At 75.6% G+C, this 55,382-nt stretch carries 49 protein-coding genes (2 of these 49 only partly in view); 21 read left to right on the top strand and 28 right to left on the bottom strand.

The window, feature by feature from the left end; genetic code table 11:
• On the bottom strand, positions 1–766 hold the 5' portion of the coding sequence (locus ANAEK_RS01470; protein WP_012524374.1) for a GGDEF domain-containing protein. Its footprint begins 140 nt before the window's first position; the window shows 766 of its 906 coding nt (coding positions 1–766); its start codon is at positions 764–766; its stop codon lies beyond the left edge, outside the window.
• A gap of 28 nt (positions 767–794) precedes the next feature.
• On the opposite strand from ANAEK_RS01470, the gene ANAEK_RS01465 reads away from it, so the two are divergent.
• The 3 genes from ANAEK_RS01465 to ANAEK_RS01455 all read left to right on the top strand — a co-directional run bounded on the left by ANAEK_RS01465 (position 795) and on the right by ANAEK_RS01455 (position 3,744).
• Positions 795–2,504 (top strand): NAD+ synthase, encoded by a 1,710-nt coding sequence (locus ANAEK_RS01465; protein ID WP_012524373.1) that lies wholly within the window; start codon positions 795–797, stop codon positions 2,502–2,504.
• Between the two features lie 134 nt (positions 2,505–2,638).
• Positions 2,639–3,142: a hypothetical protein gene (locus ANAEK_RS01460; protein ID WP_012524372.1), complete on the top strand. Its 504-nt coding sequence runs from the start codon at positions 2,639–2,641 to the stop codon at positions 3,140–3,142.
• Between the two features lie 173 nt (positions 3,143–3,315).
• Positions 3,316–3,744, top strand: coding sequence for a hypothetical protein (locus ANAEK_RS01455; RefSeq protein WP_012524371.1), 429 nt, complete (start codon positions 3,316–3,318; stop codon positions 3,742–3,744).
• A 19-nt stretch (positions 3,745–3,763) separates the two neighbouring features.
• Here the strand turns inward: ANAEK_RS01455 and ANAEK_RS01450 are convergent, their stop codons facing one another.
• From ANAEK_RS01450 to bcp, 8 genes are all read right to left on the bottom strand, one after another.
• The gene (locus ANAEK_RS01450) at positions 3,764–3,967 is read right to left on the bottom strand and encodes a hypothetical protein (protein ID WP_232288336.1); all 204 of its coding nucleotides are present in this window, start codon (positions 3,965–3,967) and stop codon (positions 3,764–3,766) included.
• Positions 3,968–3,978: 11 nt separating this feature from the next.
• Entirely contained in the window at positions 3,979–4,545 is a 567-nt protein-coding gene (gene frr / locus ANAEK_RS01445; RefSeq protein WP_012524369.1) for a ribosome recycling factor, read from the bottom strand.
• Between the two features lie 19 nt (positions 4,546–4,564).
• The gene (gene pyrH, locus ANAEK_RS01440) at positions 4,565–5,320 is read right to left on the bottom strand and encodes a UMP kinase (RefSeq protein WP_012524368.1); all 756 of its coding nucleotides are present in this window, start codon (positions 5,318–5,320) and stop codon (positions 4,565–4,567) included.
• A 71-nt stretch (positions 5,321–5,391) separates the two neighbouring features.
• The gene (gene pcnB / locus ANAEK_RS01435; RefSeq protein WP_012524367.1) at positions 5,392–7,062 is read right to left on the bottom strand and encodes a polynucleotide adenylyltransferase PcnB; all 1,671 of its coding nucleotides are present in this window, start codon (positions 7,060–7,062) and stop codon (positions 5,392–5,394) included.
• 137 nt (positions 7,063–7,199) lie between these two features.
• Positions 7,200–8,060, bottom strand: coding sequence for a ribonuclease HII (locus ANAEK_RS01430; RefSeq protein ID WP_369736046.1), 861 nt, complete (start codon positions 8,058–8,060; stop codon positions 7,200–7,202).
• A gap of 1 nt (position 8,061) precedes the next feature.
• The gene (locus ANAEK_RS01425; protein WP_012524365.1) at positions 8,062–8,904 is read right to left on the bottom strand and encodes an Fpg/Nei family DNA glycosylase; all 843 of its coding nucleotides are present in this window, start codon (positions 8,902–8,904) and stop codon (positions 8,062–8,064) included.
• 61 nt (positions 8,905–8,965) lie between these two features.
• Positions 8,966–10,276, bottom strand: a complete 1,311-nt coding sequence (locus tag ANAEK_RS01420; protein ID WP_012524364.1) for an RsmB/NOP family class I SAM-dependent RNA methyltransferase — start codon at positions 10,274–10,276, stop codon at positions 8,966–8,968.
• A gap of 62 nt (positions 10,277–10,338) precedes the next feature.
• Positions 10,339–10,794 carry a thioredoxin-dependent thiol peroxidase gene (gene bcp / locus ANAEK_RS01415; RefSeq protein WP_012524363.1) on the bottom strand — a complete coding sequence of 152 codons (456 nt, stop codon included), beginning with the start codon at positions 10,792–10,794 and terminating at the stop codon, positions 10,339–10,341.
• 125 nt (positions 10,795–10,919) lie between these two features.
• Here bcp and ANAEK_RS01410 point away from each other — a divergent pair, with 125 nt between their 5' ends.
• From ANAEK_RS01410 to tsf, 3 genes are all read left to right on the top strand, one after another.
• On the top strand, positions 10,920–11,981 hold the full coding sequence (locus tag ANAEK_RS01410; RefSeq protein WP_012524362.1) for a competence protein CoiA family protein: 1,062 nt from the start codon (positions 10,920–10,922) through the stop codon (positions 11,979–11,981).
• Between the two features lie 361 nt (positions 11,982–12,342).
• Positions 12,343–13,287: a 30S ribosomal protein S2 gene (gene rpsB, locus ANAEK_RS01405; RefSeq protein WP_012524361.1), complete on the top strand. Its 945-nt coding sequence runs from the start codon at positions 12,343–12,345 to the stop codon at positions 13,285–13,287.
• 109 nt (positions 13,288–13,396) lie between these two features.
• Complete coding sequence (gene tsf, locus ANAEK_RS01400; RefSeq protein ID WP_012524360.1) at positions 13,397–14,056, top strand: translation elongation factor Ts; 660 nt, start codon at positions 13,397–13,399, stop codon at positions 14,054–14,056.
• Between the two features lie 220 nt (positions 14,057–14,276).
• On the opposite strand, the gene ANAEK_RS01395 is transcribed toward tsf, so the two are convergent.
• Together ANAEK_RS01395 and ANAEK_RS01390 are read right to left on the bottom strand one after the other, a co-directional pair.
• Entirely contained in the window at positions 14,277–15,062 is a 786-nt protein-coding gene (locus ANAEK_RS01395) for a hypothetical protein (protein WP_012524359.1), read from the bottom strand.
• A gap of 22 nt (positions 15,063–15,084) precedes the next feature.
• Positions 15,085–18,447 carry a TonB-dependent receptor gene (locus tag ANAEK_RS01390; protein ID WP_012524358.1) on the bottom strand — a complete coding sequence of 1,121 codons (3,363 nt, stop codon included), beginning with the start codon at positions 18,445–18,447 and terminating at the stop codon, positions 15,085–15,087.
• 513 nt (positions 18,448–18,960) lie between these two features.
• Between ANAEK_RS01390 and ANAEK_RS01385 the strand changes: the two genes are divergently transcribed.
• The 4 genes from ANAEK_RS01385 to ANAEK_RS01370 are packed head-to-tail and all read left to right on the top strand — an operon-like array spanning position 18,961 to position 21,419.
• A complete protein-coding gene (locus ANAEK_RS01385; protein ID WP_012524357.1) occupies positions 18,961–19,707 on the top strand; it encodes an energy transducer TonB in 747 nt (248 codons plus the stop codon).
• Between the two features lie 52 nt (positions 19,708–19,759).
• Positions 19,760–20,518: a MotA/TolQ/ExbB proton channel family protein gene (locus tag ANAEK_RS01380; protein ID WP_012524356.1), complete on the top strand. Its 759-nt coding sequence runs from the start codon at positions 19,760–19,762 to the stop codon at positions 20,516–20,518.
• A 32-nt stretch (positions 20,519–20,550) separates the two neighbouring features.
• Entirely contained in the window at positions 20,551–20,970 is a 420-nt protein-coding gene (locus ANAEK_RS01375; RefSeq protein WP_012524355.1) for a biopolymer transporter ExbD, read from the top strand.
• Between the two features lie 2 nt (positions 20,971–20,972).
• On the top strand, positions 20,973–21,419 hold the full coding sequence (locus tag ANAEK_RS01370) for a biopolymer transporter ExbD (protein WP_012524354.1): 447 nt from the start codon (positions 20,973–20,975) through the stop codon (positions 21,417–21,419).
• 121 nt (positions 21,420–21,540) lie between these two features.
• Here the strand turns inward: ANAEK_RS01370 and ANAEK_RS01365 are convergent, their stop codons facing one another.
• Positions 21,541–22,479 carry an RluA family pseudouridine synthase gene (locus ANAEK_RS01365; RefSeq protein ID WP_012524353.1) on the bottom strand — a complete coding sequence of 313 codons (939 nt, stop codon included), beginning with the start codon at positions 22,477–22,479 and terminating at the stop codon, positions 21,541–21,543.
• Positions 22,480–22,679: 200 nt separating this feature from the next.
• Between ANAEK_RS01365 and ANAEK_RS01360 the strand changes: the two genes are divergently transcribed.
• Positions 22,680–23,255: a fumarate hydratase C-terminal domain-containing protein gene (locus ANAEK_RS01360; protein ID WP_012524352.1), complete on the top strand. Its 576-nt coding sequence runs from the start codon at positions 22,680–22,682 to the stop codon at positions 23,253–23,255.
• Here the strand turns inward: ANAEK_RS01360 and ANAEK_RS01355 are convergent.
• Positions 23,252–23,851, bottom strand: coding sequence for a hypothetical protein (locus ANAEK_RS01355; protein ID WP_012524351.1), 600 nt, complete (start codon positions 23,849–23,851; stop codon positions 23,252–23,254). The two genes, ANAEK_RS01360 and ANAEK_RS01355, sit on opposite strands and share 4 nt — an antisense overlap.
• Positions 23,852–23,980: 129 nt before the next feature.
• Between ANAEK_RS01355 and ANAEK_RS01350 the strand changes: the two genes are divergently transcribed.
• A complete protein-coding gene (locus tag ANAEK_RS01350; RefSeq protein ID WP_012524350.1) occupies positions 23,981–24,292 on the top strand; it encodes a hypothetical protein in 312 nt (103 codons plus the stop codon).
• 27 nt (positions 24,293–24,319) lie between these two features.
• Here the strand turns inward: ANAEK_RS01350 and ANAEK_RS01345 are convergent, their stop codons facing one another.
• The 5 genes from ANAEK_RS01345 to ANAEK_RS01325 form a co-directional block, all read right to left on the bottom strand.
• On the bottom strand, positions 24,320–24,832 hold the full coding sequence (locus ANAEK_RS01345) for a YhbY family RNA-binding protein (RefSeq protein WP_012524349.1): 513 nt from the start codon (positions 24,830–24,832) through the stop codon (positions 24,320–24,322).
• A 12-nt stretch (positions 24,833–24,844) separates the two neighbouring features.
• A complete protein-coding gene (locus ANAEK_RS01340) occupies positions 24,845–26,659 on the bottom strand; it encodes a J domain-containing protein (protein WP_041454007.1) in 1,815 nt (604 codons plus the stop codon).
• Positions 26,660–26,665: 6 nt separating this feature from the next.
• Complete coding sequence (locus ANAEK_RS01335) at positions 26,666–28,315, bottom strand: methylmalonyl-CoA mutase (RefSeq protein ID WP_012524347.1); 1,650 nt, start codon at positions 28,313–28,315, stop codon at positions 26,666–26,668.
• Positions 28,316–28,387: 72 nt separating this feature from the next.
• Positions 28,388–28,900, bottom strand: coding sequence for an acetyl-CoA carboxylase biotin carboxyl carrier protein subunit (locus ANAEK_RS23580; protein ID WP_012524346.1), 513 nt, complete (start codon positions 28,898–28,900; stop codon positions 28,388–28,390).
• Complete coding sequence (locus ANAEK_RS01325) at positions 28,897–30,429, bottom strand: acetyl/propionyl/methylcrotonyl-CoA carboxylase subunit alpha (protein ID WP_012524345.1); 1,533 nt, start codon at positions 30,427–30,429, stop codon at positions 28,897–28,899. Before ANAEK_RS01325 ends, ANAEK_RS23580 begins: the two co-directional genes overlap by 4 nt.
• 215 nt (positions 30,430–30,644) lie before the next feature.
• On the opposite strand from ANAEK_RS01325, the gene ANAEK_RS01320 reads away from it, so the two are divergent.
• The gene (locus tag ANAEK_RS01320; RefSeq protein WP_012524344.1) at positions 30,645–31,862 is read left to right on the top strand and encodes a sensor histidine kinase KdpD; all 1,218 of its coding nucleotides are present in this window, start codon (positions 30,645–30,647) and stop codon (positions 31,860–31,862) included.
• On the opposite strand, the gene ANAEK_RS01315 is transcribed toward ANAEK_RS01320, so the two are convergent.
• From ANAEK_RS01315 to ANAEK_RS01305, 3 genes are all read right to left on the bottom strand, one after another.
• Entirely contained in the window at positions 31,822–32,349 is a 528-nt protein-coding gene (locus tag ANAEK_RS01315) for a DUF2267 domain-containing protein (protein ID WP_012524343.1), read from the bottom strand. The two genes, ANAEK_RS01320 and ANAEK_RS01315, sit on opposite strands and share 41 nt — an antisense overlap.
• Positions 32,350–32,573: 224 nt before the next feature.
• The gene (locus ANAEK_RS01310; RefSeq protein WP_012524342.1) at positions 32,574–33,308 is read right to left on the bottom strand and encodes a lysophospholipid acyltransferase family protein; all 735 of its coding nucleotides are present in this window, start codon (positions 33,306–33,308) and stop codon (positions 32,574–32,576) included.
• 239 nt (positions 33,309–33,547) lie between these two features.
• A complete protein-coding gene (locus ANAEK_RS01305) occupies positions 33,548–34,861 on the bottom strand; it encodes a hypothetical protein (protein WP_012524341.1) in 1,314 nt (437 codons plus the stop codon).
• 237 nt (positions 34,862–35,098) lie between these two features.
• On the opposite strand from ANAEK_RS01305, the gene ANAEK_RS01300 reads away from it, so the two are divergent.
• The 3 genes from ANAEK_RS01300 (at position 35,099) to ANAEK_RS01290 (ending at position 37,476) form a co-directional block, all read left to right on the top strand.
• The gene (locus ANAEK_RS01300) at positions 35,099–36,274 is read left to right on the top strand and encodes a nitronate monooxygenase family protein (protein WP_012524340.1); all 1,176 of its coding nucleotides are present in this window, start codon (positions 35,099–35,101) and stop codon (positions 36,272–36,274) included.
• A gap of 151 nt (positions 36,275–36,425) precedes the next feature.
• Positions 36,426–36,629, top strand: coding sequence for a cold-shock protein (locus ANAEK_RS01295; RefSeq protein ID WP_011419311.1), 204 nt, complete (start codon positions 36,426–36,428; stop codon positions 36,627–36,629).
• A gap of 187 nt (positions 36,630–36,816) precedes the next feature.
• Positions 36,817–37,476, top strand: coding sequence for a DUF2231 domain-containing protein (locus tag ANAEK_RS01290; protein WP_012524339.1), 660 nt, complete (start codon positions 36,817–36,819; stop codon positions 37,474–37,476).
• A gap of 94 nt (positions 37,477–37,570) precedes the next feature.
• Here the strand turns inward: ANAEK_RS01290 and ANAEK_RS01285 are convergent, their stop codons facing one another.
• The 5 genes from ANAEK_RS01285 to prmA form a co-directional block, all read right to left on the bottom strand.
• The gene (locus tag ANAEK_RS01285) at positions 37,571–39,130 is read right to left on the bottom strand and encodes an acyl-CoA carboxylase subunit beta (protein ID WP_012524338.1); all 1,560 of its coding nucleotides are present in this window, start codon (positions 39,128–39,130) and stop codon (positions 37,571–37,573) included.
• Positions 39,131–39,264: 134 nt separating this feature from the next.
• The gene (locus ANAEK_RS01280; RefSeq protein WP_012524337.1) at positions 39,265–41,790 is read right to left on the bottom strand and encodes a HEAT repeat domain-containing protein; all 2,526 of its coding nucleotides are present in this window, start codon (positions 41,788–41,790) and stop codon (positions 39,265–39,267) included.
• Positions 41,791–41,822: 32 nt separating this feature from the next.
• Entirely contained in the window at positions 41,823–42,866 is a 1,044-nt protein-coding gene (locus tag ANAEK_RS01275; RefSeq protein ID WP_232288334.1) for an RDD family protein, read from the bottom strand.
• Positions 42,867–42,925: 59 nt separating this feature from the next.
• Positions 42,926–43,648 carry a 16S rRNA (uracil(1498)-N(3))-methyltransferase gene (locus tag ANAEK_RS01270; protein WP_012524335.1) on the bottom strand — a complete coding sequence of 241 codons (723 nt, stop codon included), beginning with the start codon at positions 43,646–43,648 and terminating at the stop codon, positions 42,926–42,928.
• A complete protein-coding gene (prmA, locus tag ANAEK_RS01265; RefSeq protein ID WP_012524334.1) occupies positions 43,645–44,508 on the bottom strand; it encodes a 50S ribosomal protein L11 methyltransferase in 864 nt (287 codons plus the stop codon). Before prmA ends, ANAEK_RS01270 begins: the two co-directional genes overlap by 4 nt.
• A 284-nt stretch (positions 44,509–44,792) precedes the next feature.
• On the opposite strand from prmA, the gene ANAEK_RS01260 reads away from it, so the two are divergent.
• A complete protein-coding gene (locus ANAEK_RS01260) occupies positions 44,793–47,375 on the top strand; it encodes a response regulator (protein WP_012524333.1) in 2,583 nt (860 codons plus the stop codon).
• Positions 47,376–47,520: 145 nt separating this feature from the next.
• On the opposite strand, the gene ANAEK_RS01255 is transcribed toward ANAEK_RS01260, so the two are convergent.
• On the bottom strand, positions 47,521–49,593 hold the full coding sequence (locus tag ANAEK_RS01255; protein WP_012524332.1) for an OPT family oligopeptide transporter: 2,073 nt from the start codon (positions 49,591–49,593) through the stop codon (positions 47,521–47,523).
• A 201-nt stretch (positions 49,594–49,794) separates the two neighbouring features.
• On the opposite strand from ANAEK_RS01255, the gene ANAEK_RS01250 reads away from it, so the two are divergent.
• Genes ANAEK_RS01250 through ANAEK_RS01235 form a run of 4 tightly spaced genes read left to right on the top strand, consistent with a single transcriptional unit; the run spans position 49,795 to position 53,331 of the window.
• Positions 49,795–50,880 carry a hypothetical protein gene (locus tag ANAEK_RS01250; RefSeq protein ID WP_012524331.1) on the top strand — a complete coding sequence of 362 codons (1,086 nt, stop codon included), beginning with the start codon at positions 49,795–49,797 and terminating at the stop codon, positions 50,878–50,880.
• A gap of 45 nt (positions 50,881–50,925) precedes the next feature.
• Positions 50,926–52,065 carry a radical SAM family heme chaperone HemW gene (gene hemW, locus ANAEK_RS01245; RefSeq protein WP_012524330.1) on the top strand — a complete coding sequence of 380 codons (1,140 nt, stop codon included), beginning with the start codon at positions 50,926–50,928 and terminating at the stop codon, positions 52,063–52,065.
• A gap of 33 nt (positions 52,066–52,098) precedes the next feature.
• On the top strand, positions 52,099–52,710 hold the full coding sequence (locus tag ANAEK_RS01240) for a TfoX/Sxy family protein (RefSeq protein ID WP_012524329.1): 612 nt from the start codon (positions 52,099–52,101) through the stop codon (positions 52,708–52,710).
• A gap of 9 nt (positions 52,711–52,719) precedes the next feature.
• Positions 52,720–53,331: a DUF4230 domain-containing protein gene (locus ANAEK_RS01235; RefSeq protein ID WP_012524328.1), complete on the top strand. Its 612-nt coding sequence runs from the start codon at positions 52,720–52,722 to the stop codon at positions 53,329–53,331.
• Between the two features lie 364 nt (positions 53,332–53,695).
• Here the strand turns inward: ANAEK_RS01235 and ANAEK_RS01230 are convergent, their stop codons facing one another.
• On the bottom strand, positions 53,696–55,382 hold the final stretch of the coding sequence (locus ANAEK_RS01230) for a DUF3857 domain-containing protein (RefSeq protein WP_012524327.1). 2,030 nt of this gene lie beyond the right edge of the window; the window shows 1,687 of its 3,717 coding nt (coding positions 2,031–3,717); the start codon falls outside the window, past its right edge; its stop codon occupies positions 53,696–53,698.

The raw sequence follows: 55,382 nt of genomic DNA, 5'->3' as shown, positions 1-55,382 counted from the left end.
GCCCGGCCACGCCGGCGCTGACGGTGATCCCCTCGCCCGCGCCGCGCTCGCGGATGCGCGCGCAGAGCCGCCGGGCGACCTGCAGCGCGCCCTCGGCGCGCGTGTGCGGCATGAGCACCACGAAGCGCTCGCCGGTGAACGGCGCCGCCAGGTCGATGTCGCGCACCGACGCGGCCAGCAGCCCGAGCACCTCGGCCATGAGCGCGGCGCGGCCGTGCGGGCCGAGCCGCCCGGCCACCTCGGCGAACCGGTCCACCGCCACGAGCGCCACCGAGACCGGGTAGCCGTACCGGCGCGAGCGCTTCACCTCGAGCGGCAGGAGTCGCTTCAGGAACTCGAGGTCGGCGGCGTGGCGCGGGGCCTCCGCCGCGAGGCGGCGCGCGTCCGCCTCCACCGCCCGGGCCGTGGCCGCCCGGAGCCGCTCCGCCAGCCGGCACGCCCCCACCACCGCCGCCGGCCCCACCGGCGCGACCAGCGCGCCGTCGGCGCCGAGCGCCTCGCCCTGGGCCGCGGCGGCGGCCTCGGCCTCGTCGGCGAACAGCGCGATGACCGGCAGGAGCGGATCGGCCGCCCGGACCGCGCGCACCGCCTCGGCGCCGCCCGCGCCGCCGGGCACGATCGCGGCCACGTGCGACGCGGGGCCGAGCCGCCCCGACGCCGCCGCCGGCGAGATCGCGTCCAGCTCCACGCCGGCCGCGCGGAGCGGCCGGCGCAGCGGCGCGAGGAGCGGCGCGGAGGCCTCGGCGACCAGGATGCGGCGCGGCACGATGGCTCCTAATGTAGCATCCTCTCCCATGGCCCGTTCCGGACGCATCGCGCTCGCGCAGGTGAACACGACGGTGGGGGACTTCGCCGGCAACGCCGCCAGGGTGCGGGCCGCCGCCGAGGTCGCCCGGGAGGCCGGCGCCGCCCTCGCCGTCTTCCCCGAGCTGACGGTGTGCGGCTACCCGCCGCGAGACCTGCTCGACCTGCCCGACTTCCTCGAGCGCGCCCGGCAGGCGCTGGAGGAGCTCGCCCGCCCGGCCGCCTGGTCGAAGGGGATCGCGCTCGTGGTGGGATTCCCGGAGGCGCCGGCCGGCGCGCCGCCGCCGGGCGTCTACAACGCCGCCGCGCTGATCTCGGACGGACGGGTGGTGGCGGTGGGGCGGAAGTCGCTCCTGCCCACCTACGACGTCTTCGACGAGACGCGCTACTTCCTCCCGGCCGGCGCCTCCACCACCGCCGCCGCGCCCGAGGGGCTGGGCGTGCCGCTCGGGCTGTCGGTCTGCGAGGACATCTGGAACGACCAGCGCTTCTGGGAGCGCCCGCGCTACGCGCGCGATCCCATCGCCGACCTGGTGCGCGCCGGGGCCGGGCTGGTGGTGAACGTCTCCGCGTCGCCCTACGCCATGGGCAAGGCGCCGCTCCGCGAGCGCATGCTCTCGGCGAGCGCGCGGGACCACGGGGCGCCCATCGCCTACGTGAACCAGGTGGGCGGGAACGACGCCCTGCTGTTCGACGGCGGGTCGATGCTCCTCGCGCGCGACGGCGCGGTGCTGGCGCGGGCGCCGCTGTTCCAGGAGGCGGTGCTGGTCTGCGATCTCGAGGGCGGCGCGCCGCTCGCGCTGGGCCTCGACGGCCGCCCGCTGCCGCCGCCCGCGCCGCCGCCCGCGGATCCGCAGGCGGACGAGGTGCTCCGGGCGCTGGTGATGGGCGTCCGCGACTACGTGCGCAAGTGCGGGTTCCGGCAGGCGGTGGTGGGCCTCTCCGGCGGCATCGACTCGGCGCTCACCGCCTGCATCGCCGCCGAGGCGCTCGGCGCCGAGAACGTCCTCGGGGTGGCGATGCCGTCCCGCTACAGCTCCGGCCACTCGCGCGAGGACGCGGCCGAGCTGGCCCGCAACCTGGGCGTCCGCTTCCGCGAGATCGGCATCGAGCCGATGCACGCCGCCTTCCTCGCGGCGCTCGCCGCCGACGGGGCGCCGCCGCTCTGCGACCTCGCCGACCAGAACGTCCAGGCCCGCGTCCGCGGCCAGATCCTGATGGCGATCTCGAACGACACCGGCGCGCTGGTGCTCACCACCGGCAACAAGAGCGAGATCGCGGTCGGCTACTGCACGCTCTACGGCGACATGGCGGGCGGCCTCGCCGCCATCGGCGACGTGCCGAAGACGCTGGTGTACCGGGTGGCCCGCGCCGCGAACGCGCGCGCCGGCCGCACGCTCGTGCCGGAGCGCACCTTCACCAAGCCGCCCTCGGCCGAGCTGAAGCCGGGCCAGCTCGACCAGGACTCGCTGCCGCCGTACGACGTGCTCGACGACATCCTGCAGGCCTACGTGGAGGAGCGCCGGCCGCTCGAGGCCATCGTGGCGCGCGGGCACGACGAGGCCACCGTGCGCCGCGTGCTGCGCATGGTGGTGCAGAGCGAGTACAAGCGCCGGCAGGCCGCGCCGGTGCTGAAGGTGAGCGAGAAGGCGTTCGGCGAGGGGCGCCGCTTCCCCATCGCCCAGGGCTACCGCTACTGACGCGCGCTTACCGCGGCGGCGCCGCACCCACCTCCCCCCGCACCGGCGCCGCGCGCGACGCTTCGTCGCGCGCCGGGCCCGGCATACACTCGGCCGCCCGATCGGCCGCCGTCGCGGCCGCGGAAGGAGGCTTCATGACGAAGTTCGCCTGGTCCGTCCTCGCGCTCGCGCTCCTCGGCGCCCCGGCGGCCGCCCGCGCCGGCGGCCTGCTCGAGCTGTCGGTCGGCAGCGGCGCCCGGATCGATCCGTCGCCCACCGAGCGGATCCCGACCAACGTGATGCTCACCGCGGGTTACGGCTTCGCGGACATGCTGAAGCTCGAGCTGGGCGCGGTCGCGAACCTCGGCGACGTCGAGGACTCCAAGTTCGACATCGACCTGCGCCCGATGCTGGTGGTCTCGCCGCCGCTGTTCCCGGTCTACCTGCGCGGCATCATGACCGTGAACTCGCTGGTGGAGGAGCCGGTCAAGATCGGCTACGGCGGCGCGCTGGGCGTGCGCCTCGGGGTGCTGGGCCTGGGCGCGTTCGTCGAGGCGGGCGTGCTCGCGCGCATCGTCGAGGTCCCGGACGCGGCCGGCGTGACCCACGACAAGACCTTCACCATCGTGGAAGGCCGCGTCGGCGGCTACTGGGACTAGCGGTCCCGGCGCCTCCGCGGCGCCCGGCGGCCCGCGCTCCCCCGCTCGCGGGGCGGGCGCGGGCCGTCGCCGTTTCACGGATGGTTGATGACGCAGGGTGACGACGTCCCGGTTGGGACCGGCCGGCGGCGCCCTCCCGCGCTAGGTTCAGCGCCAGCGAGGAGAACGCCATCGTGAGAGAGCTGCTGGTCTTCCTGCACATCCTGTCCGCCGCCACCTGGATCGGCGCCGCGCTGTGGGTCCCGGGCGACGTGAAGCGCACGGTCGCGCTGGGCCGCCCGTTCGTGGAGCAGCTCGCGGCCCGCGCCCGCCCGGCGCTCAAGCTCGACCTGTACGCCGGCATCGCGGTGCTGGTGACCGGCGTGCTGCTCATCGGCGTCGACGGCGGCCACCCGCGCACCGGCATCCTGGTCGGCTTCGCGGCCACGCTGGCGCGCCTGCTCGTGGTCGGGTTCGCCTCCATGCCGGCGTGGCGCAGGGTGGAGGCGGCGGTCGCCTCGGGCGAGCTCGCGGCCGCGACCGCGCCGGCGCGGCGGCTCGCCATGTTCGGCGGGATCGGCCACGCGCTGTGGGCGATCGCGCTGGCCGGGATGATCTTCTAGCCGGCCCGGCGGCCCCGGCTCACCAGAAGCCGAGCAGCGCCGCGGCGATCAGCCAGAGCGGCGTGCCGGCGAGGAGCAGGAGCACCCAGGCGGCGGAGAGCGCCCGGCGGCGCCGGGCCGGGAGATCGGGGCGGGCGGCCAGCGCGCGCACCGCGCCGGCGGCGAAGCCGAGCGCGAGCAGCGGGCCGAGGAGCAGGAGCAGCGCGGCGGGGGAGCGGGCCACGGGGCCGCCCATCAGACCTGGAGGACGTCCTTCTCCTTGGCGGCGACGATCTCGTCGATCTTCTTCACGCCCTCGTCCGTCTCCTTCTGCATCTTCTCGAGCGCCTTCTCGGCGTCGTCGCCCGAGATGTCTCCGTCCTTCTCCGCGACCTCGATCAGCTCCTTCGCCTCGCGGCGCACGTTGCGGACGGCGATCTTGTGCTCCTCGCCCTTGTGCTTCACCTGCTTCACGATCTCCTTGCGGCGCTCCTCGGTGAGCGCGGGGATCGGGACGCGGACGAGGTCCTTGTCGCTCATGGGGTTGAGGCCGAGGTTCCCGTCGCGGATCGCCTTCTCGATCGGCGGGATCATCGACTTCTCCCACGGCTTCACCACGATGAGCCGCGCCTCGGGCACGGACAGCGTCGCCACCTGGTTCAGCGGGGTGGGCGTGCCGTAGTAGTCCACCCGGACGTTGTCGAGCAGGTGGAGCGAGGCGCGCCCGGTGCGGACCGCGGCGAGCTCGGTCCGGAGCTGGTCGAGCGTCTTGAGGATGCGCCCGTGCAGGTCGTCGAGGATGTCGTCTGCGATGGTGCCCATGGCCGTCTCCTTGCCGAGGCTACGCGTTCCTGGCGCTGGGGCGCCCGACGGTGGTTCCGATCTCCTCGCCGAGCACCACCTTGCGCACGTTCCCGCGCTGGGTGAGGTCGAACACGACGATGGGGAGGTCGTTGTCCATGCAGAGGCTGATGGCGGTGGAGTCCATCACCTTGAGGTTCTTCTTCAGCACGTCGATGTAGCTGAGCTGCTTGAACTTGGTCGCCGCCGGGTTCTTCTTCGGGTCGTCGGTGTAGACGCCGTCCACCTTGGTCGCCTTGAGCAGCACGTCCGCGTGGATCTCCATGGCGCGGAGCGAGGCGGCGGTGTCGGTGGTGAAGTACGGGTTGCCGGTGCCGGCGGCGAAGATCACCACCCGCCCCTTCTCCAGGTGGCGGATGGCGCGGCGGCGGATGTACGGCTCGGCGACCTGGTGCATCTCGATCGCGGACTGCACGCGGGTGGGCACGCCGATCTTCTCGAGCGCGTCCTGCAGCGCCATCGAGTTGATGACGGTCGCGAGCATGCCCATGTAGTCGGCCGAGGAGCGGTCCATCCCCTCGGTCGCGCCCGACACGCCGCGGAAGATGTTGCCGCCGCCGATGGTGAGCGCGACCTCGACCCCGAGGTCCACCACGTCCTTCACGTCGTGGGCGATGGAGGTGAGGGTCTTCGGCGAGATGCCGTACTTGCCGTCCCCCATGAGCGCCTCGCCCGAGAGCTTGAGCAGGATGCGCTGGTAACGGGCCTTCGCGTTGGAGGCTTTCTCGCTCGCCATGGTCGGCGGGTTGTACCGGGTGCCGTGGGGTCGGTCAAGGCGGCGGTGTTGCGGAGGATTCCCGCGCGCGCTCACCCCTGCCCGCCAGCCTCGGCGGGCGGCACCTGCGCGCCCCCGTCCGGCCCCGACGCGCCCGTCCCGCGGCGGCGGCGGCGCTTCCCCCCCCGGCGGCGGCGCCGGCGGCGTCCGCCCTGCGACGCCTCGCCCTCCCCGGCCTCGCCGGCGGCCGAGGAGTCGACCTCGCGGACCTCCGGATCCGCCTCGTCGGCGGCCTCGGCGGCCTCGGTCGGGATCACCACCTCGCGCACGGCACCCTCGTCGCGCTCGGCGCGGTGCGGCGCGGAGCCCTCGCGGCGGTCGCGGCGCTCGTGGCGGTCGTCGCGCGGGCCGGCCCGGCCCGGGCGCTCCGACGGCGCGTGGGGCTGCGGCGCCTCGGCCGACCACCGCTCCAGCACCTCGGCCCCGCGGCCGGTGGCGCGCACGCGGATCTCGAGGAGCTGCAGCGCGTCCTGGAAGTAGGTCTGGCCGGCGGGGCCGCGCCCGCGGCGGCGCCGGCGCTTGCCCGGCTCCTCGAGCTGCCGCTGCGCGTGCAGCGCCAGCCGGATGCGCTCGGCCACCTTGCGCGGGAGCCGGGCGGTCTGCACCAGCGAGGCGAGGAACGCGTCGGCCTCGTCCCAGCGCGGCGCGCCGGCGTCCTCGTCCGCGCGCGCCGCGTCCCCGCGGCCGGCGCGCGGCGCGTCGGCGCCGAGGTGCATGAGCAGCGCGCCGAGCAGCACCGCCTCGGAGACCTCCGCGCCGGAGCGGACCAGCCGGTCGAGCGCGGCGAGGTGCGCGAAGAACGCGCGGCGCCGCCCGTCGTCCCAGGTCTCCAGCGCCGCGCCCAGCGCGGGCAGGATCACCGGCAGGGCGCCGCAGGCGCGCAGCAGCTCGAACGCGCGGGCCGACCCGCCGCACCGGAGCAGCTTGAACGTCTCCTCCAGCACCCGGGCCGGCGCGCAGCGGGCCAGCTCGCCCGAGGTCCGCCGCATCGCCTCGAACGTGTCCGGCGCGATGGTGAACCCGAGCCGCGCCGCGAACCGCACCGCGCGCAGCGCCCGCACCGGGTCCTCGCGCATCCGGATCTCGGGATCGCCGATGGTGGAGATCCGGTGCGCCTCGAGGTCGGCGCGCCCGCCCACGTAGTCGATCACCTCGCCGGTGGCGACGTCGTAGAACAGGCCGTTCACCGTGAAGTCGCGGCGGACCGAGTCCTCCTCGGCGGTGCCGAACACGTTGTCGCGGGTGATGAGCAGGTCGCCCTCGCCCTCGCCCACGTCCTCGGCGACGTCGGTGGGGTTCTTCCGGAAGGTGGCGACCTCGATGACCTTGCCGGCGCGGAAGTACACGTGCGCCAGGCGGAAGCGGCGGCCGATGAGGCGGCAGTTGCGGAAGATGGCGCGGACCTCGCCGGGGTGGGCGTCGGTCGCGACGTCGAAGTCCTTGGGGGTGGCGCCGAGCAGCAGATCGCGGACGCAGCCGCCGACCAGGTACGCCTGGTGGTGCATGTGCCGCAGCCGGGCGATCACCTTCAGCGCGTCGCCGTCCAGGCGATCGACGGGGATCTCGGGCGGGTGCTCCGGCGGCGGGGCTTCGGGGGGATCGAGCGCCAGGCCCGGTGGCGGGCGGCGGTCTCGGTTCTCTTCGAGGTCTTCTGCGGGGTACGCCGGACGGGAAAGGTCGTTCTTCGTGGATGGCTCGTGCATGCGTTCGCCGGATCGGGGGGCGCCCTCGCCGGGGGAAATCCCGGGTAGGAGGGAAGCGCGCCTGCACCGTCGGGCTCGTCCTCGGGGCTGGTTCTAGCGATTACCCGCGGTTGCGTCAAATACAGTTCCCGCCGCGGTCACTCGTCGTCCGCGACCGCCGCGTCCGCCAGCGCGAACAGGTCGCCCTGGGCCGGCTCGAGGCCGAGCGCCACGCGCACCGGCGTGAACGACCGCCGGTGGATCGGGCAGGCGCCCAGCCGGCCGAGCGCCTCGAAGTGCTCGGCGGTGGGGTAGCCCTTGTGCCGCGCGAACCCATACCCGGGGTGGACGAGGTCCAGCTCCGCCATGAGCGCGTCGCGCGCGGTCTTGGCGAGGATGCTGGCGGCGGCGATGGTGAGCGACAGCGCGTCGCCGTGCACGATGGGCGTCTGCGGGAACGGGAGGTCGGGCAGCTTGCGCGCGTCCACCAGCAGGTGCTCCGGCCGCGCCGACAGCCCGTCCACCGCGCGGCGCAGCGCCAGCATGCCCGCCCAGTAGACGTTCAGGCGATCGATCTCCTCCACCTCGGCCCGCGCCACCGCCCAGCAGACGGCGTTCCGCTTGATGTCCTCGGCCAGCCGCTCGCGCTCGGCGCGATCGAGCTGCTTCGAGTCGTCGATGCCGCGCGGCCGGTAGTCGAGGGGGAGCACGCAGGCGCCCGCCACCACCGGACCGGCCAGCGGCGCCATCCCGGCCTCGTCGACGCCGGCCACGTGCACGAGCCCCCGTTCCCACAGCTCCGCCTCGTAGCGCAGCAGGTGGCGGAGCCGCTGGCCCTCGGCCCGGTTCTCGCGGCGCCGCTTGCGCACCAGGCGCAGCACCTCGCGCGCGCCGGCGCGCGGATCCGCCTCGAGCGCCGCCTCGCACGCGTCGCCCAGCGCCTCGCCGCGGTCGAGCAGCCGGGCGCGCAGGTCGGCGACGGACAGGCGGGGGAGGTCCTCGGGGCGCATCGCCCGCAGTCTACCGCTGGCAGCGGGGGCAGAAGAAGGTGGAGCGCTGCGCCTGCACCACCCGCAGGATGGGCGAGGTCCGGCCGGCCCTCCGGCAGCGCGGGCAGGGCTCGCCCTCGCGCGCGTACACGAGGAACGGGTTCTCCGCCCCGGGCTCCTCGACGTAGGTGATCTCCGGCCCGTCCTCCGCGTCGAGCGTCATGCGGAAGGAGGCCAGGATGCCCGCCGCGAGCGCCTTCGCCCCGGCGCGCGACAGCGCCCGGGACGGCCGGCGCGGATCGACGCGCGCCCGGAAGCAGGCCTCGCTGGCGTGGATGTTCCCGACCCCGGGCAGGAGCCGCTGGTCGAGGAGCTTGACCTTCACCGGCAGCCGGCTCTTCGCGAGCGCGCCGGCCAGCGCGGCGGGCTGGATGCCGTGCTCCAGCGGATCCGGACCGAGCGCCGCGACCTCCGGCACGTCCTCGAAGCGCGCGCCGGGCACGGTCCGCAGCCGCCCGAACAGGCGCGAGTCCTGGAAGTGCAGCACCCCGCCGCCCTCCAGGCGCAGCCAGGCCCGCGCGTGGCGCGGCGCCGGCTCTTCGGCGCCGCGGAGCACCCACTTGCCGGTCATTCCGAGGTGCGCGAGCAGCCCGACCGGCGCGCCGCCGCGCTCGAGCGAGACGAGCAGGTGCTTGCCGATGCGCCGGATCCCGGCGAACCGGGCGCCCTCCAGCGCGCGGGCGAACGCGGCGGGCGTCGCGGGGCGGAAGATCCGGCGCGCCCGGGGATCCCAGCCGACCTCCTCGACGCGGCGGCCCTCCGCCCAGCGGCGGAGGTTCCGCGCCGCGATCTCGACCTCGGGGAGCTCCGGCATGCGCGGGATGATAGCGGGCCGACGGCAAACGGCCAGCGAGCGGAGCCGGGGCGCAGCCCCGTCAGACCTTTCTGAAGGCGGCGAAGAAGAACCCGTCCGTCCCGTGGCGGTGCGGGTAGAGCGCGCAGCGGCTCTCGCCGGCGCCGAGCGCGCGGGCCCGCTCCGCGCCCAGGAACGGCGCCAGCGGCGCGGGCGCGAGGCCGAGCTCGCGCTCGGCGAAGTCGGCGACCTCGTCGTTCTCGGTCCGGCCCATGGCGCAGGTGGCGTAGACCACCCGGCCCCCGGGCCGCGCCAGGCGCGCGAACCGGCCCAGCAGCTCGCGCTGGATCGCGGCGAAGCGCTCCGGGTCGCCGGGCTGGAGCCGCCAGCGCGCGTCGGGCTTGCGGCGCAGCGTGCCGAGGCCGCTGCAGGGCGCGTCCACCAGCACCACGTCCGCCTTGCCCGCGAGATCAGCCACCGCCGCCTCCGCCTCGGGGCCGGCCGGGACGACGCGGGTGCGGAGGTTGTGCACGTGGGCGCGGCGGGCGCGGCGGCGCGCGTCCTCGAGCCGGCCCGCGTCGCTGTCGAGCGCGTGGAGCGAGCCCTTGTTGTGCATCTCGGCGGCGAGCGCGAGCGACTTGCCGCCGGCGCCGGCGCAGGCGTCCACCACCACCTGGCCCGGGCGCGCGCCGCAGGCGAGCGCGATGAGCTGGCTGCCCTCGTCCTGGATCTCGAACCCGCCGGTGCGGAACGCCTCCAGCGCGAACGCGTTCTGGTGGCCGTCGAGCGTGAGCCCCCAGGGCGAGAAGTGGGTCGGCTCCGCCGGCACGCCCTCGGCGGCGAGCGCCGCCCGGAGCGCCTCCCGGTCGCCGGCGAGCGCGTTCGCGCGGACGGTGAGCGGGGCCCGGCGGTTCAGCACCGCCGCGAGCGCGCGCGCCTCCGCCTCGCCCAGCTCCGACACGAGCCGCTCGGCGATCCAGCGCGGCAGCGACGCCTCCACCGCGAAGCGGTCCAGCGGGTCCGGGATGGCGGCGATGCGCGCGTCCGCCTCGGCCAACCCGGCGAGCGCGCGCGGCGCCGCGCCGAGGCGCGCCGCGGCCTGGGCCGGCGCCACCCCGGCCGACCGCACCAGCCAGGCGGCGTAGCGGGTGGCGAGCGGCGGGCTGCCGCCCAGCAGGAAGTCGAGCTGCCCCTGCGCGCGCAGGATCCCGTAGACCGCCTCCGCCACCGCGCGGCGCTCGTTCGCCCACAGCGCGCGCTCGCGCCGGAGCACGCGCTCCAGCGCCCGGTCGGCGAGCCAGCCCTGGTCGTGCACGAGGCCGTGCACCTCGAGCACCAGGGCGTCCACGAGGTCGTTGCGCGGCGGGCGCTGAGGGTGGGGCTTCCGGGTCATGGCGTGCGCCCGCGGGCGCCTCCCTCCCGCGCACGGGAGGAGGCGGCGCGGGCGCGCGGAATCTACAGGCTCTCGAGCACGCTGGCCACGTGCCCGTCCACCTTGACCTTCGGGAACACCTTCTCGACCTTGCCGTCCGGCCCGATCACGACGGTGGTCCGCTCGGTCCCCATCACCTTCTTGCCGTACATGTTCTTCTCCTTCCAGACGCCCCAGGCCTGCTGCACGGCCGTGTCGGCGTCGGAGAGGAGCGGGAACGGCAGCCCGAGCTTCTCCTTCCACTTCTTCTGCGCGGCGGGCGCGTCCTTCGAGATGCCCACCACCGCGACCTTCTGCTTCGTGAACGCGTCGACTTCGTCCCGGAAGTCGCTGGCCTCCTGCGTTCAACCCGACGTGTTGGCCTTCGGGTAGAAGAACACCACCACGCGCTTGCCCTTGAACGACGAGAGCTTCACCACGTTCCCGTCCTCGTCGGGCAGCGCGAAGTCCGGCGCCTTCTTGCCGACCTCGAGTGCCATGGCTTTCTCCCTCCGTGAACCGTCCGGCGCGGAGCGCGCCGCCGCGCCATCCCTACCGCGCGCGCGCGCCGCACGCAGGAGCCCGGGAGGGGAGGCGCGCCCGGATCTCGGCTAGATTCCGGTCCATGCCCCGCCGCCGCCCCGCCTCCCCGCGCCCGCGCCCCGGCCATCCGGCCGCGGCGGGGAAGGTGCGCGCGCCGGTGCGCGCCGGCGCGCGGGGGGACGTGCTGCTGGCCTGGGCGCTCGATCGCGACGGCCGGAAGGTGAACGCCGGCCGGCTCGACCCCGCCGACCGCCGCCGGCTCGCGCCGTTCACCTGCCTCGGCTGCGGCGAGCCGCTCGTCCCGCACCTCGGGCGCGTCCGGGCGCGCCACTTCGCCCACGCGCCCGGCTCCGCCTGCCCGCTCACCGCGCCGGAGACCGCGCTCCACCTCGACGCGAAGGAGCGGCTGCTGGCGCTCTGCGCCGACGCGTTCGGGCGCCGCCGCACCGTGACCGTGCTGGCGCGCTGCCCATCCTGCCGCCGCCTCGCGCCGCGCGGCCTCGCCGCGGAGGGGGACGCCGCCGCCGCGGAGGGCGCGGTCGGCCCGCTGCGCGCCGACGTGCTGGTGCTGCGCGCCGGGCGGCCGGCGCTCGCCCTGGAGGTCCTGGTCACGCACGCCGTGGACGTGGAGAAGGAGGCGGCGCTCGCCGCGGCCGGCGTGCCGGCGGTGGAGATCGACGCGCGGGACGAGTGGGAGCGGGCCGAGCCGGACGGCGCGGTGGCCATCGTCCCGGTCCGCTCGCTCGGCTTCCCGGCCTGCCCGGCCTGTGCGGCGGGCGCCCGCGCGGACGCCGACCGGGCGCTCGGCGGGGAGGCGGCGGAGATCGCCGAGCTGGAGGCGTACCGCGCGCGCGGCCTGCTCGGCCCGGCGCCAAGCGCGCCTGTCCCCGCCGGCGAGCCTGGGGACGAACCAGGGGCCGCCGGCGGGCCGGACGCCCCGTTCACCGGGGCGGAGCGGGCCGATCTGGCCGCCCGCTTCACCTGCCCGGACTGCGGCGGCGCCGCGATCGCGTTCGGCGCCCGGATCGCCCGCCACCCCTGCCCCGGCCGGCCGTCCCGGCCGATCGCCTGGCGCGGCTACGACGGCGCGCGGATCGAGCTCACCTGGTGGAAGCGGCCCGCCGGCCCGCCGCCGCGGCGGTGACCGCCCGCAAGCCTCCGTCCTCGCCCGGCTTTTCCACGCCGCGGGCCCGCCCGGCATCGGCCGTGCCGAGCTTGAATCAGGCCCCGCGCTGTGTTAGATGACCGCTCCCCGTCGCCTGGGTTGGCGGCGGGCGCCCGCGAGGGCGAAACGCAGCAAATTCACACACCCCTCCGCATCGGCGCGCTCCGGTGCTCCGTCGAGACGGCCCGCACGGCGTCCGGCGGGCGTACGGCGCGCCGCTCCAGGCGGGGTGGCGGAACAACCGGAGAAGACCATGGAAACGCAGGAGACGCAGCAGCAGCCCGCGGCCGCCGTGCCGCCCCCGGCCGCCCCCGAGGCGGCCGCACCCGCACCCGACACGATGGCCGCCGCGCTCAGCCAGGGCGGCACCGCCATCACGATGAAGGCGCTGCTGGAGGCCGGCGTCCACTTCGGCCACCAGACCAAGCGCTGGAACCCGAAGATGAAGCCGTTCATCTTCGGCGCGCGGAACGGCATCTACATCATCGACCTGCAGAAGACGGTCGGCCTGGCCCGCAACGCGCTCCGCTTCGTGTCCGACTCGGTCGCGAAGGGCGGCTCGGTGCTGTTCGTGGGCACGAAGAAGCAGGCGCAGGACGCCATCCGCGAGGAGGCCTCCCGCTCCGGCCAGTTCTTCGTCACGAACCGCTGGCTGGGCGGCACGCTGACCAACTTCAAGACCGTGAAGCAGGGCATCGACCGGCTGAAGACCATCGAGAAGATGGCGGCCGACGGCACCTACGAGCGGCTCCCGAAGAAGGAGGTCGCCCAGCTCGAGCGCGAGCGCGAGAAGCTGGAGAAGAACCTGGGCGGCATCAAGGAGCTGTCCCGCCTGCCGTCCGCGCTCTTCGTGATCGACACGAAGAAGGAGCACATCGCGGTGCACGAGGCGAACCGCCTCGGCATCCCGGTGGTCGCGGTGGTGGACACGAACTGCGATCCCGAGGGCATCGACTACGTGATCCCGGGCAACGACGACGCGATCCGCTCGATCCGCCTGTTCACCGGCAAGGTCGCGGAGGCCTGCATCGAGGGCAAGGGTCGCTACTCGGCCTGGGTGGCCGAGCACGGCGGCCACGACGAGCGCCGCGAGCAGGAGGACCGCGACGCGGCCAGCGAGCGCGGCCACAAGGATCGCCGCGATCGCCGCGACCGCCGCGGCGGGCCCCGCGAGCGCCGCGAGCCGCGCGAGGACCGCGCCGCCGCCAGCGCGAACGTCGAGGTGGTGCGCAAGGGCGAGGTCGCCCCGGCCGCCGCGCCCGAGGCCGCTCCCGCGAAGGAGTAGCCGCCCCCGCCCCGCGCGCCGCGCGGGGTGAGCTCGTTTCCGGGGGCGGGCCCACCAGGCCCGCCCCCATCGTTTTCCGTACGGACGGAGCACAGACAGGAGAAGGTTCGTGGCCGAGATCAGCGCGAAGATGGTGCAGGAGCTCCGGGAGAAGACCGGGGCCGGGATGATGGACTGCAAGAAGGCCCTCACCGAGGCCGGCGGCGATCTCGCCAAGGCCGAGGAGGTCCTCCGCAAGAAGGGGCTCTCCGCCGCGGCCAAGAAGACCGGCCGCGCCGCGACCGAGGGCGCCGTCGCCAGCTACATCCACATGGGCGGCAAGATCGGCGTCCTGGTGGAGGTGAACTGCGAGACCGACTTCGTGGCGCGCACCGAGGGCTTCCAGGGCCTGGTGAAGGAGATCGCCATGCAGATCGCGGCCGCCTCGCCGCGCTGGGTCCGCCGCGAGGAGGTCCCCGCCGACGTGGTCGCGAAGGAGCTGGAGATCGCGAAGGCGCAGGCCCGCGAGCAGAAGAAGCCCGAGGCCATCCTCGAGAAGATCGCCACCGGCAAGGTGGAGAAGTTCTACTCGGAGTTCTGCCTGATGGAGCAGGCCTGGGTGAAGGACGACAAGAAGAAGATCCAGGACGTCCTCACCGACGCGGTCGCGAAGATCGGCGAGAACATCCAGATCCGCCGCTTCGCCCGCTTCGTGCTGGGCGAGGGCCTGGAGAAGAAGCAGGAGAACCTGGCCGAGGAGGTCGCCAAGGCGGCCGGCCTGCAGAAGTAGCTCCCGCCATCCGGCGTCTGCACCCCGGGGCCCCGGTCCGCGTTCGCGGGCCGGGGCCTCGTCGTGTGCGGGGGGGGGGCGGAACGCGCGTCGGCGCGAGCGCCGTGCGCGCGGGGCCGCGGTGCGCGCGGGGACGTGGCCGGAAGGCCGCCGTTCGGGCACGAAAAAGGGGAGCCGGCACGGATGCCGGCTCCCCGGGTGCTTCAGGCTTTCGACGAGGCTACGGCGCTTCCGTCGTCACGCTCACCGGGGCCGTCTCGAAGCTGGCGGCCGTGGTGGGGAAGCCGTTCGTGTCGGCGGTCACCTTGTACCACCAGGTGGCGCCCACCGTGACGCCGGTCTTGACGTACGGCGACGTCGTCGCGACCACCGCCCAGGTGCCGGGCGCGCCGTTGTTGTCCGGCGCCTCCCAGAGCTGCACGTTGGTCATGTTGTCGCCCGCGTCGCTGAAATCGACCGTGATCTCGGTACCCGCGGTGTCGGACTGCGCAGCCGCGAGGTCGTTCACGAGCACGTTCACGTCGATGTCGAGCGGGTGCCCCTGCTTGTCCGAGACCGTCCCCTTCAAGTTGAAGATGCCCGCGGCGAGCTCGGTCAGGTTGAACCACGAGTCCGTCGCCGTGATCGAGGGGCCGGGGTACAGCACGACCGAGGCGCCCTCGAACGACGCCGGGGACTGCGGGTAGTAGCAGGACATCCAGTTGCCCGGACCGGCGCCGTTGACGGACAGCCAGCCGCCTGCCGGCGTGCAGTCCTCGGGCGTCACCTGGATCGACGCACCGTCGAGCAGCTTGCCCGGGTTCGCCTTCACGAACACCACGGTGCCGGACGTGGTTGCGACCGTCCAGCTCGTGCCCGTGTTCGTGCCCTCGAACGCCGCGCCACCGTCGGTGGCGATGACGTTCGTGACCGAGGGCGTCCCCTTGTTCTCGTCCTCGTACGGATCGCAGGCCTGCAGGCCGGCGACCGCGATCAGCGTCAACGCGAGCTTGGTCAGCGTCTTCATGTTGGTCTCTCCTTGGCTCACGCTAGAAGCTGAGCGACAGGCCGAGGCGCAGCGACAGCGGCGCCATGAAGGACGCCGTGCCGGAGGCCGGGCGACCCCAGTTCGGATTGACGGTCACGTTCCGGCCGTCGATCGTCTTGAGGTACTTGAGGTCGGGGCAGGCCGACTGGAGCGCCTGCACCGGGTTGGCCTTGCCGACCGCGGACTGGCTCGAGCACTTCGCGCCGCTGATCGGCTGCGTCATGTCGTACGTGTAGTCCTGGTCGATGAGGATGGTCTCCTCGCTGTTGAGCACGTTGAAGACGTCCACCGTGAACTTCAGCGCGTACGGCGGCTTGATGACGTACTCGAGCGCGCCGCGGAGGTCCACCTTGTTGGTCCAGGGCGACCGGCCCGCCATGCCGCGGGGCACCACGAACGTCTGGGAGACGTCGTAGATGTCGTTGTAGCCGGCCAGCGCGCTGATCGGGTTGCCGGACTGGCCGGTGTACGCGGCGCCGCCGGTGAGGCTGAAGCGCGGCGAGGCGGCCCAGGTGTACGACCCGAAGAGCTTCACCTGGTGCGGACGGTCTCCGTACAGGTAGCCCTTCTGATTCGTCATGATCGACGGGATGTCGTACTGGGAGGTGATGCCCGGGTCGAGCTGGTCGTCCTCGGGGCGGTACGGACCCGCGTAGTTGCCGCGGAGCACCGAGTACGTGTAGGACGCCGACGCCTGCCACCCGCGCGAGAAGTTCTTGCGGACGGACACCGTGACGCCGTCGTAGCTGCGCTCCGGCTTCGGGAACGGGATGACCATGAGCCGGCCGGTGGCCGTGTCGGTCGCCGTCGGAGCCGACGGGTTGTACGTCACGCCGTCGGAGCCCACGAACTCGCCGCCCTTGGTCGGGTTGCCGATGTAGTAGCCCTCACCGTCGTTCGGGGACATGTCCTCGATGATGTCGCCCTGGCGGCGGCCGGCGTACTCGAGGCCGACGGACAGGTCGGACAGCACCTCGTACTCGATCTGGCCGCCGAACTGATCCACGTACGCCTGCGAGATGTCCGGGGACACCGGCGAGGCCGAGGTGCCGGAGGTGCGGAACAGATAGCTCCGGTCCGGACCGGTGCCGCCGCCCGAGTTCGTCACGCCGCAGTTGGACGGGCTGAGCTGCCGCGTGTCGTACGTCACGAGCGACTGGTTCGTCGGGTTGGCCATGCCGGCCTCGGACGCCCCGCCGGGGATCGCGCAGCCGGGCGCGGTGCCGATCGCGCTGGTCGGCATGTAGAAGATCAGCGAGCGCTCCGCGCCGAAGGTGCGGTCGCCGAGGTCGAGGGGCATGGCGTAGAAGAAGCGGCCCCAGCTACCGGCCACCTTGCCGCGGCCACTCCCGGTGAAGTCCCAGATGGCCTGGACGCGGGGCGCCCAGCTGTTGTTGATCGTGAACCCGTTGGACTCGGGGTTGCTGACGTTGTTCAGCGACTGCCCCTCCCAGCGGATGCCGTAGTTCAGGGTCACGTTCTGCGGCAGCTGCCAGCTGTCCTGCGCGTAGACGGACGTGCTGTTCGTGCCGGCGGTGTTCTGGATCCGGGTGGCGAAGTTCACCTCGGACGGGATCGTGTTCGTGCCCGGGGTCGTCGCAGGGATGCGGCCGTTGGCGGTGGAGACGTAGCCGTAGCCGCGGCGCGCGTAGATGAGGCCGTTGCCGGTGGTGGCGTAGTAGTAGCCGCCGGCGTAGCGTTTGTCCTGCGCGAACGTGGAGCGCTCGAAGTCCACGCCGACCTTGGTGTTGTGCGAGCCGAGCAGCTCGGACAGGTAGGACGCGCTCACGCGGGTGGCGAGGCGGTTGGAGACGGCGTCGCTCAGGTAGCCGAGGCCGCCCGTGTTGTAGAGGTTGACGCCGCAGACGTCGGTCGCGGAGTAGCCCGTGTCACCAGGCGTCGTCGGGTCGGCGGCGCGGCCAACGCACTCGGGCAGCTGCTCGAAGTTCGTGACCGGCGTCCGGAAGCGGAACTGCAGGGTCGGCGTGTTGAGCTGATCGACGCCCGCCTGCGTCTTGTCCTTCGGGGCGCTCTTGTTGTAGTGCCAGCCCGCCTGCGCCTCGACGATGAGCCGCTTCTCGAGGAACTTGCCGGCGTAGCGCAGGCTGCCGTCGAACGTGTTGCCGGTCTCGTCGAAGGTGCGGCGGCTGGGGCCACCGGGCATCGAGATGCTGGTCGCGCTGGTCGGCATGCCGACCGCGGACAGCGTGAGGTTGTTGTTCTCGTCGAGCAGGTAGGTCAGCTTGCCGACGTACTGGTAGGTGGTGCGGCCGGAGCGGTAGACCTGCTCCGTCCCCGGCACCCGGTCCTGTTCGATGAGGCCGGTGGACTCGTTGAGGGCCGGGCTCCACGCGTGCGTGGTGGGATCCTGCTCCATCCGGTTCAGCTGCAGGAAGCGCTCGGTGTAGGTGCGGGTCACGATCGGCGCGAAGCCGGCGTAGAACCACAGCTTGTCCTTCATGATCGGGCCGCCGACCTCGAAGCCGAAGTCGAGGTCGTAGGCGCCCTCGTCCGGCTTGCGGCGCCAGCCGATCGCCTCACCGTTGGTGCCGGCGGTCTTGCCGGTCGGGTCGATCAGCATGCGCGGGGTGAAGTCGGTGAACACCGACCCGTGGTACTCGTTCGAGCCGCTGCGGGTGACGACGTTCAGCACGCCGCCGGTGGTGCGGCCGTACTCCGGCTGGAAGCCGCCGGTCTTGACGTCGATCTCCTGCACGAAGTTGTTCTGCAGGGTCGGCGTGAGCGTCTGCGAGTTCGGGTTGCCGGCGAACGTGCCGTACACCGGGTCGGTCACGTTGAGACCGTCCACGATGTAGGAGTTCTCGGGGGACTGGGCGCCGGCGAAGCTGACACCGTAGCTGTCGGTCTGCGCCGTCGGGACCACCGTGGCCACGTTCTCGACCGAGCGGCCGACCGGGATGTTCGCCATGAACTCGCGGGAGACCACCGCGCCGCTCTCGGCGGCGCCGATGTTCACCACGGGAGCGGCGCCCGTCCGGACGACCTGCTCCTCCATCTGCACGGCCTCGGGGACGACCGCGATGTTCGCGCGGATCGTCTTGTCCGTGCGCATCGTGATGTCCGCGCGCTCGGCGGGCTTGAAGCCCTCGAGCTGGACCGCCAGGGAGTACGCGCCAGGGGGAAGCAGGGTGATGCGGTAGTTGCCGTTCGCGTCGGTGACCGCCGTCTGCTCACCCTGGAGATTCGGGCTCCGCGCGACGATGACGGCACCTGCGACGGGCTTACCGGTCGACGCATCGGTCACCACACCGATGATCGTGCCGGTCGTTTGGGCGAACGCGACTCCCGCGAACAACAGCGCGAGCGGCGCGATCCGCAGGAGGCGCAGCAACTTCTTCCTCATGACTTCCTCCAGGGAGAGAGCACTCAGCCGCACCTGACGGTCCTGACCTCCGGGCGGAGGGACTCCGCTCGGATGACCGACCGACGGGTCAATTGGTTGATGGTTCTAGGCTTCCGCTGTGAGGAATGTCAAGCAAGCGGCGGCTGTTATAAGGCCGTGTCGTGCGCGCCCCGACGGGGGCGCAACACCCCACGGACACGGGACTTTTCGCAGGCCGGGGGCGGGGGATCGACTTCGCGGTGAGCGATATCGCGACGACCTGCGTCAATTCGCGCGTTGCCTGGGAAAGGCGCAACCGGGTGGCGCGGAAGCGGGCAGGATTGGGATGCGTCCGGCGCAATCTCGTACCGACCGTCGAACCCCATCCTTTAGATCTACCGCGTCGCCTGCCGGCCACCGCCATCCCCCCTCGCGAGGCGCCGATGGACAAGCATTGACAAGGGCTTGGAGGACGACTACGTAGCGGTGCTTCTTTTCCCAGCCGATTCTCCCGTCAATACCAGCGAGCGGAACGTGTTCGACGAGGTCACCAAGCAAGAGGGCGGGAAGAACGCTGCGAAGCGGGCCGGCTACGTCTTCGGGTCGACCCTCTTCCAAGTCCTTCTCGTGTTCGCGATCATCACGGCGTCGGCCGCCATCAAGGCGAAGGTCATCGACGAGCCGGTCGTGGACGTGAAGTTCGTCAAGGCGGTCCCGCCGCCTCCGCCGCCGCCGCCGGCGCCTCCGCCGCCGGCCGCGCGGAAGCGGCCGCCGGACGAGAAGCCGCGGACCGATCTCCCCAAGCCGCCCCCGCCCACCGCGCTCCTGCAGCCGAAGGACGTGCAGGCGGAGATGAAGCCGCCCGATCCGAACGAGCCGCCCGAGCCGGAGTACGACTACGGCGACGCCGCGGCGGGCGAGGGCGTGGTCGGCGGCGTCGTGGGCGCCGCCCCGCAGCAGAACCAGATCGAGGACGCGCCGGCCTACGCGACCGCGGGCTACAAGAAGCCGCAGATGGCGCAGCCGAACTGCGTCCAGCAGTCGGTCCGCCTCCCCCGCGAGCTGCTGGGCTACATCTCCGGCCCGATCACCGTGAAGTTCGCGATCGGCCGGGACGGCGCGCCCTCCCGCTTCGAGGCGATGACGGCCGTCCCCGACAAGCGGATCGCCGACGCCATCTGGAACGCGGTGCAGACCTGCAAGTGGGTCCCCGGCGCCGACGCGCAGGGCCGCCCCACCGCCATCTGGGTCATCCTCCCGCTCCGGTTCACCGCCGGCTGATCCGCAGCACGCCTCTTCCGTCCCGAGTCATTCTGCCTCCAAGGAGAGTTTCATGTCGCTTCAGGTGATCCAGACGCTCCAGCAGCTGGCCGCGGCCCAGGCCACCCCCGAGGTCTCGTTCGACCTCCTGCACATGTGGAAGACGATGGGCCCGTTCGCGAAGTTCATCGCGGGCGTCCTGGCGGTGATGAGCATCTACTCGCTCGGCGTCATGGCCGAGCGCCTCGTCACCTTCGCCCGCGCGCAGAAGGCCTCGCGGCAGTTCGCCGCCGCGCTGCGCGACCTGCTCCCGGCCGCGAAGTTCGGCGAGGCGGTCGAGCTCTCCCGCAAGCTGAAGCGCGGCCACCTGCCCAAGGTGCTCGGCCTGGCCATCGAGGAGTACAGCCACGGCGTCGAGGCGCTGAAGACCCACGGCCCGCGCGACGTCGGCAACTTCGACGTGATCGCCGCGGTGAACCGCGCGGTGGAGCGCAGCTCGCTCCGCACCGTCAACGACCTGCGCCGCGGCCTGGGCGCGCTCGCCACCGTCGGCTCGACCGCCCCGTTCGTCGGCCTCCTCGGCACCGTGGCCGGCATCATCACGGCCTTCCAGGCGATGGCCGCCACCGGCTCCGGCGGTCTCGGCTCGGTGTCCGCCGGCATCGCCGAGGCGCTCGTGACCACGGCGTTCGGCCTCCTCGTCGCCATCCCCGCGGTGATGATGTTCAACTACCTCACCAACCGCGTCGAGGACATGCAGGTGGACATCACCGACTCCGCCACCGAGCTGATGGACTTCTTCATGAAGGAAGGCCGCAGCGAGGTGAAGTAGTCCCCCCGCGGCCCGCGAAGGAGACCTGACCGATGTCCATGGACGTTGGCGGCAAGGGGGTGAAGAGCGAGATCAACGTGACGCCGCTCGTCGACGTCGTGTTGGTGCTCCTCATCATCTTCATGGTCATCACCCCGATGCTCCAGCGCGGCAAGCCGGTCGTCCTCCCGGACGCGAAGCACGTCTCCGCGCTGAAGCAGGGCGGTGACCCGATCCTCGTGTCGGTGACGAAGGACGGGAAGATCTGGATCGACAAGGAGGAGGTCCAGAAGGCGGACCTCTCCCAGATGCTCACCATCGCGATGCAGATGCAGCCGGGCGCGCCGGTGCTCGTGAAGGGCGACCGCGACGTGACCTACAAGACCATCCGCGAGATGATCTTCGAGATCTCGAAGACGCACATCATGGGCGTCTCCCTCGCCGCGTCCCAGATCAAGGACAAGGAGAAGTAGCCATGGCGATGGGGCTCGGGTCCAAGCGACCCGTCACCGACATCAACGTCACGCCACTCATCGACGTGGTGCTCGTGCTCCTGATCATCTTCATGGTGCTCACGCCGCTCGCGGAGAAGCAGAAGTTCATCCGCGTCCCGGAGTACCAGCCGGAGATGCAGCCGGTCCCGCCCGACTCGGTGCCGCCGGACCAGACGGTCCTCACCGCGCTCGGCAACGGCAACGTCCTCCTGAACAAGCAGGAGATGACGATCAACGACGCGATGCAGCGGCTGCACGTCGCCTACGACGGGCGCCCGTCGAAGGTGATGTTCTTCAACGCCGAGGACTCCGTCCGCTACGAGCAGGCGGTCAAGGTGCTCGACGCCGCCCACGGGGCGGGCGTGAACACCATCGGGATGATGACCGATCCGCCGCTCGCCGGCGGCGCGGCGGGCGAGCAGCAGTAGCCGATCCCGGACATACGGTTTCGCGGGGAGGGCCGGCCAGTCGCCGGCCCTCTTCGTTTTCGGTCCGCGCGGTCACCGCTCACCGCGGTCACCGCGGTGACCGCGGGTCGCGAGCGGTCGTTCAGCGGGCGGCCGGCAGCCGCGCCAGCACCGCCTCCAGCTCGGGCGGCAGCGGGCTCTCCACCGCCACCCGCCCGGCGCCGTCCGGATCGTCGAACGCGAGCCGCCAGGCGTGCAGGAACTGCCGCTCGAGGCCGGGCAGCCCGGCCGCGGCCCCCCCGTACAGCGCGTCGCCCGCCACCGGGTGGCCGAGCAGCGCCAGGTGCGCGCGGATCTGGTGCATCACCCCGGTGACGATGCGGACGCGCAGCAGCGTGTGGTCCGCGAAGCGCCGCTCCGGCTCGTAGTGGGTCTCGGCCGGGCGCGGGCGCAGGCCGCGCGCCTGGAGCCGCTCCTCCGCCTCGAGGTCGGGCGCCGGCACCACCCGGCCGCCGCGCTGCGCGAGCGGGACGGAGCAGACGCCGCCGGCCGGCAGCCGCCCCACCGCGAGCGCCAGGTAGACCTTGTCCACCGTGTGGGCGCCGAGCTGCGCGTGCAGCGCCTCCCAGGCCTCCGGATCCCGCGCGAACAGGACGCAGCCGCTCGTCTCGAGATCGAGCCGCTGCACCGCCCCGCCCTCGCGCGGCTCCGGCGACGCCTCGGCGCATTCGGGGTGGCGCGCCGCCACCGCGTTCGCGAGCGTGCCGCCCTCGCCGGGCGCGAGCGGGTGGACCGCCACGCCGGCGGGCTTCTCCACCACCAGGTAGCGCGGCCGCTCCAGGAGCACCGAGAGCGGCGCGTCCGGCTGGGGCTCGGGGGGCCCGGCGGGCACCTCCACGTCGAGCTCCACCAGCGCGCCCGGGGCGGCCGGGTCCGAGGCGCGGGCGCGGCGACCCCGCACGCGGACCTCCCCCAGCGCGAAGGCGCGCTTCACCGCGGCGCGGCCCAGGCCGAGGGCGTCGGCGAGCGCCCGATCGAGGCGACCGGAGGCGGTGAGCGGCAGGCGGATCTCGCGTCTCAAGCGACCCTCTCGTGCGGGGCGACGGGGCACCCTCGCCCCGCGCCGCCGGCGTCGCCACGTTGAAGGAAGGGGTGCGGCGCGGCGATGCCCCGCTTGGAGATACCGCCCCGCCGCGCCGGACGGCAAGGGCCTGGCGCGCCGCCGGCCGTTATGGAAGCCGCCCCGGCCCGGACGTCGGACCGACCGTGAAGGGAGCCCGGATGCCGAAGACGCTCACGCTGCCGGCCCTGCCGGAGGACGTGCGCGGGCTCGCCGCGGGCGACGAGGTGCTGCTCCGCGGCCGGATCGTCACCGGGCGCGAGGCGGCGCACCGCTACCTCGCGACGCACGACGACCCGCAGGTGCGGCGCTGGACCGAGGGCGCCGTCCTCTACCACTGCGGCCCGGTGGTCGCGCGCGCGCCGGGCGGCGGCTGGCGCTTCGTGGCGGCCGGGCCGAGCGCGTCGGGGCGCCAGGAGGCGTGGGAGGCGGAGGTGATCGCGCGGTACGGGCTGCGGGGCGTGCTCGGGAAGGGCGGCATGGGCCCGCGCACGCTGGAGGCGCTCCGCGCGCACGGCGCGGTGTACCTGCACGCGGCGGGCGGCCTGGCGGTGTCGCTGGCGCGCCACGTGACCCGGGTGCTGGACGTGGCCCGGCTCGACGCGCTGGGCGTCACCGAGGCCATCTGGCTGGCCGAGGTGGAGGACTTCCCGGCGGTGGTGACCATGGACGCGCACGGGGAGACGCTGCACGCGCGCGGCGCGGAGGCGCCGGAGACGACGCCCGCGCCCGGCTAGCCGGCCGACGGACCGCGGCGGCGCGCGCCCGAGCGCATGCGCACCAGCCCGTAGAAGAGCTGCTTCTCGGTGTAGAGCCGGCGCCCGGAGTACTCGCCGTCGCGGAAGGACCCGGGCCGCTCCAGCCACATCCGCGCGCGCACCACTCCTTGGTGGGCAAACGGCGCGACCACCTCCTCCGGCGCGCGCGCCAGGTAGGCGCGGAGCAGCGCGCGGACCTTGCGGTTGTAGCGGGCGCGCGGGAAGCGCGAGTGCCGGCGGCCGCGGTGCAGGGTGCCGTCGAAGCGGTTCGACGCGTGGTACAGCTCGTGGACGATCGTGCCGATCCGCTCCTCGGGCGTGGAGGCCAGGAACCACAGCGGCCGCAGCGTCACCACATACAGGATCTTCCGGCCCTTCACGCGCACCAGGGGCTTCACCGCCCCGCCCTCCCCGGCGCGGCGGCGCGTCGCGCCGAAGTGCGCCGGCCGGATGGTCGCCCGCGAGCTGCGCCGGGCCTCGCCGGCCACCACCAGCACGCGCGAGGCGCGCACGTGGCCGAGCTCGGGCACCCGGAGCGCCAGGTCGCGGATCAGCCGCTTCACGGCACGTGTCATGTTGACCCGGCGCACCACCGGGGAGCATGTCCGACCTTCGTCCACTGGACAAGCAGCGACCCGCTACCGCGGCCGTAACACGCACGGGCGTCTTGTCCCGTCCCCCGGGGGCTCGTAGCATGCGCCGCCATGTTCGCGCTCCTCGCGGCCGCAGCCCTCCTCCTCGCCGTCGCATCGTGGATCCGGTTCCGCCGCCTGGAGCAGGCGCTCGTCGGCGAGCTGGCGGGCCTGACCGCGCGGGTGAAGGACCTCGCCGAGCGCGTGGACGCCGCCGAGGCCGACGTGGGCCACGCGGTCACGCAGACGGAGATCGCGGAGAGCCTGCTGCTCGACAAGGGCATCGCCGAGCCCGAGGAGCTGGAGGCGCTGCGCCGCCGCGTGGACGAGGACGACGCGCCGGCGCCGGCGTACCAGCCCGAGCGCGACGGCGCGCTGCACTAGCCGCGCGCGCCGCGCGCGGACCGTCCGCTAGCGCTTGGTGCGCTTCGCGCGCGGGGCCGGCCGGCGCCCGGCGGGGCGCTGCCCCTTCGCCGGCGCGCGCCTCTCCCTCGCCGGCGCACGCTGTCCCCTCGCCGGCGCACGCTTCTCCTTCACCGGCGCGCGCCGTCCCTTCGCGGCCGCGCGCTTCGGCTCCGGGCGCTCCGCCCGCGCGCCCGCGGGCGCCGGCTCGTAGCGGGGCCGCTCCGGGTGGCGGCGGTACGCGAGCACGGTCCGGCCCAGCACCTGCGCGACCTGGACGTCCTCCGCGAGCAGCCGGTCCGCGATCTCGAGCCGGTCCTCGGGGCTCTCGGTGCCGACCTTCAGCTTGACCAGCTCGTGCGCGAGGAGCGCCTCGTCGAGCTGGCGGAGGACCGCCTCGGTGAGCCCCTCCTTGCCGACCTGGACCACCGGCGAGAGGTGGTGACCGGCGGCGCGCAGCGCGCGGCGCAGCGGGGAGGACGGCATGAGGGCGCGCTTCTTCGGGTTGGTGGGTGCGGGCATGGTCGTCGGGTCCTACTTGCGGAGGTACTTCAGCTCGCGGGCGAGGTCCGCGTTGTCCGGCGCGGCGGCGAGCCCGCGGCGCAGGTGGCGCTCGGCGATCGCGAGGTCGCCGAGCACCTTCGCCATCTGGCCGAGGAACAGGTAGCCCGGCGCGCAGCGGGGGTTCTTCTTGAGGCCCGCCTCGATGGCGGCGGCGCTCTGCGCCTGCTGGCGCTTCTTGTCGTCTGCCCGGAGGAAGTCGCACCAGGCCTTCCAGATGCCGAACTCCGGCTCCTCCGGGTTGAGCTGGAGCGCCTCCAGGAAGCGCGCGTGCGCCTCGTCGTAGCGGCGGGCCTTCACGAGCTGGGTCCCGGCCTGGAACAGGTTCTCGGCCTGGAGGATGCCCATCACGTCCACCTCGGGCGCCCCGCCGCTCCGCAGCTCCTCGAGGTACTGCGCGCGGCGGGCCTCGTCGCCGAGCTCGGCCCAGGCGGCGCTCACCCGCGCGAAGAGGTCGGCGCAGAGCTTCCGCACGTCCGCCGGCGCGTCGGAGGGGATGGCGTCGGGGTGGTACAGCTTCGCGAGCTGGAAGTAGGCGACCTTCACCTGCGCGGCGGGCGCGTCGCGCTTCACGCCCAGCACCTGGAAGTGATCGGACCCCTCCAGCGAGGCGAGCGTGGCCTTCAGCGCGGCCGGCTCGAGCGCGGTGGCGCGGCGCACCGGGGCCGAGGGCGGGCGCGCGGCCGCGGCGGGCGGAGCCGGCGGGTGAGACGCCGCCGGGGGGCGGGGCGCGGCCGCCGCGGGCACCGCGGGCGCGGCGCGGGGCACGGGCGTCGGCGCGGGCGTCGGCGCCGGCCGGGGGGTGGGCGTGGGCGTGGGCGCGCTCGTGGGCCCGCTCGCGGGCGCGCGGCCTCTCCTGGCGCCGAAGGCGAGCAGGTCGAGCTCCCCGAGCAGGAGCGACAGCCGCAGCACCGCCGCCGCGTCGGCGGGGCTCGCCGCCGCGATCTCGGCCGGGCTCCGCTCGCCGTCGAGCAGCGCCGCGGCGCGCGCCTCCTGCGGCGTGAGGCGCAGGTCCTCGATCCGGACCCGGCCGGCCATCCGCGAGGCGGCGCGCTCCTCGCGGTCGCCGAGCCGGCGCTTCACCGCGGCGAGCTCGAGCGCGCGGACGGCGGCGCAGAGCGCCGCGAACGGCGGGCCCAGCGGGAACCCGGAGGGCGGCGGCGCGACCCCCGGCTCCCAGGCCCAGGTGCCGTCCTCGACCGCGAGCGCACGGGCCACCAGCGCGAGCCCGTGCTCGGCGAGCAGCGCGGCCACGTCGCCGGGCGGGACGAGGCGCGCCCCCACCAGCGCCGCGGCGAGGTCGCCGCCGGCGGCGGCGCGGGCCGCCTCGGCCTGCACGAGCTGCTCGGGCCGGAGCACGCCCTTGCGCAGCAGGAAGCGGCCCAGATCGTCGGTGGGGTCGGAGGACGCGGCGTGCTCCACCGCGCCGCGGCGGAACACGAGCGCGTAGGAGCGGCCCGCGGGCGCGAGCGTGAGCCGGCCGCTCGCGCGCGTGGCGGCGGCGAGCCCGTACAGGCGCAGCGCGGAGTCGGCGGTGAGCGCGCCCTGGTGCGCGAGCCCGGCCGCGATGGCCGCGTCGGCGCCGACCTCGCGCGCCGCCAGGCCGTAGGTCGGCGCGGGCGGCGGCGGGGGCGGCGGCCGCGCGGCCGCCGGGGCGACCGCGCGCGGCATCACCGGCGGGCGGTAGCCGTCCGGAACGCGCTCCAGGCGCGGCGGGCCGGCCGGGGGCGCCGGCCGGGGTCGCGGGGGAGGCGTCTCGCCGGGGGGCTTCGGGGGTGCGTCGCTCACCGCGCGCTAGAGTACCACCGTCTCCCGGTACTCGCCGTAGACCTCGCGCAGCGCGTCGGAGATCTCCCCGAGCGTGCACTCGGCCTTCACGGCGGCGAGGATGAGCGGCATGAGGTTGTCGGTCCCGCGCGCGCCGGCCCGCACCGCGTCGAGCGCGCCGCGCGCGGCCGAGGCGCTGCGGGCGGCGCGGAGCGCCTTCAGCCGCTCCACCTGCTGCGCCTCCAGCGCCGGATCGACCTTCATCACCGGCACCGGCGGATCGTCCGACCGGAACGCGTTCACGCCGACGACCACCTGGTCCTTCGCCTCGACCTGGCGCTGCCAGGCGTAGGCGGCCTCCTGGATCTCGCGCTGCACGTAGCCCTTCGAGATGGCGTGGACCATGCCGCCCAGCTCGTCGATCTTCCGGATGTACTCCTGGGCGCGCCCCTCGATCTCGTCCGTCATGGCCTCGATGGCCCAGCTGCCGCCGAGCGGGTCGATGACGTCGGCGACGCCGGACTCGTTCGCGATGATCTGCTGGGTGCGGAGCGCGATGCGCACCGAGTCCTCGGTGGGCAGCCCGAGCGCCTCGTCGCGCGAGTTGGTGTGCAGCGACTGCGTGCCGCCCAGCACCGCCGCCAGCGCCTGGATGGTGACGCGAACGATGTTGTTGTCCGGCTGCTGCGCGGTGAGCATGGAGCCGGCGGTCTGGGTGTGGAACCGCAGCATCATCGAGCGCGGGTCCTTCGCCTTGAACCGCTCCTTCATGATGCGCGCCCAGAGCCGGCGCGCGGCGCGGAACTTCGCCACCTCCTCCAGCAGGTCGTTGTGGGCGTTGAAGAAGAAGGAGAGGCGGCCCGCGAACGCGTCCACGTCGAGGCCCGCCTTCACGGCCGCGTCCACGTACTGGATGCCGTCGGCGAGCGTGAACGCCACCTCCTGCACCGCGGTCGAGCCGGCCTCGCGGATGTGGTAGCCGGAGATGGAGATGGGGTTCCAGCGCGGCATCACCTTCGCGGTGTAGGCGAAGATGTCGGTGATGATCCGCAGCGACGGCTCCGGCGGGTAGATGTACGTCCCGCGCGCCGCGTACTCCTTCAGGATGTCGTTCTGGATGGTGCCCTGCAGCACCGCCGGCGCGGCCCCCTGCTTCTCGCCCACCGCCTGGTACATCGCGAGCAGCATCCCGGCGGTCGCGTTGATGGTCATCGAGGTGGAGACCTCGCCGAGCGGGATCCGGTCGAACAGCACCTCCATGTCGCGGATCGAGTCGATGGCGACGCCCACCTTGCCCACCTCGCCGCGCGCGCGGGGGTGGTCGGAGTCGCGGCCCATCTGCGTGGGCAGGTCGAACGCGACCGAGAGGCCGGTCTGGCCGGACTCGAGCAGGTAGCGGTAGCGCTTGTTCGACTCCTCGGCGGTGCCGAACCCGGCGTACTGCCGCATGGTCCAGAAGCGGCCGCGGTACATGGTGGGCTGCACGCCGCGGGTGAACGGGTACTCGCCGGGCAGGCCCAGCCGCTCGTCGAGGCCGGGGCGCACGTCGGCCGCGCCGTACACCGGCTCCTCCCGGATGCCGCTGCTCGTCTCGAAGCGCGGGCGCCGCTCGGGCCCCTTCTTCACCGCCTTCGCGTAGGTGCCCTCGAGCCACCGCTGCTTCTTCTCGTCCGCCATGTGTTCACCGTGGGTGGAGCACGGCGCGCCCGTCACGGGGGGCGCCGGTTGGGAGTGGGAGGCGCGGCGCCGCTACTCCACCGCGCAGAGCAACGCGCTGCCCTCGACCGCCTGGCCCTCGACGACGCGAACCTCGACCACCTTGCCGTCCTTCGGGCTCCTCATCTCGTTCTCCATCTTCATCGCCTCGACGACCACCAGCGGCTGGCCGGCCCGCACCGCGTCGCCCGGCGAGACCAGCACCTTCACCACCCGCCCCGGCATGGGCGCGGTCACCGCCCGCCGGCCCTCCACGCTCGCGCGCGGCGAGGCTCGGCGCATGCGCAGCTTCCGCTCGTCGAGCAGCTCGAGCGGGAACACCGAGCCGTCCACCTGCACGTGCACCTTCGCCCCGCGCTCGTCGAGCATGGCCGAGTAGCTGCGGGTGTCCACCAGCAGCGACAGCGTCCCGTAGTCGTGCGGGTACGCGTCCACCCGGTGCACCTCGTCGCCGATGCGCACCTCGTACTGCCCGGTGGCGAGCCGCGTCACCCCGAGCGTCACCTCGCGCTTGCCCCCGTCGAGCAGCGCCACGTAGGTCTTCATCGCCCGCCCCCGCGCAGCGCCCGCAGCCGGCCGGCGCGCGCCCAGCCGGAGCGCGCCGCCCCCTGCCCGGCCCGGGCCGCGTGCGCCTCGGCCGCGTCGCGCTCGCGCTTGAACGCGGCCACCGCCGCCGCGATCAGCGCCACCCGCTCCAGCGACGGGTCCGGCGGGCGGATGAGCGCCTTCGCGTTCCGCGCGCAGAAACCGGTGTCGTAGTCGCCGGAGCGGAACTCGGGGTGGTCGAGCGCGGCCGCCAGCCAGCCCAGGTTGGTGCCGATCCCGTGCACCACGTACTCGCCGAGCGCGCGGATGAGCCGGTCGATGGCCTGCGCGCGGGTCGGCGCCCAGGCGACCAGCTTCGAGATCATCGGGTCGTACCACTGCGGCACCACCCAGCCCGCGTACACGCCGGAGTCGTCGCGGATCCCCGGGCCGCCCGGCACGCGCAGGTAGGTGATCTTGCCCGGCTGCGGGAGGAACCCGCGGGCCGGGTCCTCGGCGTAGACGCGCGCCTCGATGGCGTGGCCGCGCCGCTGCACCTGCTCCTGCGCCAGGATCGGCGCGCCGCGCGCCACCTCGAGCTGCATCCGCACCAGGTCGAGCCCGGTGACCATCTCGGTGACCGGGTGCTCCACCTGGAGCCGGGTGTTCATCTCGAGGAAGTAGAAGTTGCGGTGCGCGTCCACCAGCAGCTCGACCGTGCCGGCGCCCACGTAGCCCACCGCGCGCGCGGCGCGGACGGCCACCTCGCCCATGGCCTCGCGCAGCCGGTCGTCGAGCACCGCGCTCGGCGTCTCCTCGATCACCTTCTGCTGGCGCCGCTGCACCGAGCACTCGCGCTCGCCCAGCCACACGCAGTTGCCGTGCTGGTCCGCGAAGATCTGGATCTCGACGTGGCGCGGCTTCTCCAGGAACTTCTCGAGGTAGAGCCGGTCGTCGCCGAACGCGGCGGTCGCCTCGCGCCGCGCCGACTGCCACAGCGCGGCGAAGTCCTCGGCGCGGTCGCACTTCTTCATGCCCTTGCCGCCGCCGCCGGCCGCCGCCTTGATCATCACCGGGAAGCCGATCCGCTCCGCGAACGCGCGCGCCTCGGCCTCCTCGGCGAACGGCTCCTCGGAGCCGGGCACCACCGGCACGCCGGCGGCGGCCATGTTGCGCCGGGCGGTGGTCTTCACGCCCATCGCGTCCATCGCCGCGGCGGGCGGGCCGACCAGCGCGATCCCGGCGCGGTCGAGCGCGCGGGCCAGCTCGGCGTTCTCGGAGAGGAAGCCGTAGCCGGGGTGGACCGCGTCGGCGCCGGTGCGCCGGCAGGCGTCCAGGATGCGCTCGATCGAGAGGTAGCTCTCGCGCGCCGGGGCGGGCCCGATGAACACCGCCTCGTCGGCCTTGCGGACGTGGAGCGCGCCGCGGTCCGCCTCGGAGTAGACCGCCACGGTGGGGATCCGCATCTCGCGGCAGGTGCGCATGACGCGCACCGCGATCTCGCCGCGGTTCGCGACCAGCACCTTCTCGATGGGTCTCGTCGGGCTCATGTGCGGAACGGTCGGGGCGGGCCGCGGCGGGGCCCCCGGCCGCCCCGGGGTCCGCCACGATAGCCGCCCGGACCTGCGCGGTAAAGCGCGGGGCCGCCGCCGGCCGGCCGCGTCGAGGCCTCCGCGCCATGGCACGCGGGGCGCCGGCGGCGCTGCCCCGATCGGCCTGTGCCGGGGGGTTCCGCGCCGGGCGATCCGCCCCCAGGATGCCCCTCATGGCCCCGCACGACGCGCCCGGTCAAGAGGCGGGCCAGGCGGCGCAGGCGCAGGGCCGGGTGGACCTGCTCCGCGCCCTCGACCGGCTGCTCGCGATCGAGCCCGAGGAGCACGCGCTGCGGCGGATCCTCTCGGCGCTCGCCGACGCGGTCCCCGCGGTCCACGCGGCGGTGCTGCTCGTGCCCGGCGACGAGGGGCGGCTCGCGATCGCGGCCGAGGTCGGGGGCGACGGCCGCCCGCCCCCGCCCGCCGACGGCGGCGCCGGGCTCGCGGCGGGTGCACCCTGGGTGCGCCACGATCCCGGCTGGCCGCTCGCGGCCGGCGCGCGCGCCGGCGCGGCCGCGCCTGCCGGCGGCGGCGCGCTGCTGGTGATGGGCACGCGCGGCGAGGGCGGGTTCGATCCCGAGGCGCTGGCGCTGCTCCGCGTGGCGGCGGACCGCGCCGGGCTGGCGCTGGAGCGCGGGCGGCTGCGCCGCGCGCACGAGTCGGCCGAGGAGGCGGCGCGGCGCGCGCTCGCGGAGGTGGACTCGCGCCGGCGGGCGGTGGACTACATCCTCGGCATCGTCGGGCACGACCTGCGCAACCCGCTCGGCGCCGTGCACATGTCCGCCGCGCTCCTGCAGAAGCGCGGCGGCCTGGAGGGCTGGCAGGCGCGCGCCATCGAGCGGATGCGCAGCTCGGCGGGGCGCATGGCGCGGATCATCGCCGACCTGCTCTCGTACACCCGCACCCGGCTCGGCAACGGCATGCCCATCGACCGCCGCCCGGCGCGGCTGGACGAGATCGCGCGCCGCCCGGTGGACGAGCTCGGCGCGGTGAACCCGGGCCGCGAGATCACGGTCGAGGTCCGGGGCGACGTGTCGGGCAGCTGGGACCCGGATCGCCTGGAGCAGGTGATCTCGAACCTGGTCTCGAACGCGGTGGACCATGGCGACCCCGCCTCGCCGGTGCGGGTGGAGCTGGTGGGCGAGCCGGACGCGTGCGTGCTCCGGGTGCGCAACACCGGACCGCCGGTGCCTCCCGAGGTGCTCGAGCACCTGTTCGAGCCGTTCTCGCGCCCGCCGGACGAGAAGAGCCGCAAGGGCTCGGGCCTGGGGCTCGGGCTCTACATCTCGCGCGAGATCGTGCGCGGCCACGGGGGAGAGATCTCGATTGCCTCCGACGGCGAGACGGTGATCACGGCTCGGCTTCCGCGATCGCAGAGCCCGGCTCCCTGACCCCGCGCCACAGGTCGGCGAGATCGGGCGGGAGCTGGCCCGCCACCTCGCGGGCGGCCGGGCCCATCACCTCGTGCGCCGCCGCGAGCACCGCGAGCACGTACGCGGCCGCGTGCCGGGGCGGGCGCTGCAGCAGCCGAGAGACCTCGCCCAGGTACTCGGCGCCGGTGGCCGCCTCGCGCACCGGGGCGTCGAGGTTCCACTCCGCCTCGCGGAGCTCGCGCGCGAAGCGGTGCGGCAGGTGCGCGAGGATCGCCGCGAGCGCAGGGCCCTCGAGCGCGCCGCGCACCGGGGCGAGCACCGCCAGCAGCACCTTGCGCGTCCGCGCCTCGGAGCCGAGCCGCGCCTCGAGCCGCTCCATCAGCTCGCCCTCGCCGCGCGCCGGGATCTCGACCCAGTCCGCGCGGCCGTCGAGCTCGTCCGGCCCGATCGCGCCGGGCGTGCGCGCGCCCACCCCGCCGGCCACCTCGTACGTGTGCGTGATCATCCCGGCAACATGCAGCCGGGATCGCGCGCGGGCACCGCCTGCGCGGGGGGCGGGCCGGGCGGGCGGCCTGGCGGTGGATGACGACCCGTGAATGCCCGCGAGCGCAGCGAGCCCGCCGGGGCGCTGCCGCGCGCGCGGCGAAACCGCCCGCGGCCGCGCAAGGGCCCCGGCGAGCAAGGTGGGGCCCCGCGGAGCTCCGCTCCGTGGGGCGGGGCGCAGCCCCGTCAGGGATCCGGCCGATGCTCCGGCGGCAGCGCGGCGGCGATGGCGTCGCGGACCGCCTCGCGGAGCGCGGCCGGGCCGTCGAACGCGGACGGATGGATCGGATCGAGCACGCGCACCTCGGCGCGCATGCGCTGGCGGAGCACCAGGCCGTGCTTGGGCAGCGCCTCGGACGTGCCGCTGACGGCGATGGGGATGACCGGCACGTTCGCGTCCACCGCCAGCCGGAACGCGCCGTCCTTGAACGCCTGCAGCCGGCCGTCCTGCGAGCGCGTGCCCTCGGGGAAGATCATCACCGGCGCGCCGCGCGCGAGGTGCGCCCGGCAGTGCGCCATCATGCGCCGCACCGACTCGCGGTCGCCGCGCCAGACCGGCACGCAGTCGTTGAGCCACATGTTCCAGCCCACGAACGGCACCCGGAACAGCTCGGCCTTCGACACCCACTTGAACGGCCGGAACAGCCCGTACAGCACCAGGATGTCGAGCATGGAGAGGTGGTTCGCGACCAGCACCGCCGCGCCGTTCCAGGGCAGCTTCTCGCGGCCGACCACGCGCGCGCGCCAGAGCGGGTTCACCACCACGTAGAACGATGCCCACGCGCACGACCAGAGCTGGAGCACCACGCGGCGCCGGTCGAACGGCGCGGTGAGCACGTACAGGACGAGCGCCACCGCGAACAGGAACGGCAGCGTGAGGACGAAGAAGATCCAGTAGACGAACGAGAAGACCGCCAGCATCGCGGGCGCATCCTCGCCCCGGAACGGCGATCCCGCAAGGGTATGCAGCGCGGGCGTCGCGAGCCGCCAGGGCGCCGCTCCGTGGGGCGGGGCGCAGCCCCGCGCGCGGCAAGGCCGCGCCCGCGGGGACCTCGTGCGTGCCCGCGAACGCGGGCGCGCGAGGTCACGGGTCCCGCGCAGCAGGGTGGGGCCCCGCGGAGCTCTGCTCCGTGGGGCGGGGCGCAGCCCCGCGGGAAAGCTCACGGCGCGATGTTCGCCGTCGGCGCCCGCCCCACGGCCTCGAGCACTCGGTACAGCCCGAACTTCGGCAGGTGCAGGTAGCCCGCCCAGGCGGCCGCCGCGAGCAGCCCGTCGGCGAGCCAGTCCGACAGCCACTCCGCCGCGAAGCGCGCGTCGCGCTGCTTCAGGCCGGCGCCGCTCTCGCGGGCCCAGCGGCGGTTGTAGCGCTCGTGGACGCCCACCGGCGGCGCGAGCACGAGCGGCAGGCCCAGCGCGCCGTAGAACGTGAGCTCGGAGGGCTTGGTCCAGAGCACGTCGGTGCGCGCGAGGAGCGCGTTGAAGCGCGCGTAGTACTCGCCGAACGAGGGCGCGCGCAGGATCTCCACCGCGCCGCCGAGGAGCGGCTCCACCCCCGCGCGCCGCACCGCCTCGCGGAAGCGCGCCTCCACCTCCGGGCGCGTTCCGGCCACGAGCGCGAGGCGCATCGCGCCCGACTCGAGCGCGGGGCGGAGGCCGGGCAGGAACGCGTCGGCCATGGCGGCCTGCGCCCCCGCGCCGCCCACCGCGAACGTGAGCTGCGCCGGCCTGCCCTCCTCCTCGCGCGGCAGCGCGCCCAGGAACACCGCCAGCTCCTCGGGCATGGAGCGGCGGAACTCGCCGGTGGGATCGAGGCGCACCAGGCGCGCGGCCAGGTTGCGCCTCAGCGCCGGCAGCGACGGCCCGCCCAGCAGCGCGTCCGGGAGCGGGAAGCCGGTGAAGGTGATGCGGTTCGCCGGCACCCCGTACGCGAGCAGCCGGCGCGCCGCGCGGCGGGTGGGGACGAGGTACTGGATGCGGGTGCGGGCGGGCTCGAGCGGCGCCCAGATGCGGTTCAGGTCGGTGTCGGTGGCGACGCAGTACACCCGCTCGACGCCGGCCCGGTCCGCGATGATGGCCGGCGAGTAGAACGTGGTGAGGAGCGGCGCGCCCTCGTCGCGGAGCCGCGCCACCAGGCCCGCGCCCAGGTCGCCCCGCGCCAGCCGCTCCAGCGCGCGCACGCCGCGGGTCGGCGCGGAGAGGTCGCGGCGCGGGTGGAGGCGCGGGATGTCGGTGATGGAGTCGAGCATCCAGCCGAGCGGTCGCCCGACGCCCGGCACCTGCGAGAGCCGCGAGATGGCCTCGTACCCCCGGCGCACGCGCTGCCAGAGCCGCTCCTCGTCCGGCCCGGCCACCGGGGCACGATCGACCTTCAGCACCTCGGTGCCGAGCGCGTCGGCGAGCGCGGTGGCGGCGCGGAGGTGGCCGTAGCCCATGTCCACGGCGACGACGATCGGGGCGGGGCTGGGGGCGGTCATGGCGCGGCGCGCCGAGCGTACCCCAGTTCGCCGCGGTGCGTGATCCGGTGGCACCGCGCCCGGGGCGCGACCGGCGGGTGCGCCCCGGGCGACCGATTCACCAATCGGCGATACGGAGCGTCCGAGCCGCACCGCGCCGGCGCGCCGCGTCGGCGGAGCGGTGACATGCGCGTGACACGGCGGGCGTAGCTTCCGGCTCCTTCGCGCCCTCCTCCCTCCGGGCGCGGTGGAGCCGACATGACCGCCGACGCGACCCCCGTTCACCCCGAGGAGACCCCCGCGCCGTTCCCTCGCCTCGACCGCGCGGCGATCGAGGCGCTGGTGCGCGCCGGGAAGCGCCTGCTGGTGCAGGGCGGCATGGGCATCCACGCCTCCGACGGCCTCGCCGGCAAGGTGGCGCGCCACCGCGGCGCGCGGCTGGTCGGCGTCGGCACCATCTCGGCGGTGCTGAAGACGCCGGAGCAGCTCCGCGGCGAGATCCGCCGCGCGCGGGCCGAGGCGCCGGGCGGCTTCGTGGGCGTGAACCTGATGGCGGCCATCAACAAGGACGACTTCGAGGCGCTCGCGCGCGTGTCGATCGAGGAGAAGGTGTCGTTCCTCGTGCAGGGCGCCGGCATCTCGCGCGAGATCGTGCGCTGGTGCCGCGAGGGCGGCGTGCCGTTCTGCGGCATCGTCTCCTCCGGCCGGCTCGCGGCCATGTACGAGAAGTGGGGCGCGGACTTCGTGGTGGCGGAGGGCGCCGAGGCGGGCGGCCACATCGGCGACATCGGCCACCCGCTGCCCATGCTGGTGGACGAGGTGATCGCGGCGACGTCGCTCCCGGTGATCGCGGCCGGCGGCGTGGACGCCGCGGACGTGTCGCGCTTCCTCGCGGCCGGCGCCGCCGGCGTGCAGATGGCGACCCGCTTCCTCGCCTGCTCGGACGGCGACGTCCACCCCGCCTTCAAGCAGATGCACCTCGCGAAGCGCGAGGACGACGTGGTGATCATCACGAGCTGCGTGAAGGGGATGAAGGCGCGCGCGGTGCGCAACGCGTTCACCGAGCGCCTCGCCCGCGGCGAGGCCGTGCCGCCGCGCTCCAAGCTCTGGTGGTTCGGCAAGGACGGCTACCGCGGGCGGCGGGGCGCCTGCATCCAGTGCCTGGGCGAGGGGCTCTGCAAGGCCCGCGCGTCCGGCTTCAAGGAGAGCTTCTGCATCACCGACGCGCTGCTCGAGGCGGCGGTGCACGGCGACACCGAGGCCGGGCTCTTCTACACGGGGCAGAGCATCACCCGGATCGGGGAACGCGACGCGTCGGACCTGCCCCGCGCTGCGGAGATCCTCACCGATCTCGAGCAGCGGCTTGCCGACGAGGCGCGGCCTTCCGACGCAGGGTCGCAGGCCGGGACGGCCGCGGTGGGCGCGGCCGCCTGAACGACCGGTCGACGTTCACTGTCAGGAACCCCCGGTCGGGACGACATCTCGACGGACGAATAATTTTCGGATACAGAAAATTTCGTCCACCGTCTGCTCGGTTGGATCGAACGTCATCCCCGGCGGGTCGAATCGAAGAAAAGAGAAGTGCATGGCGACCGGTACCGTGAAGTGGTTCAACGACGCGAAGGGCTTCGGCTTCATCACGCAGGACGACGGTGGTGAGGACGTCTTCTGCCACTACAGCGCGATCTCGGGCGACGGCTTCAAGAGCCTCGCCGAGGGGCAGAAGGTGGAGTTCGACGTGGTCAAGGGGCCGAAGGGCCTCCAGGCCGCGAACGTCCGCAAGGTGTAGTCGGACGCGCCCTCGCGGCGGACGGGCCCGGTCTCCTCGGCAGAGGGGCCGGGCCCGCGCCGTCTCTGGCGCAGCGTCGCGCCGGGCGGGCGCGCGCCGCGCAGGCCGCGGCGAGGACGAGGGAGAGGGCGCGCGTCGATTGCCCGCGCGCCGCCCCCGCCGCACCGTGCCGTCGGGAGGGTTCCCGATGCCGATGCGCACGCACGAGCTGCACCCCGCGATCGTCCACGCGCCGCTGGCGCTCCTGCCCGCCGCCGCCATCGCGGACCTCGTGGCGACCGCCCGGCCGCGCGATCGCGCGCTCGACGCGGTCGGGCGCACGCTGTGGTGGTCCGCGGCGGCGGGCGGCCTCGCCGCCGGGCTCGCCGGCATGGCCGCGTCGCAGGAGATCGAGGTGCGCGGCGAGCACGCCCGCGACGCGATGTTCCTGCACGGCATCGGCAACCTGGGCCTGGTGGTGGCCGCGTTCGGCGTGGCGGCCTGGCGCAGCCGGAACCGGGCCTGCCTCACCACGGCGCTCTCCGGGCTGGCGGCGTCCGCGGCCGCGACGTACACGGCGTATCTCGGCGGCGAGCTCGTGTACGGCCACGGCGCCGGCATCCGCGCCCTGGGCGGCGCCGCGAGCGAGGCGCCCGCGCTCTTCTCGGCCGCGGCGCCGGGCCGGCTGGCGCGCGACGCGGTCCGCGGCCTGCGCTGGCTGCTCTCGCGCGGCGCGCGGGCCGTCACCGGCCGCGAGCGGGTGGACCGCACCGCGCTCGGGCCGCTCGCCGAGGCGGGCACCGGCGCCGTGCCGCCGGCGCCGGGCGCGCGCACCGACGGGTCCGGGATGGGCGCCCCGCTCTCGTGAGCGCGGGTCCTCCGACGGGCGCGGGACGAGCGAATCCTTCGACCCGCTCACCCGGAGCGCCGGCGGTGCCGCAGGCGCCGCCGGCGTCGAAGGGCTAGAGCGGGATGTTCCCGTGCTTCTTCGCCGGGAGCTCCTGGCGCTTCGTGCGCAGCATCTCCAGCGCGCGGATCACCCGGGGCCGCGTGTCCTCGGGGCGGATCACCTCGTCCACGTAGCCGAGCTCGGCCGCCTTGTACGGGCTCGCGAAGCGGTCGCGGTACTCCTGCACAAGGCGCGCGCGCTCGGCGACCGGGTCCTTCGCCGCGAGCAGCTCCTTGCGGAAGATGACGTTCACCGCGCCCTCCGGCCCCATCACCGCGATCTCCGCGCCCGGCCAGGCCAGGTTCACGTCGGCGCGGATGTGCTTCGACGCCATCACGTCGTACGCGCCGCCGTACGCCTTGCGCGTGATGACGGTGATCTTGGGCACGGTGGCCTCGGCGTAGGCGTAGAGCAGCTTCGCGCCGTGCACGATGATCCCGTTCCACTCCTGGTCGGTGCCGGGCAGGAACCCGGGCACGTCCACGAACGTGAGCAGCGGGACGTTGAACGCGTCGCAGAAGCGCACGAAGCGCGCCGCCTTCACCGACGCGTCGATGTCGAGCACGCCGGCCAGCACCGCCGGCTGGTTCGCCACCACGCCCACCGGCCGCCCGTTCAGGCGCGCGAAGCCGATCACGATGTTGGGCGCGAACTGCTCGGCCACCTCGAAGAAGTGCCGGTCGTCGGCCACCGCGCGGACGACCTCCTTCATGTCGTAGGCCTTGCCCGGGTTCTCCGGCGCGATGGTCTTCAGCAGCTCGTCGCGGCGGCCCGGGTCGTCGGCGCAGGGCTGGACCGGCGGATCGTCCACGTTGTTGAGCGGCAGGAACGACAGCAGCTCGCGCACCGCGCGCAGCGCGGCCTCCTCGGTGTCGAGCGCGAAGTGCGCCACGCCGGAGCGCGCCGCGTGCGTGCGCGCGCCGCCCAGGTCCTCCTTCGTCACCTCGGCGTGCGTCACCGCCCGGATCACGTCCGGGCCGGTGATGAACATGTACGAGGTGTCCTTCACCATGAAGATGAAGTCGGTGATGGCCGGGCTGTAGACCGCGCCGCCGGCGCACGGCCCCATGATCACCGAGAGCTGCGGGATGACGCCGGAGGCGAGCGTGTTGCGCAGGAAGATCTCGGCGTAGCCCGCCAGCGACACCACGCCCTCCTGGATGCGCGCGCCGCCGGAGTCGTTCAGGCCGACCACCGGGCAGCCCACCTCCATGGCGCGGTCCATCACCTTGCAGATCTTCTCGGCCACCGCGCCGGAGATCGAGCCGCCGAAGACGGTGAAGTCCTGCGCGAACACGAAGACCTGCCGGCCCTCCACCAGGCCGTAGCCGGTGACCACGCCGTCGCCCAGCACCTTGTGCTCGGCCATCCCGAAGTCGGCGCAGCGGTGGGTCTTGAAGCGATCCATCTCCACGAACGTGCCCGGGTCGAGGAACGCGTCGATGCGCTCGCGGGCGGTGAGCTTGCCCTCGCGGTGCTGCCGCGCCACCCGCTCGTCCCCGCCGCCCTTCTCGGCCTCGGCGTCGAGCTGGTCGAGGAGGGCCCTGCGCGGATCGGGATCGGAATGGGGCATGTGCGCACCTCGCGCCGACGCGTCGGCCGGTGGTCTCGCCGTGGGGCTCGGAGGATAGGCGCCGCGATCCACGGGGCGCAAGGATTCGCGCGGCCGGGTCACGCCTGCGGGCGCGGCGCCAGGGCGGGGCTCGGCTAGAGCACCAGGCCGGAGCGCGCCCACCAGCCGGCCCAGAGCCGCGCGGCGGCCTCTCGCTCGGGGGCGGGCGCGTCCACCTGGTAGCTCACCGGCGGCGGGGCGGCGCGGGCCAGCTCCTCGGCGGCCGCGGCGCGCACGTCGCGCTCGGCGCTGGTGAGCCCGGAGAGCAGCCACTCCGCGCGACCGCGCCCGCGGTTCTGCTTCCACCAGGCGAGCCAGCGCCGGGCGTCGGTGCCGAGCCGCTGCAGGGTGATCTCGGCGAGCGCCGCGGCGGCCGCCTCGGCCGGCTCGCGCTCCGAGCTCTCCAGCACCTGGACCAGCAGCGGCACCGACTCCGCGTCGCGGATCGCGCCGAGCGCCCGCGCGGCGGACGTGGTCCGCGCGGCCACGCCGGAGAGCAGCGCGCGGCGGAGCTTCTCCGGGACCGCGCGCATCTCGGGGTGGCGGCGGTGCGCCGCGAGCGCGGCGATGGCGGCCCCGGCGACGCGCGGATCCGGATCGAGCACCCGCTCCGCCAGCGCCGGGAACGTGGACGGATCGCCGGCCGCGCCCAGCACCGTGGCCGCGATGCGCCGCCGGACCGGGTCGCGGTCGCGCAGCACCTCCACCATGGCCGGCACCGCGGCCGGTCCGAGCGCCGCGAGCGCCGCGGCGAGCGGGCCGAGCGCGGTGGGCGAGGCGCCGTCCTCGTCGGACTCGATCGGGCCGGGCAGGCGCGCCCACACCACCGGCAGCGCCGCCTCCGGGAACGCGGCCAGGCGGGCCAGCCCGGCGATCCGGTCGAGCGAGCCGGCGTCGGTCTCGAGCAGCGCGGTGACCTCCGCCTCCGGATCGAAGCGGACCGCGCCGGAGGGTGGCGCCGCCGCCCCGAGCTCCTCCTCGAAGAGATCGATGTCCACCTCGAGATCGGCGAGCGCCGCGGCGGGCTCGTGCGCCTGCCACGGCTCGCCGGTCGGCGCGGGGACGGGCGCCGGGGTGGGCCGGGCCGGCGCGGCCGGGGAGGCGGCGCGGGTCGGGGACGGCGCCGGGGCGGGCGCGGGCGCAGCCACCGGCGTCGGCGCGGCGGGGGCGGCCGCGGCGACCTCGCCCGCGCCGCCGACGCCGCTGCGGGCGCGCTTGCGCGCCTGGATGACGCGCTCGAGCGCCGGCGCGAGGCCTGCCAGGAACAGCACCAGGTCGGCGAGCCGGCGCGGCGAGACCGCCGACTTACCGTTGTCGGCGTAGAGCAGGCAGGCGGTGCGCTGGCGCAGCACCACCGGGTGGACGAGCACGGTGCGCGGGGTCCCGCGCCCCAGCCCGTCGAGGATGGCCCGGTTCCCCTCCGGCTCGGGCGAGATGGGCCCGAGGTGCGGCGCGTGGGTCTCGATGGCGGTGTGGAACACGCCCGGATCGCTGGTGTAGATCGCGACCGAGCGGCACAGCGCGCGCGCGTCCTCGCCCTCCTCCTCGCCGAGCGCGTCGTGCCCGGCCACCGCGTCGCGCGAGACCGCGAACACCGCCGCGAACGCGAAGAACTCGCGCGCGTAGCGCAGCACCACGCGCAGGACCTCGTCGCGCTCGCCCGCGGCGGCGAGCGCCGCCTGCGCCTGCGCCCGCGTCCAGCGGCCCTGGGCGCCGGGGGCGGGCGCCGGCGGGGGCGCGGCCGCCTCCCCCATGCGGCGCGGCGCCGGGCGCGAGGCCGGCTCCGCCGGCGGCTCGGCGCGCTCGACGCGAGCGGCCCCGGCAGCACTCGCGCGCCCCGCGCCCGTCGAGGGACGAGCGGCCGGCGCGGGATCGACGGCGTCGGCGGCCTCGGACGGCTCGGGCGCCGGGCTCGGGGGCGCGGCGTCCAGGAAGGAGAAGTCCGCCGACTCGAGCACCTGCGCCACCGCGGCCGCGAGCGGCTCGAGCTGCCCCGGCTCGTCGAAGCCGGCGGCCGCGGGCGCCGGGGGCGGCGGCGCGGGCGGCTCCGGATCGGCGACCGCGGCAGGCGGCGGCGCGCCCTCGTCCGGCGCCTCCGGCTCGGCGCCGGCCGGCTCCGGCGCGGCCGCCTCCGCGCCCGGCGCCGCGGCCGCGGCGCCGCCGGCGGCGAGCGCGGCGAGGCGCGGCGGGAGCGCGCCGCCGTACAGGCGGTGGATGAGCGCGCGCACACGCCACTCCGGCCCCACGTGCGGGGTGAGGTGCAGCGAGAGCATGAAGCTGATCTCGTCGAGGAGCGCCAGGTCCACCGGGTGGGTGGCGACGAGCGAGAGCTCGCGGCCGTCGAGCGCGAACGGCGCGAGGCCGTGGCGCTCGGCGACGCGCGAGGGGAACACCCGCCGCGCCCGCGCGTCGGACGCGTCCCACGCCCAGTCCGGCGCGGCCGGGAGGCCGCTCGCGCGCTCCAGCGCGCGCAGGACCACGTCCTCGCCGGCGAGGCCCAGCTCGAGCAGCGCGGTGTCGAGCGCGCCGCCGGCCTCGGCCTGGCGCGCGGCCGCGCGCTCCGCCGCGGCGGCGGGGATCGCGCCCTCCTCGACCAAGAGCTGCGCCAGGTCCCTCCGCACGGGACGGTTCTAGGGGGTTCGCGGTGTGGGGGTCAAGGCGCCTCGACCACCCAGGTGCCCGCCGCGAGGTCGTGCAGCGATCGTCCGCTGCGCGTGAACAGGGCCGCGAGCAGCCCCAGGCCGAGCAGCAGCACCGAGGCGGCGGACAGCGCCGCCCGCGCCGCGCTCCGCGCCAGCGACGGGCGCCGGCCGTCCGGGCCGACCACGCGCAGCCCGAGCGCGAGCTTGCCGAGCGTGGCGCCCGCGAGCGCGTGGCCCAGCGTCTGGTACACGAGGCCCAGGATGACCGCACCCGCCGCGAGCGGGAGCGCGATGGCGCCGCCGTCGCGGAGCGCCAGGTCGAGCGCGTGCGCCGGGCCGCCCGGCTCGCCGGGCGCGAGCGGCACCGCGCCGGCGATGGCCTGCAGCGCCCAGATCGCGAGCGCCGCGAACGGCAGGACGTCGATGGCCCACGAGGCGGCGCGCCGCCAGGTGGCCGGGCGCCGCAGGTGGACCTCGACCGCGTCCACGTCGACCTCGATCGCCTCGTCGGGCGCGGCCTCCGCCGCCGGCACCGCCCCGGGCGCGGCCGGCGCGCCCAGGTCCTCGCGATCGACCTCGAGCGCCCTCGCGAACGCGGCCGCCGGCGGGGGCAGCGAGCGGGCCGGCTCCGGCCGCAGGTCGGGGAGCGGGCCGAACTCGAAGTCGTCCTCCGCGGTGTCCGCGGCGGGCACGGCCGCCTGCGGGGGCGGTGCGTCCGGCTGTCGCACGCCGAGCGGGGGCCCCAGATCCCAGCCGGAGCGATCGACCTCGCGCGCCCGGCCCGATCGCGCCGGCGCCGCGGGCGCAGGTACCGCGGGCGCAGGCATCGCGGGCAGGCCGAACACGAACGTGTCGGCGGCCGAGGCGGGCGGCGGCGGCGCACCGCGGAGCGGCGGCGGCGTGCCGGGCGGTCTCGCGTCGCCGCGGCGGTCGATGCTGAGCGAGGCGTCGAGCGCCCGCGGCGGCGGCTCGGGCGCGAGCGCGAGCGGCGCGCCGCAGCCGGCGCAGAACACCATCCCCTGGCCGGCCTCGCGGTGGCACCTCGGGCATCGCACGGCCCGAGGCTACGGTCGGCGCCGGTGGGGGTCAAGGAATGGGCGGGACGCCCGCGACCTCAGCGGAGGTCGCCGAAGCGCGCCTGCAGCAGCGCGACCGCGACGATGGCGGCGGTCTCGGCGCGGAGCACGCGCGGCCCGAGCGAGGTGTCCCGGGCGCCGGCGCGCGCGCAGGCCTCGCGCTCGGCGTCGGTGAGCCCGCCCTCGGGGCCGACCACCGCGGCGTAGCCGCCCGCGGGCGAGGGCGCGGCCTCGGACAGCGACGCGCCGCCGGGGTGGAACACGAACGCGCCGAAGCCGGCCGGCACCTCGGCGAGCGCCGCCCCGAGCGGCGCCGGCGCCCGCACCTCCGGCACGTCGGCGCGCCCGCACTGGCGTGCCGCCTCCTCCGCGATCCGCCGCCAGCGCGCCGCGCGCGCCTCGCCCTTCTCCGGCTCGAGCCGCACCACCGAGCGCTCCGCCGCGAACGGCGCGATCCGCGCCGCGCCCAGCTCGGTCGCCTTCTGCACCACGAGGTCGATCTTCTCGCCCTTGGCGAGCGCCACGAGCAGCCACACCGGCGCGCCGCCCCCCGGCGCCGCGCGGCGGGCGCCGAGCGCGAGCGCCTCGAAGCCGTCGAGGACGGTGGCCTCCCAGGCGCCGCCCCGGCCGTCGAACAGCTCCACCGCGGCGCCCGGCGCGAGCCGGAGCACGTCGCGCAGGTAGTGGCGCGCCTCGTCGGTGAGCGCGGCGCGGCCCTCGCCGATCCGCTCCGGCGGGAGGTGGACCCGGCGCAGGCTCACGCGCGCGGCTTCTCCAGCGCGAGCAGGCTCCACTCGCCCTCGCGCCGGTCGCCGCCCGCGAGCGGGCGGAGCCCGAGCGCCAGGTAGGCCGCGCGCACCTCGTCCTCCTGCGGCCCCAGGATCCCGGAGAGCAGCACCGCGCCGCCGGGCGCGAGCCGCGCCGCGATCTCCGGCGCCAGCTCGACCAGCGTGTTCGCGAGGATGTTCGCGACCACCACGTCGAAGGCGCCGCCGATGGCCGGCAGCGCGTCCTCGGTGAGCGCGACCTCGGGGACGCCGTTCCGCGCCGCGTTCTCGCGCGCCACCGCGACCGCCACCGGGTCGTTGTCGTTGCCGGTGACGCGGCCCGCGCCGAGCTTCCTCGCCGCGATGGCGAGCAGCCCGGAGCCGGTGCCCACGTCGAGCACCGACGCGCCCGGGCGCGCCGCGAGCAGCTCCGAGAGGCCCGCCAGGCACAGCGAGGTGGTCGGGTGCGTGCCGGTCCCGAACGCCATCCCGGGATCCAGCACCACCTCGGCGAGGCCCGGCGGCACCGGCGCGTCCACCCAGGACGGGCGCACGAACGCGCGGCCGATCACCATCGGCCCGAGGCCCTTCTTCCAGGTCTCGCCCCAGTCCTCGTCCGGCACCTCCGCCACCTCGCCGCCGCCCGCGGACGCCGCGGCGGCCTCGGCCGAGGCGCGGTCCGCGAACCAGGCCACGAGCAGCGCGCGGCCCGGCGCCGGCTGCGGCAGGCCGGGCATGGGCGTCCCCTCGCCGTCGCGTACCTCCACGCCGGACGCGCCCAGCTCCCAGAGCTCGGCGGAGAGGTCCTCGGCGCGCGCGCGCGGGACGTCGAGGGTGAGGGAGTGCGTGGACAAGGGCGGCCTCCGTTGCGCCGATTCCTACCCTTCCGCCGCGCCGCGCGCCAGCGCGAGCCGCCGCCGCGGACGTGGGCCCGGCTCCCGGCGCGGCCAGCGTCCGCCCTCCGCCGCCGCGATGGTCCGCCCACGCCCCCGGCCAGCGTCCGGCTGCCGCCGCGGCCGGCGTCGCGCGGCGCCGGAACCCCTCGCTCCGCGCACATCCGCCCCTGCTCCGCGCGGGCGATATCGAGGCGGGTGGGCATTTCTCACGCTCCGCGGATCGGCGGTAGCATGCGGCAGCCATGGCCCTGAACGTCCTGCTGGTCGAGCCGGATCCCGGCCTCGCCGAAGAGATCCGTCGCGCGCTCGGGCCGGCCGGCTTCTCGGTGAGCGCGGTGGCGAGCGGCGAGCCGGCGCTGGCGCGCTGCCGCGAGCTCGCGCCCGACCTCATCCTGCTCGCGGCCGAGCTGCCCGACATGAGCGGCTTCTCGGTCTGCAACCGGCTGAAGCGCGCCGCCGCCTCGGTGCCGCTGTTGCTCTACACCGGCGAGGCCACCGACGCCGCCATCGCCGCGCACCGGGCCACCCGCACCCGCGCCGACGACTACCTGAAGAAGCCGTTCGAGCTGGCCGAGCTGCTCGGCCGCGCCGCCGCGCTGCTCCACGGCGACGCGCCCGCCCCGCCGCCGCCGCCCGCGCCGCCGCCCGCCGCCACCCCGGCTTCGCGCGCCCCGCGGGCCGGCGAGGGCGAGCCGCCGCCCGTGCTGCAGCGGGTGGAGTCCGGCGTGGTCGCCGCGCGCGGGCTCGCCGGCGCGCTCGCCGCCGCCACCCCGCCGCCCGGGGCGGGCGCCCGCCCCGGCCCCGCCGCCGCGCCCCGCCCGCCTCCCCCGCCCCCGCCCCCGCCCCCGCGCGGCGCCCCGCTCGGCAAGGTGAAGGTGGCCGGCGCCTCCCCGCGCCCCGACCCCGCCGACGTGCTCGCGGAGTGGCCGCGCGATCCCGCGCCGCCGAAGGGCACGCCCGAGGAGAAGCTGGAGTACTTCCGCGACCGGCTCCGCGCGCGCGACGCGTTCCTGGCCCGCGTGCGCGACGCCATCGCCGCGATGAAGGCCGAGGTGGCCGAGCTGGCCGGCGAGCGCGACCTGCTCGCGCGCGACCTCGCCGGCGAGCGCGACCGCGCCGCCGGGCTGGAGGCACGGCTGGCCGAGGGCGCCCAGGACGCCGCCGCCCAGGCCGCGCGCCTCGAGGACCTCCGGCGCCAGCTCGAGGAGAGCGAGTCCACCCGCCGCTCGCTCTCGGAGGTGCTGAACGAGACGATGCAGCAGCAGGAGTCCGCCGAGCAGGAGGCCTCCGCCCGGATCGCCGGCGCCGAGGAGGCGCGCGCGCGGCTCGAGGCCGAGCTCGCCGAGGCGGTGGAGGCGCACGCCCGGGCCATGGCCGCCGTGGAGGCCGATCGGGCCGACGAGCGCGCCGCGCTCGAGGCCGCGCGCGCCCAGGCCGAGGCCGACGCCGCGCGCGGGCTGGAGCAGGTCGAGGCGGAGCGCGTCCGGGAGCGGGACGAGGCGGCCGAGCGGCTCGGCATGGCCGAGGCGCGCGCCACCGCCGCCGCCGCCGAGCGCGACGCGCTGGAGGCCGAGCTGGCCGCGCTGCGCGGCGAGCTGGGCGAGCGCGACCGGGCGCTCGCCGAGGGCGAGGCGCGCGCCGGCGAGGCGCGCCGCGCGGCCGAGGCGGAGGCCCAGGCGCTCCGGGCCGCCGCGGACGAGGCGGAGGGGCGCGCCCAGGCCGCCGCCGGCGAGCACGCCGAGGCGCGCGAGCGGATCGCCGCCCTCGAGGCCGAGCTGGCCGAGGCCGCCGGGACCCGCGAGGCGCTGGAGGAGGCGCTCCGGCAGGCGCAGGCCGAGGCCCGCGCGTACGACCAGAAGGCCGTCGCCGCCGAGCACGCGTTCCAGGCCAAGGCCGCCGAGCTGGCCGCCGCCGCGCAGCGCATCGCCGACCTCGGCGCCGCGCTGGACGAGGGGCGCGCCTCGGTGGAGGGCACGCGCGGCGAGCTGGCGCGGGTCGAAGCCGGGCGGGCCGAGGCCGAGCGGAAGGGCGCCCAGGCCGCCGCCGAGCGCGACCAGCTGGCGCGCGAGGTCGAGGCCGCGCGCCGGGAGGGCGAGGCCGAGCGCGAGCGCGCGCGGCGGCTCGACGCCGAGGTGAAGCGGCTCGCGCAGCTCGAGCCCGTGGCCGAGGAGGCCGCCCGGCTGCGCAAGGAGGTCGGCTCGCTGCGCGAGATGGTGCAGCAGCGCACCCAGGCCGCCGAGGCCGCCTCGCGGTCGGCGCAGGCCGCCGCCGCCGAGCGCGCCCGCGCCGAGGAGCGCGCCGCGGTGGAGGCGGGCAAGCTGCAGGGGTCCGCCGCGCGGCTCGAGTCGGAGCTCGGCGCCGTGCGCCGGAAGCTCGCCGAGCTGGACGCCGAGCGGAGCGCGCGCGCCGCCGAGCTGGAGAAGGTGCGGGCCGAGCTGCAGACCGCCCAGGCCGAGGCCGATCGGCGCCGCCAGGGGGCGGCCGCGGAGGCCGGCGAGGCCGAGCGCCGCCACGCCGCCGAGGCCGCGCGCCTGAAGGCGGCCATGGTGGAGCTGGAGAAGCACCTCGAGGCGCGCGCCCGCGCCGACCTCGTCATGAAGAAGCGGATCCAGGAGCTGGAGAAGGCCGCCGCCGCGCCGCGGCCGCCGCCCGTCCCAGCGGCCGATCCCGCCGAGGTGGCGAAGCTGAAGGCCGCCGTGGCGCGGCTCGACGAGGAGCTCGGCGACCTGCGCGGCGAGAACGACTTCCTGAACGGCGAGGTCGCCCGCTACCAGCAGAAGAACCGCGACCTGCAGGCCCAGCTCGACTCGCTGCGCGAGGTGTGAGGCCCGGCACCGCACGGCTCAGCACCGCCTCGCGCCAGCACCTCCAACCCGCCGCATCCGCCCCGGTTCTCGGCGCGGCCGCGCCCCCGCGCCGCCGCAATGGCGGCGACGACTCCGCGAGGCCCCGGACGGCCGAGGCCGAGCGCTAGGCCTCGAGCCCCGGCTGCGGCTTCCGCGCCGCGCGGTAGAGCACCGCCGCCAGCCCCGCGAAGAAGACGACGCCCAGCACCGCGTAGCCCGTCGAGCCGATGGCGTGGACGATCGACTCCTGCAGGTCGAGCCGCTTCATGGTGCCCTCCGCGAACACCTGCAGGAAGGCCACGATGACGCCGAACAGCGCGCCGCCCGCGACGAGCCCGGTCGCGAACAGGCTGCCGCTGCCCAGCTCGCCCTCCTCGCCCGCCCCGCCCTTGCGGCGCGACGCGAAGTCCGCCACGCCCTTCAGCGCGCCGCCCACGAAGATGGGGAGCGTGGTGGAGAGCGGGAGGTAGAGGCCCACCGCGAAGGAGAGCGACTTCACGCCGCACAGCTCCATCGTGATGGCGATGAACGCGCCCACCAGCACGAAGTGCCAGTCGAGGTTGAGCGAGAGCAGGCCCTTGATGAGCGTCGCCATGAGCGTCGCCTGCGGGGCCGGGAAGTAGGAGGAGCCGATGGCGTGGTCGGTGATGCCCTCGGAGATCATGCGCGCCGTCGGGGTGTCGAGCACCTTCACCGTCACGCCGATGACCGTCGCCGAGGCGATCGCGCCCACGAACAGCGCCAGCTGCTGCGCGCGCGGGGTCGCGCCCACCAGGTAGCCCGTCTTCAGGTCCTGCGAGGTCGCGCCGCCGTTCGCGGCCGCGATGCAGACCATGCCGCCCACCACCAGCGCCATCGGCTCGTAGGCCGCGCCCGTCCAGCCCACCGACACGAACACCATGGCCGTCGCCATGAGCGTCGCGATGGTCATGCCCGAGATCGGGTTGGAGGAGGAGCCGATGATGCCGACGATGCGCGAGGACACCGTCACGAAGATGAAGCCGAAGGCGATGATGAGCACCGCCGTGAGCAGCTTGTTGAGGACCGTGTCGCCCGGCACCTGCGGCAGCGCCACCAGCAGCACCACCAGCGCGATCGAGCCCACGATCACCGTCACGAACGAGAGGTCGCGCTCGGTGCGCGACACCGACGCCGCCCCCGCCTTGTCGCCCAGAGAGCGGATCGAGTCCCGCAGCGAGCTGACGATGGTCGGGAACGTCTTGAGCAGCGTGATGAAGCCCGCCGCCGCCACCGCGCCCGCGCCGATCTGGCGGATGTAGGCGAGGTACACCGCGCGCGGCAGGTTCGCGAACGTGCCCGCCGCCGCGTCGAACCCGAAGCCCTCCGGGCTCGCGCCCACCTTGACGAGCTGCCGCGCGATGACCTCGCCCGGCACCAGCACCGACAGCAGCGGGATGAGCCCCAGCCACGCCAGCACGCCGCCCGCCACCAGCACGCCCGCGATGCGCGGCCCGATGATGTAGCCGACGCCCAGGTACTCCGGCGTGATCTCGCCGTTCACGGTGGCGTTCGGCAGCCACTTGTTCGTCTGCTTCGTCACCCACGCCGGCGTCTCGGCGATGACGTGGAAGACCTTCTGCAGGAGCGCGTACCCGAGCGCGAACCCCACGCCCTGGAACGCCGTCTTCGCGAAGTCGCCGCCCTTGTCGCCCGCGATGAGCACCGAGGCGCAGGCCGTGCCCTCCGGGTAGACCAGCTGCCCGTGCTCCTTCACGATGAGCGACCGCCGCAGCGGGATCATCATGAGGACGCCCAGGATGCCGCCCACCATCGAGAGGGTGAACAGCGTGACGTAGCTGAAGTAGCCCGCGCCCACCGACGAGCCGCCCGGGCCCGCGGAGAGGAACAGGAAGCCCGGGAGCGTGAACACCACGCCCGCCGCGATCGACTCGCCCGCCGACCCGGTGGTCTGGATGATGTTGTTCTCGAGGATGGAGGTCTTGAAGACCTTCCGGCCCAGCGAGATGGCGATGACCGCGATCGGGATGGAGGCGGAGACGGTGAGGCCCGCCTTGAGCGCCAGGTAGACCGTGGCGGCGCCGAACAGGATCCCGAACAGCGCGCCCAGCAGCACCGCCTTCGGGGTGAACTCGGGGAGCGTGCGATCCGCGCCGATGTACGGCCTGAACTCCTTCTGCTCCACCTCGGGCTTCACGACCGTGCTCGGCTCTGCCATGCGTCTCCTCGGTGCTGGGGTTCCGCGTTGCGGCGGGAGAAAACCACGTCCGCCCGCCGATGTCGACAACCGGGAACCCCCCGCGCGGGCCTTCGGCGGTCCGCCGCCCGCACACGGAAAGTGCAGCGCCCCAGCGCTTCCGCGCGGCACGCACCCGCGCCCGCGTCGCGCGTCCCTGGGACGCGTGCTAGAGGAGGGTCCATGACCGTCCGCCCCTCGCGCGCGCTCGCCTGCGCGGCCGCCGCCCTCGCGCTGTCGGCCGCCCGCCCCGCCGCCGCGCAGCACGCCCCGCCGCCCGCCGGCGCGCCCGGCGAGCCGCCGTGCGTCCCGGTGAAGCCCTGCGAGATCCCCGACGAGCCCGCGGCCGCCGCCGTCGAGCCGGCCGCCGAGCTCGGCGCGGAGGTCCGGCGGCTGTTCGACCTCGTGGCGTGCCGCGGCGCGGCGCCCGCCGGCCTCGACGCGCAGGTGGTGGGCGCGTTCTGCGCCGAGCAGCGGAGGGCGCTCGAGGCGTTCCGGGCCGGCCCGCGCGCGAAGGCGCTCGAGGCGCTCGCGCCGCTCCGCCCCGCCGGCCTGCCCAGCACCGCCGTGGTGCCCGGCGGCACCGACCTCCTCACCGCGCTCGGCGCGTTCCCCGATCTGAAGAACGTCACCACGTTCTCGGCCGCGCCGGCCGGGGACCCGCGCGTCCTCGCCGGCCTCGCGCCCGAGCGGCTGCGGCAGGGGCTCGCCGCGGTGCGCGCCGGCGCGCAGGCGCTGCTGCGCGGCGAGGGCGCGACGGCCCGCGGCGCCGCCCGGGCCGGCGAGTTCCCGGTGCAGCTCGCGCTGTTCCTGACCGCGCTCGCGGCCGAAGGGTACGAGCCCACCGGCCTGCGCTACTTCACCGTCCAGCCCGACGGCACGCTCCGCTACCTCGGCCGCGCCGACCTCGGCGGCGGGCGCGCGCCCCTCGCCAGCTCCGAGCTCACCTTCGTGCGCCGGGGCGACGACCCTCGCACCCGGACGCGCACCCACCGGCACGTGGCCGCCGACCTCTCCGACGCCGCCCTCGCGCGCGGCCCCGGCGTGCTCGCCCACCTCGCCGGCAAGGGCGAGCTCTCGGTGGCGCTCGGCGCCGCGGGCGCCTCGCCCTGGCGCGACGACCACGCGCGCGTCCGGAAGCTGCTCCTCGAGCGCGCCGCCATGATCGTTTCGGCCGGGCCGCGCCTGCCCGCCGCGCTCGCCCGCCAGGCCGGCCTCTCCGCGGAGGAGCGCGGGCCGTTCCAGGTGGCCCGGCGCGACCGGCGCTGACCGGCGGCGCGGCGCCGCCCGCGCGGCCGCGCTATCCTCCCCGGGATGGCGCGCCCGTTCGGCGTGTACGTGCACTATCCGTACTGCACGCACCGCTGCCCTTACTGCGACTTCGCGGTCACCACCGAGCGCCCGCCCGGCGCCGGCCGGTATGCGCGCGCGGTGCGGGCGGAGCTCGGGCTGCGCGCGCCCGCGTTCGAGGGCCTCTCGCTCCGGAGCGTCTACCTGGGCGGCGGCACGCCCTCGCTCTGGGACGCGGACGAGATCGGCGACGTCCTCGCCGCCGTCCGCGACCGGTTCGGCCTCGCCGAGGACGCCGAGGTCACGCTGGAGGTGAACCCCGAGTCCAGCGACCCGGCCCGGCTCGAGGCGTGGCGGGCCGCCGGGGTGAACCGCATCTCGGTGGGCGTCCAGTCCTTCGACCCGGGGGTGCTCGCGAAGCTCGGGCGCCGGCACGGGCCGGAGCGGGCCGAGCGGGCCATCCGCGAAGCCGCCGCCGCCCTCGGCAACGTCAGCGTGGACCTCATCTACGGCGCGCGCCGGTCGAGCGTGGAGACCGCGCGGCGCGACGCCGAGCGGGCGGTCGAGGCCGGCGCGGTGCACGTGTCCGCGTACGCGCTCACGCTCGATCCCGACGTGATGGCCGAGGAGGTGCCGCTCGCGCGCATGCGGCGCGAGGGCCGGCTGCCGCTGCCCTCCGACGAGGACGCGCTGGCGCAGGCGGCGGCGCTGCGCGCGGCCCTCCGGCGCCTCGGGCTCCGCCGCTACGAGATCTCCAACTTCGCCCGGCCCGGCCGCGAGTCGGTCCACAACGGCCTCTACTGGCGGCACGAGAGCTACCTCGGCCTCGGCGCCGGCGCGTACGGCTGCCGGCGCGGGGAGGCGGGCTCGGTGCGCTACGGCAACCTGCGCGACGCCGGCGCCTGGCTGGCGGCGGTGGAGGCGGGACGCCTGCCCACCGCCGAGGAGGACCGGATCGACGCGCGCGCCGACCGGAACGAGCGGCTCATGCTGGCGCTGCGGACCCGCGACGGCGCGCCGCTCGCCGCGCTCGGGCCGGCGCAGGCGCGCGAGGCCGCCGACCTGGTGCGGCACCGGCTGGCGGTGCGGCGGGATGGCGCGCTGGTCCTCACCCGCCGGGGCCTCGACCTGCACAGCGCGATCTCGGAGCGGCTGTTCGAGTGAGGTACGCTCGCCGGAACCGGGAGGCGCGCCGACATGCCCATCTCACCTTCGTTCGTGGAACACGCGGTGGACCTGCTCTCCGCGCTCGGTCCCGTCCAGGCGCGCCGGCTGTTCGGCGGCGTGGGCCTGTACTGCGACGGCCTGATGTTCGGGCTGCTCGACGACGACGAGCTGTTCCTGAAGACCGACGGCGAGACGCGCCCGTGGTTCCTCGAGGCGGGCTGCCAGATGTGGATCTACCCCGGCATGTACGAGACGAGCTACTACCGCCCGCCCGACGAGGCGCACGAGGACGCCGAGGCGATGCTCCCGTGGGCGCGGCTCGCGCTCGACGCTGCGGTCCGCGCGCAGGCCGCGCGCGCGGCGAAGGCGCGCGCGCCGCGCCGGGCGGGCGCGAAGGCCGGGGGAGCCCGGGGCGCCGCCGCGAAGGCCGCGAAGGCGAAGGCGAGGGCCGGGACGGGTGCGCGCCCGGGCAGGAAGGGCGCGCGGCCGTCGAAGCCGCGGCCGGCGCGGAAGGCGGCGCCCTCCGCGGCGGCGCGGAGGTCGAGGGCGCCGTCCCCGAAGGCGCGGCGCGCCGGTGTGCGCCCCGGTGGGCGCGGCAGCGCGCGGGGGCGCGGCGCACCGTCGGCGCGGCGGCCGCGGTAGCATCGGCGGATGCGCCGGCTCCTCGCACTCCTCGTCCTGGGCCTCGCGGCGGGCGCCGGGCTCGGCCTGGCGCTGCGGCTCGGACGCGCCCCCGCCCTGCCCGATCCGCCCGCCGTGGCCACCCGGATCCGCGAGGTGGCGCGGCTCGAGGCGCTCGACGTCACGCTCTACAAGAAGGTCGCGTTCTCGCCCGAGCCGGTCGAGGCGGGGTCGCTCTGGGGCGACGTGGCCGGCTGGCTGCGCCACGTGTTCCGCACGCCGCACGGCAAGGCGATCGTGTTCGCCGACGCGCACCTCGGGCTCGACCTCGCCCGGCTCGACGCCTCGCGCGTGCGGGTGACCGGGCGCACTGCGGAGATCGCGCTGCCGCCGGTCGAGGTCCGCATCGCGCTGCGGCCGGGTGAGACGGAGGTGATCGGCTCGAACCTCGACTCCGCCGAGACCGCGCGCCTGCTGGAGCTGGCCCGCGCCGCGTTCGAGCGCGAGGTGCAGGCGGACGCGGCGCTCCGCGCCCGCGCGCGGGCGTCGGCGGAGCGGGCCATCCGCGGGCTGCTCCTCGGCCTCGGGTTCGCAGAGGTCCGCTTCGTGGACGCGCTGCCCGCGGCGGCGCCCTCCAGCTGAGCGCGCGCCTCCGGGCCGATCGGGAGAGAGGCCCGGAGGGCGCCCGCCCGGGGAAAGCGGGCGCCCTCCGGTGTGCTCCGGTCCGGATCGCGATCCGCGCCGCGGTTCGCTGCACGTCGGGGGGGCGACGGCGCGTGGGCGGGCGCGGATCGCGGGCTCGCGAGGTGACGGCGCGGCGGCGAGCGGGGGGAGCTGCCGCCGGGCGTTCCTCGGGAGGACGGACCCGATGAAGCACGCCCGCTGGAAATGCAGCGCGCGTGCCGCACGCGCCCCGCGGCCACGCCGCGGATCTGCGCGAGATCACGCGAATCGTGGCGCTGCTGCCCCAGGGTGGACCCCGACCCCGGGTATGCACCGGCGTGGGTCAGCGCGCGAGGAGCAGCGGCCGCTCCTGCGCCTGGTCCACCGCGGCCGCGAACGCAGCCAGCTCGGCGTAGTGCTCCGGCGCGATGCGCCCGCGGCGCAGCTCCAGGCGCTCCTCGCGGACCAGCGCGCCGCCGTCCAGCCGCTCCGTCCGCGTGAAGCTGCCCGAGGGCGACGACGCGGTGCGGGGCGCGTCGGCGGTGACCGCCAGGCCGCGCGGCGGCACCACCTCGATCCGCTGGACCTGCCGCTCCGGCGTGGGCAGGAGGAGCGGCGTCCGGCGGGCCGCGACGCCCACCAGCCGCGCCCCGAGGCGCGCCGGGAAGAGCGGCTGGTCCAGCACCAGCCCGCCCTCCACCGCCCGCGCCAGCTCCGGCACGCGCGCCTTCCAGCGGATCTCGAGCGGCGCCGCGGGATCGTCCTCGCCCGCGAACGCGACCTCGGTGACGGTCACGCCGCGCAGCACCCGCCCCAGCATCCCCTCCACCGCCTGGCGCCGCTGCGCGGCGTCGAGGCGCTCGAGCGCGGCCTTCAGCTCCGCGCCGCCGTAGCCGAGGTAGCGATCGGTGCCGCTCGCCTCGGCGGACCCGTCGGCGGCGAGCACCAGCCGGGCGGTGGTCTCCCGGCCCTCCTCCACCAGCGGGCTCTCCGGCGTCCGGTCCACCTCCGGCGCCTCGCCCGGCTCGGGCAGCACGAGCGCCTCGCAGCCGGCCAGCACCGCCGGGAACGCGCCGAACGGCGCGTGCCGGGCGGTCGGGTCGAGCCAGTAGGTCGCGCCCCCGGCGCGCACGCGCAGCAGGGGCGCGGCGTAGAGGCCGAGCGCCGGGAAGCGGTAGGGCGCCGGATCGGCGCTGTACGGCCGCACCAGCGCCACGCGCGACTCCATGCCGAGCTCGGCGAGCACCGCCTTCAGCACCGCCAGCCGGCTGCCGCGCCCGCGCGAGAGCGCCACGCTCGCGTCCTCGCCCATCCCGCCGCCCGACCCGAGCACCGCCTGCGCCACCCGGGCGTAGGCGGCGCGCGCGAGCTGGGCCGGCCCGCCGCCGCCCGCCGCGATCTCGCGCGCGAACGCGCGGAGCTCGGCGGTGGCGCGGGTGCGCTCCGGCAGCGCGTCGGCGATCGCGCGCTGCAGCGCCGCGCGCCCGCCGCCGGTCCCGACCGCGAGGAACGGCAGGTACTCGGCGCCGCCCGGCGCGTCCGGCTCCGGGACGATCGCGGGCACGTCGTGCCGCTCGGCCCGGAGCACCTCGCGCCCGCCGTCCCGCACCGGCACGGGCGCCGGCATGCCGTGCGCGTCGGCCTCGAGCCCGAGGCCCGCCGGCGCGCGCACCACGTACAGCGACCGGAACAGCCGGCTCCCTGGCACCTGGAAGTAGAAGGGATCGGCGACGTAGCCCTCGAGGCCGGGCGGCGACTGCGCCGCGCGGACGTAGTCGAGCTCCACGTAGTCGCCCGGCGCGAGCCCGGCCAGCGAGACCGATCCCTTGGCGCTCCCGGCCCGCTCCGGCTCCAGCGTGGTGCCGTCGGGCTTGATGGTGCGGAGCGCGAGCACGTCCGCGCCGGCCGGCACGGTCACCTCGCCGAACTGCTCCACGCCCTGCTGGTCGAGCACGTGGACGATCTGCTGCGTGCGCTCGGTGGCGGCGCCGCCCGGGTGGACGTCGACGTAGGCGGCGTCGAGCACCATC

The sequence above is a fragment of the Anaeromyxobacter sp. K genome, from assembly GCF_000020805.1.
In the GTDB taxonomy this organism is placed as follows: domain Bacteria; phylum Myxococcota; class Myxococcia; order Myxococcales; family Anaeromyxobacteraceae; genus Anaeromyxobacter; species Anaeromyxobacter dehalogenans.
The sequence above is the reverse complement of the archived record's forward strand: the minus strand, read 5'-3'. Positions and strand labels throughout refer to the sequence as shown.

Bases quoted from the DNA above. Each gene is read 5' to 3' on its own strand.
- ANAEK_RS01465 (WP_012524373.1), top strand. From the start codon at position 795: ATGGCCCGTTCCGGACGCATCGCGCTCGCGCAGGTGAACACGACGGTG.
- ANAEK_RS01460 (WP_012524372.1), top strand. From the start codon at position 2,639: ATGACGAAGTTCGCCTGGTCCGTCCTCGCGCTCGCGCTCCTCGGCGCC.
- frr (WP_012524369.1), bottom strand. From the start codon at position 4,545: ATGGGCACCATCGCAGACGACATCCTCGACGACCTGCACGGGCGCATC.
- pyrH (WP_012524368.1), bottom strand. From the start codon at position 5,320: ATGGCGAGCGAGAAAGCCTCCAACGCGAAGGCCCGTTACCAGCGCATC.
- pcnB (WP_012524367.1), bottom strand. From the start codon at position 7,062: ATGCACGAGCCATCCACGAAGAACGACCTTTCCCGTCCGGCGTACCCC.
- ANAEK_RS01425 (WP_012524365.1), bottom strand. From the start codon at position 8,904: ATGCCGGAGCTCCCCGAGGTCGAGATCGCGGCGCGGAACCTCCGCCGC.
- ANAEK_RS01420 (WP_012524364.1), bottom strand. From the start codon at position 10,276: ATGACCCGGAAGCCCCACCCTCAGCGCCCGCCGCGCAACGACCTCGTG.
- ANAEK_RS01410 (WP_012524362.1), top strand. From the start codon at position 10,920: ATGCCCCGCCGCCGCCCCGCCTCCCCGCGCCCGCGCCCCGGCCATCCG.
- rpsB (WP_012524361.1), top strand. From the start codon at position 12,343: ATGGCCGCCGCGCTCAGCCAGGGCGGCACCGCCATCACGATGAAGGCG.
- ANAEK_RS01395 (WP_012524359.1), bottom strand. From the start codon at position 15,062: ATGAAGACGCTGACCAAGCTCGCGTTGACGCTGATCGCGGTCGCCGGC.
- ANAEK_RS01390 (WP_012524358.1), bottom strand. From the start codon at position 18,447: ATGAGGAAGAAGTTGCTGCGCCTCCTGCGGATCGCGCCGCTCGCGCTG.
- ANAEK_RS01380 (WP_012524356.1), top strand. From the start codon at position 19,760: ATGTCGCTTCAGGTGATCCAGACGCTCCAGCAGCTGGCCGCGGCCCAG.
- ANAEK_RS01375 (WP_012524355.1), top strand. From the start codon at position 20,551: ATGTCCATGGACGTTGGCGGCAAGGGGGTGAAGAGCGAGATCAACGTG.
- ANAEK_RS01370 (WP_012524354.1), top strand. From the start codon at position 20,973: ATGGCGATGGGGCTCGGGTCCAAGCGACCCGTCACCGACATCAACGTC.
- ANAEK_RS01360 (WP_012524352.1), top strand. From the start codon at position 22,680: ATGCCGAAGACGCTCACGCTGCCGGCCCTGCCGGAGGACGTGCGCGGG.
- ANAEK_RS01355 (WP_012524351.1), bottom strand. From the start codon at position 23,851: ATGACACGTGCCGTGAAGCGGCTGATCCGCGACCTGGCGCTCCGGGTG.
- ANAEK_RS01350 (WP_012524350.1), top strand. From the start codon at position 23,981: ATGTTCGCGCTCCTCGCGGCCGCAGCCCTCCTCCTCGCCGTCGCATCG.
- ANAEK_RS01345 (WP_012524349.1), bottom strand. From the start codon at position 24,832: ATGCCCGCACCCACCAACCCGAAGAAGCGCGCCCTCATGCCGTCCTCC.
- ANAEK_RS01335 (WP_012524347.1), bottom strand. From the start codon at position 28,315: ATGGCGGACGAGAAGAAGCAGCGGTGGCTCGAGGGCACCTACGCGAAG.
- ANAEK_RS23580 (WP_012524346.1), bottom strand. From the start codon at position 28,900: ATGAAGACCTACGTGGCGCTGCTCGACGGGGGCAAGCGCGAGGTGACG.
- ANAEK_RS01325 (WP_012524345.1), bottom strand. From the start codon at position 30,429: ATGAGCCCGACGAGACCCATCGAGAAGGTGCTGGTCGCGAACCGCGGC.
- ANAEK_RS01320 (WP_012524344.1), top strand. From the start codon at position 30,645: ATGGCCCCGCACGACGCGCCCGGTCAAGAGGCGGGCCAGGCGGCGCAG.
- ANAEK_RS01315 (WP_012524343.1), bottom strand. From the start codon at position 32,349: ATGATCACGCACACGTACGAGGTGGCCGGCGGGGTGGGCGCGCGCACG.
- ANAEK_RS01310 (WP_012524342.1), bottom strand. From the start codon at position 33,308: ATGCTGGCGGTCTTCTCGTTCGTCTACTGGATCTTCTTCGTCCTCACG.
- ANAEK_RS01305 (WP_012524341.1), bottom strand. From the start codon at position 34,861: ATGACCGCCCCCAGCCCCGCCCCGATCGTCGTCGCCGTGGACATGGGC.
- ANAEK_RS01300 (WP_012524340.1), top strand. From the start codon at position 35,099: ATGACCGCCGACGCGACCCCCGTTCACCCCGAGGAGACCCCCGCGCCG.
- ANAEK_RS01295 (WP_011419311.1), top strand. From the start codon at position 36,426: ATGGCGACCGGTACCGTGAAGTGGTTCAACGACGCGAAGGGCTTCGGC.
- ANAEK_RS01290 (WP_012524339.1), top strand. From the start codon at position 36,817: ATGCCGATGCGCACGCACGAGCTGCACCCCGCGATCGTCCACGCGCCG.
- ANAEK_RS01285 (WP_012524338.1), bottom strand. From the start codon at position 39,130: ATGCCCCATTCCGATCCCGATCCGCGCAGGGCCCTCCTCGACCAGCTC.
- ANAEK_RS01260 (WP_012524333.1), top strand. From the start codon at position 44,793: ATGGCCCTGAACGTCCTGCTGGTCGAGCCGGATCCCGGCCTCGCCGAA.
- ANAEK_RS01255 (WP_012524332.1), bottom strand. From the start codon at position 49,593: ATGGCAGAGCCGAGCACGGTCGTGAAGCCCGAGGTGGAGCAGAAGGAG.
- ANAEK_RS01250 (WP_012524331.1), top strand. From the start codon at position 49,795: ATGACCGTCCGCCCCTCGCGCGCGCTCGCCTGCGCGGCCGCCGCCCTC.
- hemW (WP_012524330.1), top strand. From the start codon at position 50,926: ATGGCGCGCCCGTTCGGCGTGTACGTGCACTATCCGTACTGCACGCAC.
- ANAEK_RS01240 (WP_012524329.1), top strand. From the start codon at position 52,099: ATGCCCATCTCACCTTCGTTCGTGGAACACGCGGTGGACCTGCTCTCC.
- ANAEK_RS01235 (WP_012524328.1), top strand. From the start codon at position 52,720: ATGCGCCGGCTCCTCGCACTCCTCGTCCTGGGCCTCGCGGCGGGCGCC.